The sequence below is a fragment of the Methanobacteriaceae archaeon genome, from assembly GCA_013403005.1.
Classification (GTDB): Archaea; Methanobacteriota; Methanobacteria; order Methanobacteriales; family Methanobacteriaceae; genus Methanobacterium.
The window spans coordinates 57,672-108,560 of sequence record JACBOA010000006.1; the positions used below are offsets into that span (position 1 = coordinate 57,672).

Consider the following 50,889-nt stretch of genomic DNA (forward strand, 5'->3'; position numbering starts at 1 on the left):
TGGGAATTGGGCTATAATTGATGTTGATAAAGGTAAAAGTGCTATGAACATGAGCCAGAAAATGTTTATCCAGAGAATGGTGAAATCGATTTTTTTAACCAGATAGAACATGTGATGATCCACCCAGAAAACAGCCAGAAGCAGGAAACTTAAAAAATAAACCGTTAATTTAGGGATGATCTCACTGGTGGTTTGCAGGAACAACTCTGCGGTGTGGATGGGTCCGATGGGTATCTCAATGGTCACCACCACTATTGTCATGGCAATGGCAAAAATTCCATCAGTAAGGGCTTCCAAACGGTTGGATGGTATCTTTATTCCCTCTAGATATTCAGACATTATAGTTCTCCTAAATCACTCCCTTGGTACTGGGCACCTGGTCACCTACCACGCGGGTGGCGTCATGCAGGGCACGGGCCAGTGCTTTGAATACAGCTTCCACCTGGTGGTGGTCGTTTTCCCCCTCACAACGGGCGTGGAGGTTCATCTTACCTGTCTGGGCCAGTGACTCTAAAAAGTGACCCACATTCTCGGTGGAAAGATCACCTACCTTGGCCTGATGAAATGGTAGGTCAAGAACTGCGTAGCTTCGTCCTGATAAGTCCACGGCTACCATGGCCAATGATTCGTCCATGGGGACAAGTGAATGAGCCATTCTTCTAATTCCCTTTTTATCTCCTAAAGCTCCTTTTAATGCTTCACCCAGGACTATTCCCACATCTTCCACGGTGTGATGGTCATCAATTTCTACATCACCACGAGCTTCAACTTTAAGGTTAAACAGGCTGTGTCTGGCCAATGATTCCAGCATGTGGTTTAGAAAATTGATCCCGGTTTCCACCTGATATTCTCCAGCACCATCCAGGTCCAGTTCAATATCTATCTCTGTTTCAGAGGTCTTCCTATTTATCTTACTCTTCCTCTTCATCTTCTGCATCCCTCACTATAAGTATGGCTTCTTCCGGACACTTGGAAGCACAGATAGTGCACACATGACAGTAACGTAGATTGGTGGCCATAGCCTTCTTATTAATATCCCAGATCTTGGCACCCTTGGGACATTCTTCCTTGCAAATTCCACAGCCAGTGCACTTATCCTCATCAACTTCTATTCTCATTACAATTCTCCTCTAACTTATAACTTATAATTTATAACTTCTAATTATAACTGAACTCGAAAACCCAAATTTACCCTGTGATGGGTGATAGACTAGATATTTAATCCTAATTAGTTATAACTTATACCTTATAACTCACTTTTTTTCTTAGTAATGCTTAATAAAATTCCACATTTTTATTATTCCTTCTGGTATTTTAACAAGAATTCATCGAATCTTTTAAGGGTTTTCTTAAGGCTCCTGAAACCCTCTTCATCCTCCTTCACACCATCCAGGGTGTCCTTAGACCAGAAGTTAGCCCCCAGATTGGCTCCGAAGGGCCCTCCACTTACAGGTATGGCACCGTTAAGGATGTAAAATGTCATTATCTGCTGAATGGCCAGTTCCTGACCTCCGGCACGATCACCACCTACAGAAATGGCCATGCCTATTTTATGCTTCAGGAAGTCAATGTCCACTGCAGCTGCAGCCCGGGTACGGTCCATCACGGCCTTTATCTGGGCGCTAACTCCGCCATTATAAATGGGGGTGGCTATAATAATCCCGTTTGCTTCCATTAAAAGAGGGTAGAGCTGGTGCATATCATCACGTAAAAGGCACACTTGCTTGCGAAGACAGTAATCGCAATTACGGCAAGGTCCAATTTCCTTGCCACGAACTGTAAAAAACTCAGTCTCGTATCCTTTATCTTCCAGCATCTTTAGAGTTTCAGTTAAGACATACTCTGTGGCCTGTTTCCTGGGGCTTCCGCATATTCCTAAAATTTTCTTTGTCACCATTAATTCCCCCTCACTTAAAATAGATTTGAATTTATTATCTTTTAACTTTTTTTAGTGGTTTTGGAAAGTTTGGTGTAATTGATGGAATTTCCCCTCTGGAATTTCCCCCTCCCATTTTTTTCATACAAATGTATCTTTCTTAAGAATGAATGGTGTAATATTGGTGTAATATTTTGATTATGGGGCTGTGATAAATGGTGGGAGTTGCTAAGAGCTTAAGCCAGGCAATTTGCAGAAGATCTGCCCTCCCATGTGAATGTGGTGGAATATATAGGATAGGTTGATGATTTAGACACTTCACTAAAAGAACATCTGAAATTCCTAGCATTCAATTGGAATAGTATCTGCTTTGAGTATGATTGAAAAATTTGACTACGATTGAAAAAATATAGAACCAGTAAATACGATGAATGTTTTAGATCCATCATTTTTAAAAAAAAATAGTTAACAAAAAGATTCTTTTAAAAAAAATCTTTAAAAGAAAAAAAGAGTTGGATAAGAGCATCTTAAATGCTCTCAGGGATTTTTCAACTTTTAGATGGATTCATCCTCATCCAGAGCCAGTCGCATGGTGTCCGGATCCTGGGGCATCTTTTCCAGGAAGTCCTCTGCTGCGTGACGCACGTCCCTGGAACCGATTATGTAACGGCCCACCACGATGATGTCTGCTCCACTGTCTAAGGCCTGATCCATTTTTTTGGGCACAATTCCACCGGCAACTGCTACCAGTCCACGTTCACCTAATATGTCTTTAATCTGGCTTATGTTACCCCATTCAGTCATTTCTTCCTGTAATTCACCACGTTCGGCTTTGAGGGTTTCAAGGTCCACATTACGGTGTAAGAGGACAATATCTGGTTTGTAGTTGAGAGTTTCCAGTTTTTCAGTGAAGTTCTCCACATTCATCATATCCAATATGGAGTAGATGCCCTGTTTCTGGGCTTCGTGGATGGCTTTTTCAATTGATTCCGGTGTTCCCAGTCCTGAAATTGCAACAGCATCTGCAGTCTCATCAGCCGCCATTTTAACTTCAATACGGCCCACATCTAAGGTTTTAAGATCAGCGATGATAAATGCATCTTTCCTGAGTTCCCGTATTTTACTGACAATTCCCACTCCGAATTTTTTAACCAGTGGTGTGCCAGCCTCTATGAGAATTCTTTCCCTGTCAGGGAGGCTGTCAATGATGCGTTCCATTTCCTGCAGATTATCCAGGTCAAGTGCCACCTGCAGGTAGGGTGGTTTCCATAACCTTGTAACTTTGAAACCCATTATAGGATGTGTTCCCCTATCTTTTTCTGCTAATACTTTATCCACTGAAGGATATCCTTCCATAGCTCGTCTTAGGGCTAGTTTGGTTGCTCCATAGTTGTACTGGTAGATTTTCCGGTAATCTGTTGCATCCGGGTGGATGAATACACTGATGATTAACACCATGTCTTCCGCATTATCCTTGGGTAGAATTCCTTCTTCCACTGCATCGGCCACTGCTCTACCAACCGCGGTTTGTGCAGGTCCGAATATCTTGTTAGCATCGTCCAGGCAGCGTACACTGACCTTGGGCACAATGAGGGTTGCGGGTTTAGTCATGAGGTTGGGTCTGACCACTGAAAGCAGGGGTGTGTGGCCCAGTGAAAGGTTTGACATGTTATTCACAAAGGCTGTTCCGGCAGGGCCGTTTTTATCTCCAATTACCAAATCAATATGAGCTATTTCATTACCATTTCCGATCAAGGCTTCCCCTATTAGGTACATAAACATGATCCTCCTTTTAAAGTCACATTTGATCTATATGGCTAACTGGTATAAATAGAGTGCTATCAAATGTGCATGAGAAGTGGAAGACTAAAAGAAATAGGCAAAAATAGAAGGTTTAATCTACCAAATCAGTGAATTTGCAGTCTAAATAAGAACAACACCAGAGAAAAAAAATAAAAGATAAGGATGGTTAATCTACAATTTTACCATCCAGGTAGTCGGCGTATCCGGCAAGATCCAGCAGTCCATGACCAGAGAAGTTAATTACAATGTTCTTTTCTTCCCCAGTCTTCTTACAGAGAAGTGCTTCATCTATTCCAGTTTTTATGGCGTGGCAGGTTTCTGGAGCAGGTACGATTCCTTCGGTTCGGGCGAAGAGCACTCCACTTTTGAAAACATCGGTTTGCTGGACAGATCTTGCTTCTACTATTCCTTCATGGACCAGTAGTGCCACTAAGGGGGCCATACCATGGTAACGGAGTCCGCCAGCGTGATCTGCGGGTGGAATGAAGTCATGGCCCATACTGTACATCTTGATGAGGGGGGTGAGTCCGGCGGTATCTCCAAAGTCGTAGCAGTATTCACCCTGAGTCAGGGTGGGGCAGTGGGCGGGTTCCACAGCAATAAACTTACAGTCAATCTTCTCATCCAGCTGGTCCTTAATGAAGGGGAAGAATGCTCCAGCAAAGTTACTACCTCCTCCAACACATCCCACCATCACATCAGGTGACTCGTCGAATATTTCCAATTGTTTTTTGGTTTCCTGGCCAATAACAGTCTGGTGGAGCATGACGTGGTTTAAAACGCTTCCCAGTGAGTAGTAAACTTTTTCATCATTTAAGGCATCTTCAATTGCTTCAGAAATGGCCACTCCCAGGGTTCCGGGGTGATCTGGATTTTCTGCCAGAACTTTCCTACCGAATTCTGTTCTATCAGTAGGTGATGCTAAGATTTCACCATTGTAGAGTTCCATAATGGTTTTTCGGTATGGTTTCTGGTTGAATGAAACTTTAACCATGTAAACTGTACAGTCAATATCCATCAGGTTACAGGCCAGTGAAAGGGCAGTTCCCCACTGTCCTGCACCGGTTTCAGTGGTTAAACGCTCAGCTCCGTCCTTTTTAGCATAGTATGCTTGGGCTATGGCAGTGTTCAGCTTGTGACTGCCAGTGGGGGAGGTGTCTTCCCTTTTATAGAATATCTTGGCAGGGGTGTCCAAGTGTTCTTCCAGGGCTTTAGCTCTGGTCAGTGGGCTGGGTCGTCCCATCTGTTTGTAAACATTCCTAACTTCTTTGGGTATCTTAATGTATCGCTCTGTGGATAACTCCTGTTCCAACACTCCCTTGGAGAATATTTTCGGCAAGTTTTCCAGTTGTTTCCCATCTTCAGTCTGGTCGTATGGTGGGAATTCCACTGGCAAGTCTGCTGCAATGTTGTACCATTTTTTAGGTATTTCTTTTTCAGTCAGTTTCACACTGTACATGGATTACACCTCAAACAATTTACATTTTTTTTTAAAAAATTCAGTTATCAATCATTCAATCTGTTGAATCAGGTTATAGATGGGTTTAAAACTAAAAAAACCCAAGTTGCTGGTTTTATGTAACTTCCTTAAACATGCATTTCAAGTGTAATGGTGCTTTATTAAATATGGTCTTGGTATATGTTCTGTTCTTGGTCTTACTTGTTTGAAACACAAATATAATTAGCGTACTATTTAAATCTTTGTTGTATAAATATGTACATTGTTGGTATTGCTTAAATGCAGCTGAACACATATATGTATAACATGAAAATTCTGGCAATAGATGTGGGTACGGGTACTCAGGATATCATGCTTTATGATTCCAACCATTCCATGGAAAATGCAGTGAAAATGGTTCTTCCATCTCCCACCAGGATAATGGCAAACCGGATACGGAAACATCATCATGATCTTTTTTTAAGTGGAGAGACCATGGGCGGCGGACCCATAAATCGAGCCATAAAAAGTCACCTTGATAAGGGTTATCGGGTGCTAATGACAGAAAAATCTGCCAGAACAGTGAGAGATGACCTGGAAAGAGTTAAAGCAATAGGTGTGGAAATCATTCCTGAAGGGGAAAAACATCCTGAAATAGCAGAATTAGAGCTTAAAGATGTTGACTTATCAGCTATCCGGGAATCATTATTACAATTTGATGTGGAACTTGAATTTGACTATATGGGGGTGGCAGTGCAGGACCACGGACATCAGGAAGGAACAGGAGATCGAAACTTCCGATTTCAGAAAATAAAAGAGAAACTGGATGTTCCACGCACTCCGGAGGAGTTTTCATACTTCAATCAGGTTCCAGAACACTTCACTCGCATGCAGGGAGTTTTCAGAATGTTTAAAGACTACCGTCCTCTAATTATGGATTCCAAATTTGCATCCATATGTGGAGCAGCTTTGGATCCTGTGGTTGCTGGAATGGATAATCATGTGGTCATGGATGTGGGAAATGGACATACCCTGGCTGCTTCATTCACCGATGGAAAGATACATGGAGTATTCGAACACCACACCAGTCTTTTAACTCCAAAGAGGATAGAAGAACTTGTTCTTAGGCTTTGTGAAGGTAATATAACTCACCAGGAGGTTCATGAGGAGGGGGGTCATGGTGCATGGGCAGTAGAGGGCATAGGTTCATATGGATGCGTGGTGGCCACCGGACCAAAACGTTCAATACTAGCTGAAACAGATCTTCAAGTTCACAATGCAGCCCCTGGGGGAGATGTGATGATGACCGGACCTGCGGGGCTGATAAAAGCAATAATGGCGCGGCAAGGAGAAATAAATGATCATTGACCCTCATATTCACAGCACACACTCTGGTGACTCAACTGCCTCGGTGAAAGATATAGTAAAACATTCCCGCAAGATCGGATTGGATGCCATTGCCATTGCAGATCACAACTCGCTTAAGGGATCAGAGGAGGCTTTAAAAGAGTTCGGAAAAATGGATGATCTCATCATCATACCTGCCATGGAGGTTTCCACCAGCAAGGGCCATATCGTGGCTCTAGGTATCAGTGAGGAAATACCAGCAGGAACAACCCCAGAAGACACTGTTGAATTAATCCGTATTCAGGGGGGGATTGCCATAGCTGCCCATCCTTTTGTAAGCTACCGGGAAGGTATCTTCACTCAGGTAAACTATGTGGATGTAGATGCCATGGAAACCCTAAACTCTCGCTACATATTTGGTTATTCCAACTGGAGGGCCAAAAAGATGGCTGAGGAGAAAAACATACCCCAGATAGGTGCCAGTGATGCCCACTTTTTAGGGGCTATTGGAAGTTGCGTCACCGAACTGGAAGCAGATTTCTCAGTGGATGGTATTATTCAAGGTATACTGTCCGGGAAGACCAATGTTTTCGGAGATCGCACCCCTTTGCCACTCATCCTGAAAGAGGTTATAAATAAGAAGATCCGCCGGATTTAAGTTATTATTCATTTTAACAATTAATTAGACATTTAAGATAAGTTTAAATATTCTAACACTCTATCTAGTGCCATGTTCTTTGATTCTATCATACAGTATATTCAGGAGAACTTCATCTACCTGCACCCGGGTTACACCACTTTAAATACAATAGTATTCGGCATAATACTGGGTCTGGTTATTCTTTTAATCATAAGGATGTTTCGCTGGATAGATAAAGACCCTAAGGATCTTCTTCTTCCCCTAATCCCCTTCATATATTTCGGGTCCAGTGCACGCGCCCTGGTTGACAATGGAATATATCCCCTAACCTATATTCTGGTAACTCCTGGGATATACCTTTTAACCGGGATTTCAGCCATCATCACACTTTTAGCAGCGGTTTTCATAGAACGCAAGATTGGATGGGATTACCGTTATATTATATTCCTGGTGGGGGTAGTACTCTGTATTCCCAACGTATACTTCACCCCGCATATCAACTTGGTGGCAGTGTTGCAGATTTTAGGATCATGGGCTTTGGTATCTGCCCCCTTCATATTACTAAGTCTGAAATGGGGACTCTTAAAGGATAAATTCAATTTAAGTGTACTTCTGGCCCACATATTCGATGCCAGCACCACCTTCATAGCAGTGGATTATTATGGCTACGGAGAACAGCACGTTCTCCCTAATTTCCTCACCCAACTGGCAGACACCGCCATGGTAATGTTTCCCTTAAAAATAGCAGTAATATTACCCGCCCTCTATGTTATCGACACTTATGTTGAGGATAGAACCATACGTAACATGCTGAAATTGGCCATATTTATTCTAGGATTGGCACCGGGAATGAGAAACTTCCTGAGTCTGGGTATGGGTACCTAGATGTAACTACAAAACCAGTCTCATCAAGTATTGTCTCATCAAGTATTTAATATGGACTCTATCCATGGAGTGTGGGAACTTTTTTTTAACACAATTTTTTTATTAAGTCCCATCTAAAGATCAAATCAATAGGTCAAACCACAAGGGGTCTGCCCATGTACATAGAAAATGTTTTAGAAGAAATCAAATTACCTGAAAAGGTGCGAATATTCGACACCACCCTCAGAGATGGCGAGCAAACACCCGGGGTAGCCATAACTCCGGATGAAAAGATCAGAATAGCCAAGAGGCTGGACAGATTAGGAGTGGATGTTATAGAAGTGGGATTCCCAGCAGCATCACTGGGTGAGAGTAAAGCTGCCCGGGAAATTAAAAGTCTGGGACTCAATGCACAGGTATGTGGTTTGGCAAGAGTACTGCAGGAAGACTTAGACGCAGCAATAAACTCTGATGTGGATTACATTCACACCTTCATAGGCACTTCTCCCCTTCACCGGGAATATAAGTTACATATGAGCCAGGATGAAATTCTAGCCAAAGCAGTGGATGCAGTGGAGTACATCAAAGATCATGGAATCATCGCTGAATTCTCGGCAGAAGATGCCACCAGAACAGAATTTGATTTTTTGGAAAAAATTTACTCTGCAGTGGAGGATGCAGGGGTGGATGTAATCAATGTCCCGGATACTGTGGGAGTAATGGTCCCTTTATCAATGAGAAAACTGGTAAGTGACCTTAAAAATGTGGTAAGCATCCCTATAAGTGTTCACTGCCATGATGATTTTGGCCTGGCAGTGGCCAACAGTCTGGCGGCAGTAGAAGCCGGTGCAGAGCAGATTCATGCCACTATAAACGGTTTAGGAGAACGGGCAGGAAATACTTCCTTAGAAGAGGTTGTAATGGCCCTTATAACCAGCTATGGGATCAAAACAAACATCACTACTGAGCTGTTGGTGGGAACATCAGAACTGGTTTCAAGAATCACCGGGGTGAAAATGCCCCCTAATAAGGCCATTGTAGGAGAGAATGCATTTGCCCATGAGGCAGGAATACATGTTCACGGGGTGCTCCAGAAAGCCGAGACCTACGAACCCCTCAAACCAGAAATGGTGGGTCACACCCGCCGTATAGTAATGGGGAAGCACACTGGTGCCCGGGCCATAAGGTCCAAACTGGATGAATATGGTATTGAAATGGATGAAAACCAGTTCTGCATGCTTTACGATCAGGTTAAGAAGCTGGGGGATAAGGGAAAGATGGTAACGGATGCCGATCTCCAGGCACTGGCTGAAACAGTATTAGGAAAGCCTAAAGAGGAAAAGGTTAAATTAGAAGGGTTCACGGTAATGACTGGGGACAATGTACTTCCCACAGCCACTGTAAAGTTAAACATTGATGGTAAGATTAAAACAGCTGCTAAAACTGGAGTAGGACCAGTTGATGCAGCTATTAATGCCATACAAAGTTTGGTGAGGGAAACTGCGGACATTGAACTGAGAGAATATCATATTGAGGCCATAACTGGTGGTACCAATGCACTGGCTGAGGTATTTGTAATACTGGAAGATGGTGAAGGTAACAGTGCCACAGGCAGATCCACAGTTGAAGACGTGGTTATGGCCAGTGTAGAGGCAGTTTTGGATGCCATAAACAAAATACTAATGGAAAGATGAAATTGATGTGCAATGCATCTAGAATCCTTATATGCTGGAAATGATAGATTATATAAATAACCAACTAATTAATACTAGGATTAAAATATTCTATATCCTTGGGAGCTAGAGACACATGACCAGTGCAACTATTCTGGTAGTGGAAGATGAAAGAATCACTGCTGAAGACATCCGAGCAGGACTGGAATTTGCAGGTTACAAAGTACCAGTTATATGTTCTACAGGCGAAGACGCCGTGCAACAGGCCAGGAGATTAGAACCAGACTTGGTGCTTATGGATATTAAGTTAGAAGGAGAAATGGATGGCATAGAAGCAGCTGCCACCATAAGGAAAACACAGGACATACCAGTCATATATCTAACAGCTTATTCCGATGAAAAAACTGTGGAGAGGGCTAAACTAACCGAACCATCAGGCTTCCTAGTTAAAGGGCAGGGAATGTTAAGCAAACCCTTCGAAGAGAGTGAACTGCATGCAGCCATAGAGATTACCCTATACAGGCATCAAATGGAAAAAGAGCACGATCAAATTTCCTCCACCATACTCCACAAAACCAGTGAAGCAGTGATAGCAACCAATTCAACTGGCCAGGTTCGCTTTATAAACGCTCTTGCTGAAACATTAACTGGATGGAATAAAGACAAGGCATTGGGAAAAGATTTGGCGGAAGTTTTCCTGCCATTACCTGAAGTAAAAGATGAATCTACCTTAGAGGAACTTCTGGAGGGGAGTCCTGAAATATCTCGGGGAGGATCATCTGTAAGGATAAAAGGCACAGTTACTCCTATAAAAGATTATAAACAGAGAATCAACGGCCTCGTGGTGGCTTTTAAGGTAGATAATACTAATGAAAACTAGAATCTGATGTTCATTGATTAGTTAGGTTGCAGTAGGGAGGCAAATGAATGGCCAATGTACAAATAATGATAGTAGAAGATGAACGGATAACTGCAGAAGACATTAAAAAAGCACTTAACAGTGTTGGATTTGAAGTTCCTGCAATAGTTTCTTCAGGGGAAGCAGCTATTAAGGCTGCTGAAGAATTAAAGCCGGATCTGGTGCTTATGGATATTAAGTTAGAGGGAGAAATGGATGGTATCCAGGCAGCAGAAAAGATCCGATCTAAACTGGGCATTCCCATCATCTATTTAACTGCTTATTCCGATGAAAAAACTGTTCAGAGAGCTAAAGTCACCGAACCATCTGGATTTATCCTAAAACAACCCTATGGATTTTTGCGCAAACCCTTTGAAGAAAGTGAACTTAACACGGCCATAGAAATAACCTTATACCGGGACAGATTAGAGAAACGACTCAGGAAGCATGATCAATGGTTAGGGGCCATGCTTCGAAGTATTAGTGATGCAGTTATAGCAACAGATGCCCAGGGACAGGTAAGATTTATGAATTCAATGGCAGAAGATATCACTGGCTGGTTAGAAGAAGATGCTTTAGGTAATGATGTGCGGGATATATTCAAAGCAATGGATTATAAAATACCACTGGATGAGAAAACTATCACTGAAAAAAAATCAGAATTTGAAAATATATCCATGAAATCCAAAGATGGAAGTAAGTTAATAGTCAGTGGGAGTGTAACTCCCATAATGGATTCTGAAAACAAAATGGATGGTTTCGTGGTAGTATTCCGTGAAATCAGATAACCTTAACATATATATTGATTTAAAATATTGATTTAAAACTTTTTTTCTAAACTTATACTCTTTTTAGGAAGCTTTTTTCCAGCATATTGGCCTGAAAAATTGCAGTGACATCTAAGGGATATTCTATAATTCAAGGAGATTATCCAAAATAAAAGATTAAATGAATTTTTTGGGGTCTTTCTGGGATTTTTTTGGTGTTTTTTCCTTAAAAGGGCTAGTGCACAAAATATATATAATACTATTAACACTAGATGACCATAGTGTATCAATGGAGGTTAAGCGAATGCCAGAGGAAAATGTAGTGTACATTGGAAACAAGCCGGTAATGAACTATGTATTAGCAGTTGTAACACAGATGAACGGTGGTACATCTGAAGTGATACTTAAAGCAAGGGGAAGAGCAATTTCTCGAGCAGTAGATGTGGCAGAAATTGTCAGAAACAGGTTCATAACCGATGTAAATGTGGGACGCATTGATATATGCACCGAAGAAATTATGAGCAATGAAGGAACATCCACGAATGTTTCAGCCATTGAGATACAACTTTCCAAGGATTTTCAGTAAATAATTAAAAACCTCCCGTTTTTATTTTTTTATCGAGTATTTAGTGGGAGCTATTACTAATTTTTTTTTATTATCAGAGCTTGTACAGTAATTCCAAACCATGGAAAAAATGAGGGCAAATAGAGCTTAAAATCAGGAAATAAGAAAAATTTAATAAATCAATAATATTAAATTTTTGGACAGCCTCATCATCCATAAAATTATTATCAAACGGTTATCATTCAGTTTAGAAGTTTTATAATCGTTTCATATCTTGAAAATTCTTCTTAAGTTTTCTGGAGGGGGTTTTCTCGGGTAGATTTTATTTGAGACCATATTTTTTTTAGAATTATTCATCGCCCACAGGGTATTTAAAAAAATCTTCGAAAAATATATCTCCAATGTCTGGTAAAAACTCTTAACATGAAAATCGGATTTTCCACACTAGCTCTATTTATGAAATCATTTGAGGAATGGCTGGATATGGCCACTGCCGATGGTTTTAAACTGATAGAAATCCTATGTGAAGGTCCTTACTGGCCTCGCCACGCGCTCCAACAGGAAAATGGATGGGAAATTTTCTCATCATATGAATTAGATGTTTATTTGCACACCCCTACCATTGACCTTAACCCTGCAAGTTTAAACCCGGGAATAAGGGAGGAAACCCTCCTGCAACTTAAAGAAACTCTTGATCTAGCATCTAAGATTGGTGCTAAGGCCATAACCACCCATCCTGGTATGATTCACCGGTTAGAAGATCGTATAAGGAAGATTGCTCAATATTATTCCATTGAAACTCTCAAGGAAGCCAACCGCTATGCTGAAGATTTGGGTGTTATATTTTCTGTGGAGAACATGCCTCATAGGTATGCTTATTTCTGCAACACTGCCCAGGAGCATGCTTATTTCCTGGATCAATGTGGATGCCATGGAACTGTGGATTGGGGTCATGCAAACACCAGCAAAGATCCAGAATCGTTTCTAAAACTCCAAAACATCTACTATTATCATTTAAGTGATAATAATGGTGAGAAAGATCAGCATCTGCCATTAGGCGAGGGAACACTTGATCTGGGATTAATCAACGGAATAAAAAGGGGTATTATTGAACTGAATAGTTATGCTGATGTTCTTAAAAGCAGGGATACTCTGATTAAACTGTCAAAATAATTAATTGTATCTATTTTTCATCTCTAAATGGATTTTTAAAGCTTGAGCTGGCATTTTTCCTGGTTAAAATGGAAAATGGTTTATAAATTTTTCCATTTTTCTCCACGAACAAGGTATTAAATAAATGATGATGAAATGCAAATATATTGTTATTTTGTGGTTATTATAAGGTAAGATTTGAGGGGGTTCTTGAATGGAAATGGCTTACACCTGGTTAATATTGGGAATAATCGGAGCATTAATCATATTAGGGGTTCAATTCTATTCTAAGAGATTTTTAACCCTCAAAAGAATAATTGAAATTTTTCTTCTATCCTTCCTGGTGATAACTGTTGGTTTTGGTTCTTTATGGGCCTTTGCAAGTCATTTGTTTTTCGCGGATCAGGTTGCTGCCTATATCGGCTGGTCCTCAGGAAGTCCCTTCCAAATGGAGGTAGGATTCACTAACCTAGCATTTGGTGTGTTGGGATTATTATGTTTCTGGATAAGAGGTAATTTCTGGACTGCCACAGTCATTGGAGTATCTGTTTTTTATTGGGGAGCGGCCATGGTCCATATAACTAACATGTTTGCCACTTCTAATTATGCTCCGGGAAACGTGGGGGCAGATCTGGTTTTGAATATTCTGATTCCCCTATTACTCCTCAGCCTTTTAGCCGCATACAAAGTCTTAAAAGGCAGAGCAGTTCGCAGTGCTATTAAAAGCCTGGAAAGGTCATTATAGAATTTAAAATAGGGAGAAAGTGGGTTGCAGGATCATAATAAGGTTGTAAATTCGGAAGAAATTAATGTCAGGCGCATAGAAACCCTGGTTGATGGAATTTTCGCCATTGCATTGACCCTTCTTGTTCTGGGGATAAGTGTGCCTTCGATTTCTAACCCCACAGAAACTGCTCTTTACCAGGCTTTGCTGGATCTTTTACCCAATTTTTACAGTTATTTCATAAGTTTCATTCTCTTAGCTGTTTTCTGGAGAATAAACCACGCTCAATTCAACCGGATTAAAAAAGCAGACAATACTTTATTATGGATCATCATTTTATGGTTGCTTTTGGTGGCATTAGTTCCTTTTTCAGCATTTTTCGTGGGAGAGTATGGAAATTTCCAGATTCCTAACATATTTTTTGATTTAAACCTCTTTGCCATAGGATTTCTCTTATTCCTTAACTGGCGCCACGCCCTTAAAAATGGCCTGGTTGATGAAATTGCCATTGAAACAGGTAAATCTTCTTTAAAACTCAATTTAATGTTACCGGTTATTTCTCTAATTGCCATGGGCCTCACCTTCCTCCCCTTTTTTAAAGAGTATGGTTATGGCTGGACAAGCAGTGTTTACCTGTTAATACCATTAATGAAGAAATTCTTCGATTAAGTGGATAAAGGGTTAATGTAATTTTCTAAAAAGGATTAGTGTTTAAAATCAGGAATATAATTAAATATTAAGGTTATGAATGGATTAGAAGTCAATTTCTAGAATCTCTTTAATATTTTTCACCACAACATCTGCAGCGTCAATGACTTTTTGGGGAGGGTTTTCATCCTGCTGGAGAGTTAAAACACCTAAATCTGCTTCTTCAAGGGCCAGGATGTCGTTGGCACTGTTTCCAACCATCATCACCTTGAATCTGTTTTTAAGTTCGTGCACAATTTCCTTCTTTCTTTTGGCATTAGCAGTGCCAAACACATTTTCTGAGGGTATATTGATGAAATTAGATAACTCCACCAGAGATTTAGTCCGGTCACCAGAGGCCACATAGATATGGAAACCTCTTTTTTTAAGTTCCTCCACCACCTCTGTAACTTCCGGGAATATTTTACCACCAGCAGTAATGGTAAACTCTATTTCACCAGTTTCAATGTTTACAATGAAACCAGACCCACTGCATATCTGAACATTGTATTTCTTGTCAATAACAGCCCTAATTGTATCCTGTATATCACTAACTTGGGCTTTCTCATTTTTTATAAGATCCAGGAATTCATTTTTATCAATATCTAAAGATGAGTAGCTTATGTCAAAAGGAACATTGTTCCGAGTTATGAATTCATGAATAGTTTGATGAGGGCGGGCATTGATTATGCATTTAGCAGGGTCAGTCTGCAAAACCACCAGTGCCCGGCTGGGATTCTGATCCACCAGGTCAATGGAACTGGTTTCATCAAGTATCACTCCAGAGGCAATGTCCTTTATAGCCCGGTACCTTGAAATGAGAGTTCCGGAGTTATCGAAAACAACCGCTTTCATGTTCTTAAATAGGAAGCAATGACTTAAATATTTACATTTCCAACTAACATTCTAGTAAACTCAATCAAAAAAATACAATACTTCTAAATTAATTGACTCTTACATGTTATAACTCCTTATTTTATTACCCGCATGATCTAAGCCATCAAAGTGGAGTAGATGAAATAAAATCCTAATAATACTAAGAAAACCCCACAGATAATCATCATTATTCTGTATCGTTTCCCGGGTAGAATGTGACGTCCTTTCCCGGTGAAAAATGAGACTAAACTGTACCAGGCCAGGTCTGCTCCCCAGTGACCTGTCAGAAAACTTAAAACTCCTATGATTCCTGCAAGTTCTATTCCTTTTAGCATGAAAGCCCAGCCAACAGTAGCCCACCATAGGTAAAAGTAAGGATTGCTTATACTAGTGATGATTCCGCTAAGAACGGATCCGCGTTTTTCCACAGGTTTCCCTTCGCCAGGGATTTCGGAGGGCAAGGGGGATTTAGCAATGGTATAACCTATATAGATCAGCATTATGCCCCCAATTCCTCCAATTAGCATGGTGGCCATATCAGATCGGATTACCCATCCAAGCCCCAGCACTAAAAGTATCATAAGGGTTATTTCAGCCATAAGATGGCCAAGAACCACCAGAGGACCTGCTCTAAATCCTTTTTTAAGGGAATCTGAGATGGTAACCGTGAGCATGGGTCCCGGGACCATGGCACCAGATAAACCAACCCAAAAAGAAGCGGCTGCGAATAAAATAACTTCCATCCACATATAAATCATCAACTTTCCAAATCAATTAAATCATATAATAATTCGTTAAAATAATGCTTAAACCTAAAGAACTTATTTTTAGGGATTTATAAAGTAGAAAAGGTTCACAACCTATTTTTTCGAGATTTCACCCTTAAAATAAAACATTAGCAATAATCATCATATTTAATTCTTTTATCTTAATTATGTTGTCTGCTGATATTCAATTATAATATTATTGTTATAATGACATTAAAGTGGTTTTAAGATGCTGCGTTTTAATTCCAATGATGCGGCCAGTAGTAGGGTTATAACTACGGGAATTAGGCATATTTTAACCACTTCCAGTTCGTTCATCACTACAAACTCTTTCACAGTACGGATTAATGACAGAATAAATGCGATACCCATGGCCAGGCTTAATAAAAGCCAGATTCCAGAGGCAAATTTGGTGGCTTGGTAATTTAATAAAGAGTACACTAAAGCCACTAGAAAACCCACTGTAGCCAAAATTTTTATTAAAATAATCTCAGTGGCCATTATGCTACCTCTTCAATTGATTTAATACTTTTATGGGATCTGTAAGCTGCATAGGCAAATATAACAGAAGTTAATAATATGAAAATCCATTCCAATGTTCTGAATGTATCAAAAGCGTAGAATTCTCTTAAAAGAGCACATATAGTGGATATAAAGAAGGTGAATACAGCATAGGTAATAAATTTCCATCTAGCGTCTTTTCTACACACGCTTATCATGTAAACAAGGGTGGGGGTGATTAAGACTAGTGCAATTATCTGGGCAATTGTGAATTCCGGACCATAAGCTACTCCCACAGGCATCCCCTCTTGATTATTATTCTGAGTTGAAAACTCCCTTGATTTAGAGGTGTTGTGAATTTAATAATAATTATATGGGTTAAAGATGCATAAATGATTCTTTTTTCACTAATGAATGAACATAACACCTCAAACCTTTATCCGGAGCACTGATTCAGCACTTCTATGATTTCTGATAGGTGGTAGTCAATATTATTTATTTGTTCATCACTGAGTGATCTACTTCTTGATATGAATTTAAAGCGTTCAAATATGTGGTCCATTTTATAGAGGACTTCAGTTCGATTAACTTTATGGTACATTCAATCACCATAATATAATTGAATTTTGAAACCTATATATCTTACTTAAAAAATAACCACTCATCTAAAAAAGGGAAAAATTTGATTTATTCAGCTCATAAAACTAAAATCTGTTCCCAGACCCTGTTCTCGTGCTCTCTGGTAAATCAAACCTGCAGTTACCACATCCTGAACTGCCAGTCCAGTGGAATCGAATATGGTTATTTCATCCCCTTCTCTGCCTGTGGCATTGCCAATGATAATATCTCCCAGTTTAGCATGGATATCTTTTTGTTTTAACACTTTCTGGGTCACCGGAACGTTTATTTCCCCACTGTGACTGGCCTGATCCCATGAATCTATTACGATCTTTGATTTAAGGAGCAAGCGGGTTTCTAGTTCCTGTTTACTGGGTGCATCAGCACCCATGGCATTGATGTGAGTTCCGGGACTGATCCAATCTGCATTAATAATTGGTTTTCTGGCTGGAGTGGTGGTCACTATCACATCACAGTTTTCAACAGCCTTCTCAGCAGTATCAACGGCTTCCACTTCAAAACCATATCTTTCAGTAGCTTTTTTCGCAAAATCAGTTCTGGTACTGCAGGTTCTGCAAAATACCATGGCTTTTTTAATATCCATTACCTCGTTAAGGGCCATCAGTTGAGTGTAAGCCTGTTTACCTGCTCCAATAATTCCTAAAACCTCTGAATCTTCTCTTGCCAAGTATTTAGTGGCCACTCCTGCAGCTGCTCCTGTTCTCATATCTGTGATCAGGGTTCCGTCCATGATTGCCAGGGGAAATCCTGTTTGCGGATCTATCATTTCTATAATGGCCATAACAGTTGGTAATTTGTGTTCTAGAGGATTTTGCGGGTGCACGTTCACGCATTTAACTCCAGCTTCTTCCTGGGTCCGGATGTAACAGGGCATGATCCTCAGATCTCCTTCATGGAAAAATAGATATTCCTTAGCAGGCATCTGCACATCACGCTGTGCATAGGCCTTAAAAGCAGTTTCAACAGAATCAATCACTTCTTTCATGGAAATAAGTTCCTTAATTTCGCTTTGTTTTAAGAGAAGAGTTTCAGGCATTTTTTACACCTCTGGATATTACATTAACTATGCTTAGGGTATAGTTTTTAGGATAGTCAAATAGGGGTTATTAATGGATGGTTTAGGATCCTGAACATTTAACTTTAACTATTTGTGCATATTAGAACACTTTTTAGGAAATAAAAGGTGGGTATGTGGATTTTATAAAGCACAACAAACAAGGATTTATTTAATCCTTTCTAAAATTCAAGTCTCAGTCAAAATACACGATATTCATAATGATGGAGTTACAAGCTATTGAATGAAGTTTCAATCTAATCAAATCTGAAGGAATATGAATGGATTTAAATAAACGGTTCTGGGAAATTGATGTTCTCCGTGGTCTGGCAATAGTCATGATGGTTTCATACCATCTAATCTTTGATCTGGCCTACTTTGGAATAATCACTCTGAATGTTACCACTGGATTCTGGTGGTACTTTGCCCGCATCACAGCTTTCATTTTCCTCTTCCTGGTAGGAGTATCTCTGACTCTCAGCCACTCCAGAGCACAACTAATAATGGGAGACCATGAAAAAAAGAGCCTATTTCCAAAATATTTTAAACGGGGAGTTAAAATATTCTCCATGGGACTTCTGGTTACCCTGGCCACTTGGCTTTTAATCCCCCAGGAATTCATAGTTTTTGGAGTTCTGCATTTCATAGGACTGGCTATAATCCTGGAATATCCCTTTTTAAACAAAAAACAACTGAACTTGATCCTGGGAACAGTTTTCATAATGGCTGGTTTCATTTTAACATTTTTCACAGCCACCACTCCCTGGTTCATATGGCTGGGATTGAAACCCGCCGGATTTATCACCGTGGACTATTTCCCCTTACTCCCCTGGCTGGGGGTGGTTTCCATAGGCCTATTCGCCGGAAACATCCTATACAAAGATTATAAAAGGCAGTACACACTTCCTGATCTGTCAAAAAACATAATAATTAGGATATTCTCATTTCTGGGAAGAAATTCCCTTCTAATTTACCTCATACACCAACCCATTCTAATATTGATACTGTACTTGTTTGGTGTGGTGGATATTGGAAACCTTTTTTTGATACTCCATCCATAGTAAAAAAATAGACAGATAGGGTGAAAATGCAGTCTGCTTGAATAATAGAACCATTGGAATTCATATTAATGAAAGCATTTAAAATATAGTCACTGTGGATGGTTTCATTTTTCTAAATAAAAGGTGAATTTATCTAAAAATTAGAATAGGAATAGGATCTGATGCCGTACTTAATCTGCGACCATTGTAATGGCTACTACGAGCTTAAAAATGGAGAATCCCCGGAAGACTTTGACTTAAAATGTGAATGCGGGGGACGATTAGAATACTATGCCAATAAATACGACTATTATAAAAAACTTAAAGAGAATGATATAGATAGAAATAATCATCAAGAACCTGCTGATAAACCAGAAAACTCGTATAATGGATTTTTAGATAATCTGGACCAGCAATCCAAGGGACTTATTGGAATTGCAGTGCTTTGTATAATTGTTTTTGCAGCAATTTTGGTAAGTGGATCTTTTTCTTCCATGGGCAGTTCTTCCTACTTGGATATCATGCCTGCGGATATTCAGGCAGCTAAAGCACCAGTACTGGTTGTGCTTTCCGCACCCAGATGTCCTGCATGTCGGAAATTCGATTCAGAAACCATGACCAACCCGGATGTAAAATCCAAATTATCTGCATATTCAGTTATGAGAATAAATGTAGATACAGATCCAGAACGAGCCAAACGCTTCAATACTCATGTAATTCCAACTCTGGTGCTTTTAGATGCTAATGGAAAAGAAATCCGTAGAAATGAGGGTTATATGAATTCTGCCGAGTTAATGAACTTTTTAAAGATATGATGGATTAAAAATCCCTTCTAGTGGAATATTTACCTTATTTTACATAATCATTTCCACTATTTAATCTAATGATTATCAATTGGAGGGTAGAATGGTAACTATAATAAGATTCTTTTTCCAGATCAAAGCATGTAATCACCAAAAAATCACAAAATTACTACTCACATAACAGGTGGGAACCATGAATATTTTAGAAAAATCACAATCAATTCGCCATCACGAAACAACAGCATCAGAAAACCTAGAAGGATTCATTAAACGAATAAAAAAGGATAATCCTCAGATCAATGCATTTGTAGAACTGAAAATTGATGCTGCAATGGAAAAGGCCAATGAGATAGATGAAAAAATCAAAAAGAACCAGGAAGTAGGAAAGCTGGCTGGGCTGGTTGTGGGAATTAAGAGTAACATCAATGTGGAGGATTTCCATATCACCGCAGCCTCACGAACACTGGAAAACTACCTGGGAAGTTATGATGCCACGGTAATCAGACGAATAAAGGCTGAAGATGGTATAATCATAGGAATGACCAACATGGATGAATTCGCAGCTGGAAGTTCCACTGAAACATCCTTCCACGGACCTACTGATAATCCCGCAGCCCCTGGCAGAATACCCGGGGGTTCCAGTGGAGGTAGTGCTGCAGCAGTGGCTGCCGGGATGTGCGACCTTGCCCTGGGCTCAGACACCGGAGGTTCCATTCGTAACCCTGCCTCTCACTGTGGGGTGATGGGATTCAAACCCACCTACGGTGGGGTAAGCAGGCAGGGACTACTGGATCTGGCTATGAGCTTCGACCAGATCGGCCCATTTTCCCGGGATGCCGGTGGCGTGGCCCTAATGCTGGAAACCATAGCCGGACCAGACCCTAGAGAGTGCACCACCATTGAATGGGAGGTGCCCGAGTTTACCACAAATATAGCTGATCCTGAAGATGCACTTAAAGGCATGCGTCTGGGTGTAGTGAAGGAATTCTTTGAGGTATCCGACGAGGCGATAGTAGATATTATTGAAGATCGCATCAACCAGATGCAGGGTGTGGGGGTTGAAGTGGTGGAATTAAACTTCGATTATCTTAAATTATGCTTGCCCACCTACTACCTCATAAACTATGTGGAGTTCTTCTCAGCCACCCGAAAATATGATGGTCGAAAGTATGGTGAACGAATCGAAGAAGTGTGTGGCGAAGAAGTACTGCGCCGGATACACATGGGATCCTACATCAGCCAGAAAGAATACAGTGGAAAATACTATAAAAAAGCATTACAAGCCAGATCACTCATAAGAAAGGAAATAACCAGGCTCTTGAAAGATGTTGATGTGCTGGTCGGTCCCACAGTCCCAAAACTACCTCATAAAGTGGGCACAGAACTGGAACCCATGGAAATGTATGCCTACGACATACTCACCGTTATAGCCAACCTGGCAGGCATACCCGCAGCCAGCACCCCTGCCGGGGATGTGAAGGGAATCCCAGTGGGAATGCAATTCCAGGCCAAACCACTGGATGATGAAAGGATCCTTCAGTTAATGGCAGCTCAGGAATCACTTAATTAACTTATTTATTCTCCATTCTTTTTCTAGAGTTAAAAGAATCTGGTTGAGCGAAAAATAAAAAATATCCGAGAATCCCCATGAAAAAAATAGGCATACTGTATGTTGCAGGATCACTACCCAACTTCGAGAACTTCGGAGAACTCCCCACCCACCTATTAAAGGATAACGGGCTGGTCAATGGTAAAAAAGGTCATAAAGTCCTGGATGGTCTTATACTCCCTGGGGGGAGTATCATGGAATCACTGAGCATCAGCCCAGAGGTGGAAACTGTCATCCGAAAAATGGACAGTCAGGGGAAATTCATACTGGGAATGTGCTCCGGATTCCAGGTACTATCACAAAAAACCGATATCGGACGCAAATCTCCCTGCCCAGTGGAAAGAGAGGGACTGGGAATACTGGATGTCACCTTCCATCCCCTGATAGGCACAGACCGGGTGGAAGCTGAGGTAGTGGATGAATCCTTTTTAACTAAGGGAATGGTGGGAGAAAAGGTCAAAGGTTTTCACTGCCACACCTATGGCGATATAAGGGGTGATGCACCACCAGTATTCTATTCAAAGGTTAAAAGAACAGACTACACGGAAAATCCCCGAAAAATACTCTCCGGTGTTCGTAATGATGAGGGGAATGTGGTGGGAACCATGGTCCACGCATCACTGGATGAAAACCCATCCCTAAGAGATAATATCCTCCACTACTTGGATGCTGGTGAAAAGGATTTTCAGGAGATTAAACTGGCTAACCAGGAACTGGTAAAAAAGATCAAAAAAGAAATAGGGATAGGATGGGATATTTATTCGGGTAAACCAGATTATCACTTGACATCCTCAGCAAATAACACCTCAAAAACACCACCTTTTCTCATGATAGTCAGCACAGGCTCAGACTCAGGGAAAACCTTCCTCACCACTGGACTGGTGGGAGTGCTACGCAAAAAAGGTTACCGGGTGGCAGTGCTGAAGGTTGGTCCGGATATAAGGGACCTGGTACCCGCCCTCTACCTGAATAAGGAGAAAATGGAGATCTTTTCATCCATCCAGATCGGTGGCCTGGGATGGAAAGACCTACAAGAAATCTTAGAGGATGTAGAAGGCCGAAATTATGATCTTATACTAATAGAGGGGGTAATGAGCATATTCACCGGACTTTTAAATGAAAAAACTCCATTTTCAGCTGCTGAAATAGCCAGAGCCGGTAACATCCCCACTCTCCTGGTAACAGGATGCAACAAGGGAGGTATTGAAACTGCAGCAGTTGATCTGGCATCCCACGTGGATATGTGTAAAAAATTAGGTATAAAAACAGCCGGAGTGATCCTGAACAAGGTTTACCATGAAGGAATAGCTGAAACCGCCTCAAAATATCTTAAAAACACTACAGGACTTGACTGGGTGGGATTAGTTCCCAAGGCCCAGCTAGCAACTCGGGGAGGAACCCCGGAGGTGGAGATAAAACTGGAGGACTTCTGCCAGAAAGCCATGGAAACAGTTGAACAACATCTTGATGTTGAGGGAATAGTGAAGATGGCTCAGAAACCATATTTCACAGGATATCCATCTTATGATGAAATATTAAAGGGTTTTTGTATAAAATAAGGATTAATCGAGTCACAGATTCTTTTTTATCATATAATTAACTGAATTATCTTTTTTAATCTGAAACTTGCATGGGAGGTCTTTACTTAAGCAGCAACCCAGTCCTCACAGATACGTGTGGCCTGTTCCAGCACAGTTTTAACTGCTAATTTCTCCTTATCCGGCGGATAACCATACTGGCGGAGGATTTTCTTCACAGCCACCCTCATCTTAGCCTGAACACTCGCCCTTAAGGTCCAGTCAATGGTTATATTATTCTTGATGGTTTTAACCAGTTCCATAGCTATTTCCCTTAATACCTCATCCCCTAAAACCTGAACTGCACTATCATTAACTCCCAGGGCATCATAAAAGGCCAGTTCATATTCAGTTAATCCCAGATCTTCCCCTCTGCTCTGGGCTTCCCTCATTTTCCTGGCAAGTTCTATTAACTCCTCAATAACCGTCACTGCTTCAATGCTACGATTATGGTATTGTCTGATGGTCTTCTCCAGCATATCTGCGAAGGAACGCGCTTCGATCACATTTTTACGTGAAATAGTTTTTATTTCATCATTCAGGAGTCTTTTCAGTAGTTCAGCTGCGGTGTTCTTGTGTTCCATGCCCTGAACTTCCATCAAAAACTCGTCAGATAGTATGGATATGTCGGGTTTTTTCAGACCAGCTAACTGGAAAAGATCCACAACTTCATCTGAAACCAGGGCCTTACTGAGTATCTGCTGGATGGCCAGGTCCAAATCCTCCTCCAGTGCCTGGGGGGCACCGGTGACCTTAACTATGTAATTTCGCACAGCTTTGAAGAAGGCCAGATCATCCCTTATCTTCATGGCCTGGGGATGGGGCACTGCCAGGGAGAAAGCCTTGGATAATTCATTCACATACTTCAAGCAACGTTTTTTACCATCCTCCTGTCCCAGAACGAATTCAGCACCATCCCGCATTAATTTCAACTTATCACTTGTAGTGGATTTCTGGAATCCCTGGTAGTGGAATCCATAAAAGAGTGCGCTGACTATTTCGTATTTTTCCATCATCAAAGCCACAGCTTCCTCCTGGTCGAAGGCTATTTCTCCCCTTCCCCCACCCTCGGTGTACTGGGATAAGGCCTTTTTAAGTTCAGTGGCTATTCCCAGATAATCCACGATAAGACCACCCTCCTTGTCTTTATAGACACGGTTAACCCGGGCTATGGTCTGCATCAGGCCATGTCCCTGCATGGGTTTATCAATGTACATGGTGTGCAGGCTGGGCACGTCAAAGCCAGTGAGCCACATATCCCGGACAATGGCCAGTTTAAAAGATGAATCCGGGTCCTTGAAAACATCTCCCAGGTGTTTTCTGCGGGGTTTGTTGCGTATGTGTGGCTGCCAATTAAGGGGGTCGCTGGCACTGCCAGTCATGATCACCTTCAGGAAGCCCTGATCATCGTCATCATGGTGCCAATCTGGGCGGAGCTTGATGATCTCCTGGTAGAGTTCGATGCAAATGCGGCGGCTCATACAGACCACCATACCCTTACCATCCATGGCTTCCAGTCTTTGCTGGAAGTGGTTCACCACATCCTGGGCCACACGTTTGATGCGGGTTTTACTCCCTACAATGGCCTCCATCCGGGCCCATTTGCTTTTTAATTTCTCCTGACTTTCCATTTCCTGGCCCTCGGTTACGAAGTCAAACTGGGGGTCGATGTGGGGTTTTTCATCCTCCTTAAGGTCCAACTTCACCAGGCGGTTCTCGTAGTATATGCGTACGGTGGCCCCATCCTCCACTGCCTGTTCAATATCATAGATATCAATGTAATTCCCGAAGACAGCCACGGTATTTTTATCACCCCTCTCCAGGGGAGTGCCTGTGAATCCAATGAAGGATGCATTTGGGAGGGCGTCGCGCATGTGACGGGCGAAGCCATCTATAAAGTCGTACTGGCTGCGGTGAGCCTCATCAGCTATGACCACAATATTTCTCCGCTCGGATAGGGTTGGGTATTCAGTTCCGGGTTCGGGTAGGAATTTCTGGATGGTGGTGAATACAATACCTCCACTGGCCACCTGCAAAAGTTCCCGGATGTGCCTCCGGTCCCTGGCCTGTACTGGCTCCTGTCTAAGGATGTTCTTGGATGAAGCAAAGGTACTGTAGAGCTGGTCGTCTAGGTCGTTTCTGTCTGTTAAAACTACCAGGGTGGGGTTGTCCATTTCCAGGACCAGTTTACCAGCGTAGAAGGCCATGATCAGACTTTTGCCTGATCCCTGGGTGTGCCAGACCACCCCACACCTTTGATCCCCTCCAGGTCCTGCTGCCTTTAAAGTGGCCTGCACTGCCTTGTTCACGGCGTGGTACTGGTGGTAAGCAGCCATCTTCTTTTTAACTTGAGCTTCGCTTTCATCGTAAACTATGAAGTGGCGGAGGAGATCCAGGAGGACTTCTTGGTTGAGCATTCCCCTGAGGAGGACCTCCATCTCCAGCATGGTGAGAAGGTCGTCTTTCTCACCAGTGATGGTTTTCCAGGGCATGAAACGCTGGAAATCACTGGTCAAAGTCCCGGCCCGGGCTTCCATACCATCGCTGATGATTAAAATCTCATTAAAATCAAACAAAGAACGAATCTGGGATTTATAAGTCTGAAGCTGCTGATAGGCCTTCTCCAAAGTTGCCTTATCATCAGTGGGGTTTTTAAGTTCAATCACCACTAAGGGAAGTCCATTAATAAAAAGAATTATATCTGGACGGCGGTTATGGTCATTTTCAATAACTGTGAACTGGTTCACTGCCAGGAAGTCATTATTCTCTGCCCGGGCAAAGTCAAAGAGCAAAGCCTTATCATATACCACCCGACCATCTGCTCGGTACTCCACATCCACCCCATCAGTGAGCATACGGTGGAAGGATTGGTTGTTGGTGAGAAGATCCTGACTCTCCACTCTCAACACCTTACGGACCACCTCTTCCCTAGCAGTGGGGGGAATGTCAGGATTCAGACGATAAACTGCTTCCCTTAATCTTTCCACCAACACCACATCACTGTAAAGCTCCCGCATAGGATTCGTGCCATCGGGAGAGATATCCGGACCATGCAGAATTTCATAGCCCAATTCCTGGAGGATTTTTAGGGCTTCCTGTTCCACCATGTCCTCGTTGAGTCCTCTCATTTTATGGTGGCCTCCTTAGGAGGTTTTATTCTTATCTTACCGGACATGAGTTTGGGGAGGAGTGAGTCGCGGATTTTGGATAATTTTATATTTTGAGTTTGGTTACTCTCAATTTGACTAAAAAGAGGATTAATGAGTTTGTTATATAATTTGATAATATTTTTATCGGGTATAAGTATTTTTAAGCTTCTAAATGTTGATTTATTTATTTCTCTAAAGGTTGAACCACTGGCTAAAGAAATGATGTTCTCTTTATTCATTTTTATCCAGAAATAGAGGTAAAATATGGATAAAATTTCGTTAGGAATACAAGTAATGAAACCTTGGTTGGTGCAGGCTTCAGTAGTATTGATTGATAATTCGCCAACGGTTGCTCGGCTAGTCATCATCAATGAGTGAGGTGGAAATATTCTGGCAGAACTGTTTTTTAGCCCTGAATCGTTAATTTTCTTTTCTGATTCTGTTATGAATATTTGATTATTTGCAGTGATATCACGGGGCGAGAACCATTGAATATCTCCTTTTTCCCAATATTCTTCTTTTTTTGTTGAAGGTGTTCCTCCACCAGTAGTTTCAATAACTTTTCCAATTTCTTGAACTTCCCACCCCACAGGAATCTGACCTAACTCAGAATCAACCATCTCCCCGTCGCTGGACTTGTAAGGCCTGCCTTCTTCGTCGGGGAATTCGAAGTGAACGAACCAGTGCCGGAAGATGGCCTGGCCTATGGCTTCCAGGGTTTGGTTCATCTTGTGGTTGAGTTCGATTTTGTAATCTAGAACTGAAAGAAAGCTTGCTATCTTCTTTTGTTCATTTCTAGGGGGTAAAGCAAACTCAAATCCTAAAATTCTTGAGGGAGAAGTGTGTTTAACTGTAGTACCGCTTGCTGAAGCCAAAACCCAATGTCTATAGTTTCTATCTCTCAATTTCCAATAAATAAAGTCAGGATATGCTTCCTCAGATATGGGAATGATTAAACCTAATCTTTGATTATGTAAAAATTTTTTACCTTCTAAAAATGGAATTTTAGCTGAATAACCTAATGTATCGCCTTCTTTACTTAAATCAGTCATTGAAACTATAATATCTCCTTCATTCAAAACATAATCTTCTGGTATTTCTCCATTATAGTACTTAAATTTTGAATCATTAAAACCTCCACCAATTTTAAAATTACCTGGAGTTAGAAGAATGTTTGGAGTTTCTTCATCAGAAAAATATTCTCCTTTAAAAGCAAATCCATGTTTAATGTTAATTAGCTTTTCCAATTTAACGAAATCCCAATCCTCAGGAATCAATCCTATCTCGGTTTCTTTAAAATTCTCTTCATTCATATTCATCCGTTCTATACCACTTCAATTCCTCAATTCCAATAGAATTACCTACTTTGAAGTTAATAAAAAGACCATATTGATATCCTAGTTCTTTTTCTTTAATAAAAGCTTCTAATTTCTTCTTATCGCATGATCCGTCATCTCTATTGGATGTCTTTTTAATCTCCATGACCAATAGATTTTCCCGAGTAAGTCTATGATGAATTATTATATCTGGATAAACTGTTGTTCCATTTTTCTTCTTTTCATTTTCTTCACAGTCAGTAACCCATGAATTAAGTCTTTTACTATCTAATTTAGATAGATCATGACTATCTCTGTTATATTCACAGTCAACATTCCATTCAACAAATTCTCTTTGCAAATGCTCGGCCAATTTATGAGCTATTGATCTTTCGCTAGATTTTATTCTTAAAAGGGCGCTATCCTCTTTCATAAACATTTTAATAGATTTATTCACTCTATTTTTAAGTTCATTAAAGTTATAACTCATCATAATCCCGTTTTCAAATTCATTCTCATTTGATCAAACATTTCATCAATGCTCATTATTTGCCATTTTTAAAGGCCTCAGACTCCCAATTTTTATATTTATCTGCCCAAAGATTGATTCTATGTACCAAGTTGTGCAACAACATTTAATGCGTGATTTCATGCGCCGATTGTTGTTATTCATCATGAATATGACCATAACCACTATTGCCCTTATGTTGATTCTATGTTGATTCTATGTTGATTCTATGTTGATTCTATGTTGATTCTATGCACATTCAATGCACATTCTATGATTAAACGAGAATGTAATAGGTATATCTGCCCTTACCTTCAGCAGTGATAACTCCCTTACTAACTAGGTCTTTCAAGTCTTTTAAAGCTGTGTATCGTCCAATATCAGGGTTTATTCGCCTGTATTCTTCGTTGGTTATTCTTCCATTCTTTAATAAGTAATCTATTGCTTTTTTTTGTCTTTCACCTATCTCACTTTTCCTTAATTGCGCATATTTATATTTTCGGATGATAACCACAAGACTCCCAGATTTAATCTCAAAAAGAGGTTCAGGTAATCCATTTTCCAGGCAGGACTTGATTATTCTCTGAGTTCCAGTACCCCACTCTTCTACAAAGCCTATTCTGTAAAAACATTTAGCTACTAAAGGATTCCTTCGTATGGAATCATGCGCTTTTTTAAGATCTTCCACGGTTAATGGTTCAGGTAGTGGTCCACAGCCCCAGATTTCTATTCTATCCTCAAATATTCTTATCTGGACATTTGAATTGATCCTGTAATCTCTATGACAGAGAGCATTGGTAACTGCTTCACGGATGGCTTCCAGTGGGTATTCAAACTCTTCAACCCTCTCCACACCTTCTATCTTCGCACTTTTCCCAATATGTTTACCTATGAATTTCAAAGCATCTTCTCTTTGATCAATAATGGTGCCTTCAAAATTTCGCACATCCTCAAATTCATCTGTATCAATACCTTTAAACCTGGCGCATTGTGTTATGGCTTGCAAAACAAACCTTTGAGGATTAGAACCAAAAAGAAGTACTGCTGCGTTGGTTAGTTGCCCATCTCTAGTTAATTCCAGCCGGTTCAAGGCTTCTTTTTTTGGTGTTTTAGGATCCAAATCCAGATTTCTTTTAATGGATGCAAGTTTTAGAAAGTTTTCCACTTGTTTATCATCGATATCTTCAAGGGTAGCTTCTTCTATGATCTGTTCATCCCAGGAGGTGACTCGATGTTCATTGGTTATCAAACTTCTAATTTCCGTGGATGAAAGCTTCTGATTAGTTCTCCCCACTCTGATGTAGGCCTTGTTCCGATAGAAAACGGGTTTTTCAGTGCTTTCTGATACTTCAATCAGGATGATCTTATTTCCATTCACAAGGGGATCATCGATATAAGGAGAAACGGAAGGATCTGTTTCTCTTCTAATTTCATTTGCCAACTGTTCCAAGGTGTTTCTTCCCATACCAACTCCAATGACTTCACCATTATCATTAACCCCCACTAAGATAATCCCACCTCTTTTGTTGGAAAAAGCGGAAATAGTTTTCATTATTGCATCTTTATCAGATAATGAAGACTTAAACTCCATATTTTCTTTCTCATCATCCTCGAGAAATTCAGATATATCTGGTCCGATTTTTAAAACCCCCCTAAATTATTATTTTAGGATTTAACACGGTTAAATTTAAATTCTTACTAAATTTCATATCCTAACATCTTTAAATTCTTGCGGATTTCTTTTTCCAACCGTTCAGACTCCTGGAATTGATCCCTCAACTCTGAGGTCAGCTTACGCATCTTCTCCTCAAACTCCTCCGGATCCTCCTCTTCCTCAGCAAAGCCCACGTAACGTCCCGGAGTGAGTATGTAGTCGTGCTTTTTAACCTCATCCAGGGTGACGGATTTGCAGAATCCACGGATATCCTCATATTCTCCGCCTTCACCCCTCCAGGCATGATAAGTATCTGCTATCTCTTTTATATCTTCATCGCTGAGTTCGCGGTGGGTGCGGTCAGCCATGTAGCCCATCTTCCTAGCATCAATGAAAAGTATTTCACCCCGACGGTCCCGGAATTTACCATTACTCTTATCCCGGCTGATGAACCACAGACAGGCTGGTATTCCAGTGTTGTAGAACAACTGGGAGGGTAAAGCCACCATACAATCAACCAGATCCCCTTTAACTATTTTTTCCCGGATTTTACCTTCCTGCCCACCGGCTGACATGGAGCCATTGGCTAGGACGAATCCAGCAATACCAGTAGGTGCGAGATGATGAATGAAGTGCTGAACCCAGGCGAAGTTGGCATTCCTCTTAGGAGGCATCCCATACTTCCAGCGCGGATCTTCCTCCAGAAGTTCTGCCTTCCAGTCCTTGTCATTAAAGGGGGGATTGGCCAGGATGTAATCAGCCTTGAGATCCCGGTGCTTGTCCTGGGTGAAAGTGTCACCCCACTGTATATTAGAATCAATACCACGGATGGCCAGGTTAATCTTACACAGCCTCCAGGTGGTCTGGTTGGACTCCTGGCCATAGATGGAAATGTCTCCCAAGCGTCCCTCATGGGATTCCACGAACTTCTCGGATTGAACGAACATCCCTCCACTGCCACAGCAGGGGTCATAGACCCGTCCCTGGTAGGGTTCAATCATCTCCACCAGAATCTTAACTATACTGCGGGGTGTGTAGAACTGGCCGCCCTTTTTCCCTTCTGCATTGGCGAACTGTCCTAAAAAGTATTCATAAACCCTGCCCAGGATGTCCTTGCTTTTACTTTCCTTATCTCCCAGGCCAATGGTTCCAATAAGATCGATGATACCACCCAGGCTCTGCTTATCCAAAGCCTCCCGAGCATAATTTTTGGGCAAAACACCTTTAAGATCAGGGTTTTCCCTTTCAATAACCTCCATGGCATTATCTATGAGTTTACCAATCTCCGGCTTTTTAGCATTCTTCTCTAACTGGTCCCACCGGGCCTCCGGTGGCACCCAGAAAACATTCAGAGCTAAATACTCATCCTTATCCTCTGGATCAGCATACTCATCAGCGGTTAAACCTTCATGAACTTCTAAAAAAGCATCTGAAATATATTTTAAAAAAATAAGGCCTAAAACCACGTGTTTATACTCAGCAGCGTCCATGTTATTTCTGAGTTTATCCGCAGCTGACCATAATTTCTGTTCAAACCCTAAATTCGCACCATTGGATGTTTTACTGATAACCATAACCCCCATAAAATTCAATATCAATGATAATTGGTGTCTATCTTATAATAACCTTATAATCATTTAGGATTTTATAACATTTCAGTGAATACTTCACTAAATGTAAGGCACATCTTATTAATGGGTGGAATTAAAGATGGAGGCTATAAATGACAGATTCGATCCATAACCCAATATAGAAGAATACAAATAAAGAGCAATAGTAAAACTAGTTATCTAAATCAAAAAAAGGATTTAAATGCATGGGAAGCTCTCCCCTGACTTTTAGAAGATATTCATGTTAAAGGGTTCATGTTTAAAAAGTGGGTTAATTAAATGTCTTTAAATTTATGGTAACCTTCAATTAACTCCGCACCACTTAAGAACACTAAATCATTCTTTTTAGCATATTCTGCAACATCATCGGTGACCATGGAATTACCGGTGTTATCATCCATCATTTCACAGCAGACCGCCACTTCCGTTAAACCGGCCATCTCTGCCAGGGCCACACTCATCTCAGTATGCCCATGTCTTTTTAGAACATGGCCTTCTGCAGCTCTGAGGAGGGTTACATGTCCCGGGGAGCGGAAATACTTACCGAATTCGTTGTATCTCCCCTCCTTACACAGGAGTCCCAGTTCTTTTATGGTGCAGGCCCGGTCATTATCCGTGATGCCAGTGAAGGTCTTCCTATGGTTCACAGTGATTGAGAAAGCTGATTTCTCATCATAAGGAATGTCTGTAGGTGATAATTCACCCAGAACAGGATATTTGTCTGTGGCAGCTTCCATCACATCAGTCATGAAGGGTATGCCCAGTTTGTCTGAAATCTCTGAGGATATGGGCACGCATACCAGTCCTCCAGCATCATTCCTAATGGTGGTCATGTACTGGGGGGTCATGAACTCCGCAGCAACAATCATGTCTGTTTCCCGTTCCCGGTTATCATCATCAAATACTAAAACTATTTCTCCCTTTCTAAATGCTTCTACTGCTTTTTTTATCATATAATCACGAGATTAGATTCTTTTTTTAAAAAACTGGGTAAAATTTTTTTAATCAGAATTCTTAATTCACCACTAAAATCATTGGTTCGGCAGGGGTATTAAATCTTTAACTCAAATCATCAAAACCAAAAAAAATATCAATAATCAAACTGACCAGGATTCTATTCTATTCAAAATTATTATTCATATTATTTTAAGGGTAACAACATCCCCATCTTCAAGTTGCAGGTTTTTCCTGAGGTTCTCACCAGCCACAAATTCCAGAGTTTTATCAGAATGCTGGGTTTTCACTGGAAACAGGACAGCACCATGGATTCTGCTATTCAGCTGGGCTGGTAGGAATTTAACATCTCCAAAACCACCACTTCCCTTAATGATCCTCATTTTATCATCAAGATCATGCACAGCCGCTGCGTCTTCTTTAGAGATTTCCAGGTTCAGGGTTCCGGGAAATGGTTCAAATCCAAGTTTTGCCTTAAATTGGTCCTTATAAACTTGTAAAGACATGAAATAACTGCCTTTATGGGTTCCGGATACTACTTTTCCTTTGATTTCCATGTTATTTCCTTTAGTTGGTATCTATTTGGTTTTTGAAAGTTTCAGTTGCCAGGATATGGGCTTGTCTTAAGGGTTCAGGGGTTTTGAAAATGCTGGTCCGCATAGTAACGTCTAGCGCAGTTTCAAGAGATATTTTATGACCAACACTCACATATTTTCCCATAAAAAAGGCCCCAACCATGCGCTCATCATATCCTATAAGTTGGAGTTCCTGATGTGCGTGGTGTCTTTGGGTGGCCTTCTTTATATACCTTCCAGCAGTTAAGCTTTTTGCCACTCCCAGGGTGGGAACATCCAACAGCACACCCACATGAGAAGCCAGTCCAAAACCTGCAGGATGCATAATCCCATGACCATTAACCATTAATACATCAAAATCATGATCTAAGGTTTTCACCACTGATATAACAGGATCCGCCTCCCGGACTCCAAGAAAACCAGGAATGTAGGGGAAAAATAACTGCAGATCCAGGGTTTTTCTTTCAACCACTTCCAGATCTTCCAGTTCCAGCACCACAGCCGCGGTCACTGCCTGATTATCCATGGAAAAAGAAACATCAGCTCCTGCAACCAGCTCTAACTTACTGAAACAGTCTTCTTCCACCACTTTCTCACTCAAAGAGTATTGTATGCTGGTTAAAAGCTGGGTTAGGTTTAATGAACACATTTATACAATTTTAATTTTCATTCTTTTCTATGATTTGCAGGATTAAAATTTCAATGCAGTTTCACTAGCAAGATGCCTGGTTTCAGTCTAGGAGTTTACCGGTGATGGTGCAGAATATGGGACCCCGGATGTCAATCACCTTGTTTTTACTGGTTATGTAACGCATGGCCACTTCATCCAGTACAAGGTTAACATCAGAAGGTGCTTTGGCAATGGTAGTCCTTAAAGTGACATTTTCCTCTCCACTCACCACCATCTCCTCTATGCGATAGGCGGCTTGGGATGCCACCCCCTCCAAGTAACTGATACCCGTGGGTATGCCCTTTTTCAGGGCCTGTATAGCCAGATCATCCACAATTTCCTTTCCCATATTTGCAATGATTTCATCAATCACATCCTCAGGGGGTTGGAGACCATGAAGGGTGCTGGGATGGGGCACTCCCACAACATTCCCATCATAAACATATATACGGTTCCAACTGGCCGGTCCAAGGAGTTTGGTTCCTGCCTCTGGCTCTATAATCTTAACTTCAATGTTTTTATCCATGAACTCCCCCTTAAAAGCAGTGAACTGGCAGGGAGATTCCGAGTCACCATGTTCCCGGGCAGTGCTGATAATGGATTCGGCCAGTCTTCTACCCTCATCTGTCACCGGGTAAAGGTTCATACGGAGCATGGAAGCTAACTCACGGTCACTGAGGCTTTTCTTGGTGTAGATCTGGGGGTAAACCATTTTACGGATATCCTCATAACCACCCATGATCATGGCCATTCTCTCAGCACCCACTCCCAGATTCATGACTTCCTGGTCAATACCATAACGAGCCAGGGCGATAGGTGAATATAATCCGAAGGTGGCTACCTCCACCCAGTCCTTTAACTGCGGATGGTAACCGTAAACCTCAGTCTGGGTTCCGGGAATGTAATATTTGGATTTCTTCTCATCAGGTAAGAATTTGAACTTTTCAAAACCAAAATATTCTAGTAAACTCTCAGAAACAGCCATTCCCATATCCAGAGAAACCTCATCATCCATCCAGACACATGAAGCAGAGTGATAGGTCATCAGGTGACTGGAATCTTCCCTCTGCTCCCGGCGCAAACAACGGTCAATGGAAAATAATTTAACAGGCAATGGATGGGTTTTAATCATGGATTCCAGGGTTATGAACCAGCCAGAAGTCATGTGTGAGCGTAAAGTGGTTTTACTGGAGATGGGAGTGAGTTCTCTCAGCTCTGGAAAAACCCTCTCCAGGACTCTGAGACCATCAGCATCCTTCACCTCCAGGGCATTTGAAACGTCTCGTACCAGGTCATCGCCACTGGTATCACCCTTTTTGTAACTGCGAAACACTTCTTTCAGGGACTGAATTTTAGCCTCATCCAGTGAAACTCCCAGATTTTCTATTTTCTCAATTTTGTCCATCCCAATTCCTATATCTGGACGGGGCAGGCCAGCCAGGTAGAAGCAGCGATCTAAAACTGCAGGGGCTTCCGGTCCGAACTGGCGGTAAATATGGTCTTCTTCAATAAACAGGGGGTTGATGGTTTCGGAAAAACCCAGCATGAGGTATGCCTGGCGTAGTCTGGCAATGGTATTATACAGGGGGTGAGTTTGCCCAGTTTTAAGGTGTATCCGGGGATATTCCTCATCATGATGGGGTTTTTTCAGGTTTAGACCTGTTTCCACCCAGGCCTTTTCAAAATCCCTCTTTGCCAGTTTCAAAATCTCCTTCTTCTTCACTAAACATCCTCCCATGGGTTAAAAGAAATACTGGGTTATAAGATAATAACAAATTCTTCTTACCAGTTTTTATATTTGTTTTTAATTATACTCTTAAGCTTTTGTTGGTTTACTTAAAAAACTTAAATAAAACTAAGGTGCAATCTCATATCATGGAAAGGGAGACTTACTCTACAGAGGTACTGGTGATTGGATCCGGAGGGGCCGGATGCCGAGCAGCCATAGAAGCCAAAAAACATGGAAAAGATGTAATAATAGTATCCAAAGGATTATCATACAAATCTGGGTGCACAACTCTGGCTGAGGGGGGCTACAATGCAGCATTTGCCTATGTGGATGCTGATGACAGTGTTCAGGCCCATCTGGAGGATACACTTAAAGGAGGGGGCTACCTTAATGACCCGGAACTGGCACGCATACTGGTTGAGGAAGCACCCGACAGGCTAACGGAACTGGAAGGCTACGGGGCCTTATTTGACCGTCAGGAATCAGGGGAACTTAACCAGAGACCCTTCGGAGGGCAGACCTACCGCAGGACCTGTTTCCAGGGGGACCGAACTGGCCATGAGATGATGACTGCCCTTAAAGAGGAGGTCACCCGTCTCAATATCCCCACTGTGGATGAAGTAATGATCACTAAACTTCTGCAGGATGATGAAGGGAATGTGGGAGGGGCATGTGGAATATCCCTGTCCCACACAAATTTCATAATTTTTAAGGCCAAATCAACCATCATAAGCACGGGAGGTGCTGGTTGGATATATCCTGTAACCTCCAATGCACTGCAAAAAACAGGGGATGGATATGCACTGGCATGGAATGCGGGTGCAGACCTGTTGGACATGGAACAAGTCCAGTTCCACCCCACTGGCATGTTATATCCGGATTCCCGTCGTGGAGTACTGGTGACAGAGGCAGTGCGTGGTGAGGGTGGAAAACTCATAAACTCTGAGGGTGAAAGGTTCATGACTAAATACGACCCTCGAGGAGAGCTGGCCACACGAGATGTAGTGTCAAGAGCCATTTACAATGAGATAATGGAAGGACGGGGCACAGCCAGTGGAGGAGTTTACCTGGATGTCACCCACCTGCCATCAGAAGTTATTGAAGAGAAACTGGAAACCATGCTCCTCCAATTCCAGGATGTGGGAGTGGACATCCGCAAAGAGCCCATGGAAGTAGCACCCACCGCCCATCACTTCATGGGAGGGGCCCGGATAAATGCCCAGTGTGAAACCACCATCCCCAACCTCTATGCGGCAGGGGAAGCTGCAGGCGGAATACACGGAGCCAACCGTCTGGGTGGAAATGCCTTGGCCGACACCCAGGTTTTCGGAAGAAGGGCCGGTGAATCAGCTGCTAAAAATGTTAAAAAATCCCACTTCCAACTGGATCCAGCTTCACTGGATAGGGAAGAAGGAAGAATTAAAAAAATATTCAAAGACGGAGATTACTATCCCTTCCAGCTTAAAGAAGAACTGCAAGAAGTCATGTGGAATAATGTGGCCATTATACGAAGGGAAGAAGGTTTGAAGTCTGCTCTGGAAAGGATTAAAGCCATTAAAAATAAATTGCCCCTGATGATAGTTCCAGAGGGCACTGGATATAATCAGCACCTGCTGGATGCCCTGGAACTGGAGAACATGATCTTAATAGCAAAACTTGTAACTAAATCTGCTCTTATCCGTGAAGAAAGCAGGGGAGCACACTACCGTGCAGACTATCCTGATAGAAGAGACCAGTGGAGGAAGAGTATTGTTTTGAATAGGGATAAGAAGGTGAAATACATAAAGAGGTAAGTATCTTCTCTAGATCTTTTTTGATGCAATGCGATGAATTCAATTTAATGAATTAAGGATCCTAACGTCTTTTCGCAGTCATAAAACGACTTTAATGGCTTCAAGGCATGTTTAATTAAAAGTTGACTAGGACCCATCTAGCTTTTTGTTATTCATTTCCTTATCTGTACAATATCCTTGGTTTGGAAATCATTGTTTGGTTAATAAATTATTATAGTTAGTGATTTTTTTTAATTTTATCATTAAAAATACCTAATCCACTGATTATAAGTTTTTTATCTTTTTTTCTTTTTTTGAGAATATAATACGGACAAAAAATAGGAAATTTTGCTTATTGAAATTGAAAGATATTTTTTTTAAATCTATCAAGCTATTTATATAGCCTAAATTTGATGATTCTGTATCCAAATAATGCTTCATACAATCTTCAAAAGGTTAATAAACAATTAAAGATTTATTTTAAAATCAATTAGTTAGGGAGGTTAAGTGGATGTATTGTCATAATTGCGGAGCCAAAAACGTAGAAAATGCTATTTTCTGTGAAAAGTGTGGTACTAAATTATCTGAACCTAATGTCAGAGCATCAAAATCAATGGGAAATAAAACTTCCTTCACAGGCAAAAATAAACCTTCAACCATACTGGTAGTTATAGGTTATATTTTTGCTATTTTAGGGGGGCTTATTGGTATTTTAATTGGTGTATATCTTTATACACGTGATAATCAGGATTCTAAGTTTCATGGCAGGAATATGTTGGTAATAGCTGCGGTCATTATATGTTTAAGTGTTATTGCAACATCCTTATTTTCTGGATCATTAAACACACCTATTGCACCTGCAATGGGTACCAAAAACTTCAACAATGGCCAATTCTCATTTGATTACCCTGATGTGTGGAATATCAACAATACTAGAACTGACGCATCAATGACTGCTGTAGATTTAGGAGATTCAAACATGTACCAAACGGATGTAGTAAAGTCATCTGGAGTAGTTATAGGTAAAATACTTAAATCTTCAGGAAGGACTGTGGAGGATAGTAAGAACATGTTCCTAGCGTTATCAGGCGATATGAAAGAGACAAGCACTAATTATATTACGGTGGATGGTGTTACAGCCAAAGAATCGATTTACACCGGACCTAACAATCATGGTCATGTCACGGAAGTTAGAGCTATAACTTGGGAGAAAGGCGATTCAACCTATATGATAATGTGCATAGCACGGGGATCTGATCTTGGAAACACTTTAAATAGTCAGAAAAAGTATTTTGACACCATTATAAACAGTTTCAGAACATTATAGATCAAACATTATAAATCAATTTTTTAATTTTTTTTATAGTGAACCACAATTTAGGGATTGTAAAGATAATGGCGGTCTTACTTCCCATTCAAATTTGAAATTCGTTTATTATGGTTTTTTCATCCAAAAAAGATAATTTAAGGCAAAAATTTATAGCAGGTATCAATCAATCTCCAATAACTTTACAGTCCCCAAATTTTAAAAAAATTTTGTTCTGATGTCAATTGATTATTTCACTTGAAACCTATCTCCAATTTTAGGTTCCAAAATTCGTTCAAACAGCTCTAAATAGTTTTTTTTGAATTTCTTCCCTGCTAAAACGTATTTTGAAGTACTTGTGGTTGTGGTTATTTCCAGGAAAGTATTCCAAAAATTATTAGAAAGTTCTGCTTTTTCTATTTCATCATAGGATATAATCTCGATTTCAGGGTATTTCTCTTGAATCTCATTGATGTTAATTGGATCATTCAATTCCACGTTACATTCATGTTTAACTAATTCTTTCATATTCATATTCTTCCCAGAAAAACTTGAACGCGAACATTTATCTTTCAAGATATGATTGGTGGTGAAATATAGGGTTTTAGGATCTGCCAATCTTTTCCCTGTTTGGGAAACAATAATGGAGGTGATTATTAACTCTTCACCTTTAACATCATTATCTTCTTTTTCCCCGAAAATCTCGATAGCTTCACCACATTTCATACAATAATTTTCTCTAGGAGTTTTATTTCCACAATTAGGGCAATATATAAATCCATTTTCCATATCCACACATCCTAATTTATTTCAGGATTTTCGGTAAAGACTTCCATAAAATCAAAATACCAGCAATGGCAAAAACCATTGATAAGAATATGTATAAGAGATTGGTTCCCACACTTTCCAGTGAAGTGGATATTTGGGAAAGTAAGTAAAGTATTATAGCTAAAACAACCAATATTACTCCTATAATTGCTTTAATCTTATCATCCATTTGTTCATCTCCTGCTTAGTGATGATCCTAATATTATAATTAATATTACAATGAGGATAATTATGTAATTATTTTTTAAAAGTATATAATTCGCTACTAAAATAAAAAAAGCTACCAAAACGACTATAAAAGTAATATTGTTTCTTTTATCGAACACGCGATTTTCATCGATTATGGTATTGGAAGATCCAGTACTTTCACCACTCGGTTCATTTTTCTTAGAGTCTTGGGCCTTTTCTAATAAACTACCTATATTTACACCACAAGCAGCACAAAATTCTGCATTTTCCGGATTTTCTTCTCCACATTTTGGACAGAACATTTTAGCACTTCCAAACTCTATAAATGAATAAATAGTAATTTTACTGTATAAAAATACCATTCCCAGTTGATTCTATAGTCTATGATATTTTTCTTAAATTATTTAAATTTTTATCAGAGAGGGGATGCTAAGTTTACGGGTTGTATTTTGCATAATAAATTAAAATTCGTATTGAAATCCTTTATTATTGTTATTATTGTTATTTCACAAATAATAGACCAGTCACGTCAAAAATTTCCTTAAATATCCCTCAAACCCACCAACAACTTTGAAGTCCCAAAATGTAAATCCAAAAGCTATTTGGAATGATTTTTCCCATAATGAGGGCATTTATTGTTCTAAACAGTTAATATTGATAATTTTTAATAATAGAAAGAAAAACATGCCCTGACCGGGACTTGAACCCGGGTAATAGGATCCGCAATCCTACGTGATATCCACTACACTATCAGGGCATAAGTAAAATAGTAATATAAGGTATTTAATCAAGTTTCAACAGTATGGGTTGGAACCTATTACTAGTTGGATTTTTTTCTATTTAAGTGTTTTTTAGTGTTTTCGCTGATGTTTATTTATCAGTTTATTTCATCGAATATGCTGGCATGTCCTCCTGAGGGGAAATCTTAACTCGAAGATGATTTTAAATTTCCATAAATTCATTTATTCTCTTCATAATTTCTTTTCGGAATTCTTCTCCAAGTTCAACAGATCTGCCCCGGTCATGCATGGTGCTCCTTCCGAAGCAGGGATCTTCAAATGTTTTACCCTGAAATTGCACTGGTTCCCGGTAACGGGGAATGAAGTGCCAGTGCAGATGGGGTGAAGGGGGATCTAGAAGGTAAGAGGAGTTCATCAAACATCCCCAGTTGAACATGGTGGCATGAAAGGCCTTTTTGATTGCAGATTCCAATTCTTTAACTACTCTGGATAAATCCATCCATTCTTCATCCTTTAAACCGGAAAGTTCTTTTTCATCTCTTTTAAGAGCCACCACACAGGTTCCCAGGTTCCTCTGATCCGGGGCTAGGATAATAAGCCAGTAATCAGTTTCAGCCAACAATTCACCAAATTCATGTTGGGTTAATTTTTCAAAATACTCACATTCCACCTAAAAACACATCCACAGATTTAAAACATGTTTACAGAAGTGCTGATGATTAAAGTCCTGATGCATTAAGTACTATTGTATTTAGTATATTATATTCAGATTAAATAATAAAAAATCTCATTCTTCCCATTCTTTGGTTAAGTATTCCTTTAAAATCCTATTAAAAGGTAAATCTGGGTGGCGGTTAAAAAATAACCTAGAAATGTGCCGGTTATAAGCTGGGCAGGGGTGTGTTTTTTCAGGTAAAGCCGGCTCCAGACAACCAGGGGTACCAGTAAACTGAAGAGAAGTCCGGTCCATCCGAAAAGGTATATTATGGCAGTTGCAGGGCCGGCAATCCCCATAGCATGTATGCTGATTTTCCAGAAAAGGCTGAATAGGAGTACAACAATGGTGTTGGTCAGATAGCAAAACATTAAAACCGTGGTAAGTTGCGGTGCTCCCAGAAGGTTAAGCACCACCACCCCCATGATATAAGACAGTATCACCAGTAACAGTGGATAAATCCGATCCTGCCTGCGGGGCATGTCCACTTCCAAATTCTTCTTCTTGATCCAGGAAAAACTGGTCAGAATAGGCAGTAAACTCACAAAAAATATGCTGACACTAGAAAACCATAACCAGTTTCCTTCAGATAAGAGACTGTAATTTATAATCAGGAAAACTGGAATTGCTACAAAGGGGGGGTTGGTAACAGCGGATATGAAATTTGCAATGTTCTCTTTCAGTTTAAATGATTGATTGTCCTTATAAATGGGCATGAATGCCTCCGTCTCATTTTTTTAGGTCTAACATCCACTTTAAAAATAGTAACTAATAAAATGTTTCATCAAACCTTTCCAGTTAGGGATGATTTTTCAAGGAAGGAGTTAAAATGAGATTCTATTCTACATAAATTCTAAAGGTGTAGCTTCCACAGTTACGGGAAGCAGTGGCCAGGTTACGGGCATTATCAAGATCAAGTTTCCCAGCAATAGGTTTGCCTTTCAACTGGTTTTCTTCAGTTAATAGGTAGCTGCAGGGTAAGTTTTTATCAAGAAAAGATGATGCAATCTGCCCCGATTTTTTTATACTAGCCTCACTATTGTTTCCGGAGCTGAGAGCATTAGACATGCTATCTAAAACTGTCATCCCATCAGCATCAGTATATCGGGCCATAAGCTCCATAATATCCTGGGCTTTTTGGTTTGATAAGACTTCTGAGTGTGATTCCGGTGACGCAGTTATGTTGCTAACTGTGAAAAGAACAATCATAATTGGTATCAGTGCTAAAACTGCATCCAGAGTGTATGCAAATCCTTTCTCATCCATATTGTCCATCAATAAGTTTTTTTTTTTAAATGTAGGTTAAAGAGTTAATTGGGGGTGATTCTCCTTTATTCTCTTAACTACTTCATTTTTTTTCTCAATTGCTTCATGAGCTGCTCTTTCCACTTTTTGCTTCATTTGGTCAAAGTCTTCAGGGTGAAGATCACCCACCATCTTTTTTATCTTGGTGTAGGCTGCTTCTCTGAATAGTGGTTTAAGTTCTTTTTCACCCTCATCACTCACTAGCCGGGGAATTCCCGTATCATCCACCTCACCAATCCGACCTATTCTAACTCCAGCTTTAGAAACGGTTTTCTCCACCTTACGGGCCACATCGGCAGTGGCAATAATCATTAAGGAGTCCACGGAAACACCCAGAGGATCGATATCCAGTTTTTCCAGCATTTCCAGGACCTGGGGGTTTACCAGTTGCCGTATCTCATCCTCCCAGAATGCTAACCCCAAGCCGGTGGTTTGAGATATCTCATGAGCATCACCTCTGAGCCCGCCATTGGTCACATCGGTCATGGCATGCACTTCAGGAAGCAGTCCTGCCTTTAGTATTGCTTCTGAGGCCTGTATGAAACTGACATCCATGGTCTCCCAAACCACATCAAATAGGCCGTGATAGAGGGCAGTGGTGGTTATGGTTCCTCCACCTGAACCTTCGGTGAGTAAAATCACGTCGCCTGCTTCTGCTCTTTTCCGGGCGGTGGGGGGGTGGGGTGATATTCCCACTGCTCCCACTGCACTCACCAGCCGGTCTCCCAGTACCATGTCTCCACCCACGCGCAGGGTGCTGCCTGCAACCAGGGGCACTCCAGTAAGTTCTGACACGGCACATACTCCGGCAGTGTAATCGAAGAGTTTTCCCACTTCTCCATCATCTGCCAGGTGCAGGTCACTGAGAAGGGCCACTGGCTGAGAACCCATAACACAGACATCGCGCATGGCAGCTCGGGCCACATGAAAACCGCCTAAAAAGGGATATTCACTAAGTCTGGAGTGAATTCCATCAACTGCCGTGGTGATGTATATTTCATCCACTCCAGCAGGTGCTTTGACCACTCCTCCATCATCCTGTGCTGTGGGATTGATGAAAGCGTCGGTGTGGCTGCTTTTGACGATTTCTGCTATCTGACGGTGAACAAAAAAGTCTCCGGCGCCTCTGGATCCTACACCCATTTCTCCCATACCCACTCCGGATATGGGATATTTTATGAGGGTTTTCAGGGATTCATCAGGATGGTCTTCGATTTTAAGGGTGTATTTGACTTCATCCAGCACAGCTTCTGCCATTTTATTGGCCTGTTCTGGTTTAATCTCTTTGAATTCAAGTATCTTTTCCTGAAGTCTTTTTTGAACAGTTTCTTCCTTACCCTCTGCCAGGCTGCGCCTAACGAAACCTTCCATATCCACAGTAACACCTTCTTTAGTAATACAAATATATAAACTTTTCTTACACCGTGTTTTTTTTAACTGTTTGCGTCTTAAAAAATAATTATATAACTTTTTCAAGGAAGTTTTTAAGAATTTCAAGCCCTGCATCGCCACTTTTTTCCGGATGAAATTGAGTGGCGAATGTATTATCATATCCCACTACAGCAGGAACTTCGAGACCGTAATCAACAGTTGCCAATACCACATCTTCATCATCTGGCTGCACATAATACGAGTGCACGAAATACATGTAATCATCAGTTATCCCTTTAAGTAAAGGTGATTCTTGCCTGATATTGAGGTTATTCCAGCCCATATGGGGTATTTTAAGGTTCTCATTTCTTAATTCCTCCGGAAATCTGAGCACCTTTCCCGGGAAGACATCCAGTCCTTTCACACCGGGACTTTCTTCACTTTCACTGAAAAGTACCTGAAGACCCAGACAGACTCCTAAAAATGGTTTATCATCTCGGATGTGTTGATGGATGATGTTCTCGTATTTTCTCAAGTGTTCCATGGCAGTTCCAAAGGCACCAACTCCTGGGAGGACCAGTGCATCTGCTTTTTCAAGCAGGGATTTTTCCCGGGTTACCACCACATCTGCATCTGCCTTCTGGAAGCCATTGCGGATGCTTTTCAGGTTTCCACTGCCATAATCAATAATTGCTATCATATGATATGGGCCTTATATACCTTTAAATCAACCAAACTCTTTTTCAAAAATTAAAAGGAGATAAAAAAAAGATTTACCTGACTTGGTAGTAGTCCTTAACTCGGACGGTGTCGTCAGGGTGAGGGGTTGAGATTTCATGGAGAACAGTGTTTTCCATGGCCACGATGGTGTGCTCTTCTTTAGGTTTTATGCGGATGGTGTCATTTTTCCCGAAATAATGTTTATGATCATGGAATTCTATGTATCCTGCTCCACTGAGGATGTACATGGTTTCATCCTTTTCTGGGTGGTAATGGTAGGATGTTTGGTAGCCTTCTCTGATGAATAACTCTTTGGTAAGATATTTCTCGGTGTTTATCAGGATTTTTTCGTATCCCCAGGGTTTGTCTTCCCGGTTCTGATATTCTTTCCGGATTTCTTCCAGTTCTTTAGAGGTGTCAATGGCCATCCAGAACAGTCCATCTTCCTGGTAGTAACCCAGCTGGTTGTTTTTGGCGTACATGGGGAAAACAGTTTTTTCAATATCTCCCACATCGAAATCTCCGAAATCTAATTCACCCTGGGTAAAGTAAACTCCTCCATTAATAAAATAGTCCAATACTGGCTTTTCTTTAAAGGATACCAGACGATCTCCACTGATTTCCACTATCCCATAGGGGGATACCATGCGGGTGATAAATAGTGATAAGGGATAATCAGACTTTTCACCCTGTGCAATCATCTTTTTAATGTTAAGATCCGCCACAACATCTCCATTACGTATAACACACTGTTTATTATCATCAACAGCTTCCATTCCCAGCTTAATGGCGTTAAGGGTTCCAAGGGGTTTGTCTTCTTCCACATATTCAATTTTAACCCCCATGTATTCATCTCCGAATCTTTCCTTAATTTTCTCACTTAAAAAACCGGTTAAAAGGAAAACCTGATTAACACCTGCATTTTTAAAATCAAAAAGTTGTTTATCTAGAATGGTGTAGTTATCTTTGATTTCAATAAGAGGTTTAGGCACTCTTTCAGTCAATGGCCTTAATCGCTTACCAAATCCACCGCAAAGTATCATACCCACTGTTTTTGTCATCTAATCACCTTATTACCATTATTATTACAAAAATTTATAATCGGGGTTTTAATTGATTGATTGAAATTTTACTTTAAAATCCTCATTATATTGCCTATACTATAGAATCAGTTATATATAAAAATTCATCAACTTCCAGTAGGAGAATCTTAAAAAACCATTTTTAATTTTAAACTATTTTTTTAAGAGATGAATTTTTATCCATTTTTTCCCTTAAAACAGTTCCAAAGTCAGAGGGAACTATCTCACGTGTTCCCAAGGTTTTTGCATGGGCATCCAGTTCAGTGACCACCCAAGTGTATCCCAGTTTTTTTAAGGGTTCCACCAGGCGGGGGCCATCAGTAATGGCAATGGTTTTTGCTTTTAATTTTTCAATAGGCAGGGCATGTGGAACTCCTGCCACCACCACCAGGTCAAAGCCTTGTTTTTCTAGAAATTCAACTGCCTTATCTCCAGTAACTGGATATTCATCCAATCCTCCGCTAATTATATTAATTTCAACACCCATCGCATCCAGTTCATCCTGGATGTTATGGGCATGTTGGCGTATGCGGGGGAGTCCAGTTTCCAAATCCAGATTGGCAATAATAGTGGCTTTATTTTCAGGGTATAAAGCATGGAATGGGATCTTTAAGATATCAGCGAATAGATATGAGGTTTCCTTCTTGGCATTGAGAACCAGTGCGATTTTTTCCCCTTTTTCAAAGGCATCTAAGAGTACCTGGGCTACTTCTTCTTTATCATCTCCATAGGATGGGGGAATATATTTACCCTGAGCCATACCTCTGGTTTTTTCAATAATAGTGGCTTTTTTAAGCATCCTGCTCTGCCTTTCAGTTTCTTCAGCTGGGATTATTCCTTCCAGTTGGGCTGCTTCTAAAACAGCTATAGCTCCTTCAGTATTATCCCCTTCGCTTAAACCTCCGTGAGATTCCACAGTCAAAACTTTGGCAGGGATGTGGGCATGGCTAACAGCTTCCCGAAGGTCTTCACCAATGATCATACTGGCACAGGTACCCACCACACCCACCAGCTTGGGGTGGAAGAGTTCCTCCACTTCCTTCAGTGTTTCCTCCAGTTTCTTCGCTGCTCCGAATATGAAATCGTTTTCAGACATGGCAGTGGTAACCACTCGCACTCCATCATTTTCCAAGAGACGGCCTGTACGGAAACAACAGCCATGAGGGCCGTGAAGAATGATAACATCAGCATTTAAATCACGAAGAGTGTATAGTGAAGCTGCAATGGGGCTTGGTCTAGGATGCAATACAAATTCACCTCTAAATTCTCCAATTGGACTTTTAAATTCATTAAATTCATTAAATATGGTATTTTAATAGGAAGGTTCTGTTTTGGATTTGGAAATCTTGATTGGGATCTGAACTCATGCTCAATAATACTCAATATAAAATTCTTATTTCGATCTATATTTTACTATAAGAAATTTCTTTCCTTGTACCATTTTAATTATACATATAAGCATATAACTCATGCCAATATATTAAAATCTATCTTAAACTAAACCCAAAAATTGCCAATGCATAAAATAATTTAAAAAATTCAGATTAATCAAGCCCAGATTCGAATGTACATGTTTTATAAAACTTTTAAATTAATTCAATTTAATTTAAGATGATATAATTAATATTTAATGATGTATTCATGGTGATATGAAATGAACCGGGAAACATGGTTTGGAATAATTTTAATAGTTATTATAATAATTACAGGGACGTTTTCCAGCACGAATGGTTTTGATTATAAATTCAATGGATCATGGGCTGGTAATTCATCTAAATCCATTGAAGCAGCTGATGCTGTACCCACAGTTAAATTCTTAGGTGAACGGGATTATGGTTTTGTGGTTCGCTACGGGCCCTACGGAAATCCCAACTCACCAGTAAAAGTTGCCTACGTGCTGGGGGTGCATCCTCTGGAAGTCCAGGCCCATCAGGCCATGATGTCAGTTATAACTGGTGATAAATCATTGAAATACTGTTATTACATTTACCAAATAACAGTCACCAAGAATAGGGATGATTACACCCAGGGGAGAATCAATGGCCAGCAACTGGCCCTGGACTATGCAGTGCCAGATATAAAGAAATCTAAATACAATATGGTGGTGGATGTGCACTCCACCAAAGGGGACTACCCTGAAACCAAGTTCATATCCGTACCTGTGGATGACAGTCGCTCCAGATTCCTGGCCCATTTAATAGTGAGCAAAATACCCTGGCTGGTTTTCTATGTCCCACCACTGGATGGTGGGCCCACCAGCGGTCCCTATGTAACTATACCCATAATCCAATCAGGAACACCGGCCATGGTCTATGAAACCTACACTTACGCATCTTTTAATGAAACCTTTGAACATGCCAAGGAATTTGCAAGTGTAGTTGATAGCCTAATATTATAGTCTTTTATAAAATAGCATATCCTGTTATTCTTTTATAAAAAATTAAAGGAAAATACGGCTTGCAACGAGAATATAATCTTTTAAGAGAATTATTTCCCATCTTTCCCATCAATTCATTGAATTATAATTAAGAGTGATTAGGTGAAGATTCCCAACATAATCCAAGGTGTATTCTGTGAAAGGCCCAATCGTTTCACAGTAATCTTTGAAAAAGATGCCAGGATTGAAAAGGCCCATCTACATGATCCTGGCCGATTAAAAGAATTATTGGTTCCTGGAGCTTCTTTACTCCTCCGCCCAGCACAAAATCCGGCCAATCGCAAGACCAGGTACGATGTCATTGCCGTTGAAAGCGAAGGAACATGGGTGCTTATAAATTCAGGTTTTCACAGTGACCTGGCAGCGGAACTAATTAGATCAAAAGCAGTACCAGAATTATCCGCTTATCATGTTGAGAGAAGGGAATACACTTTTGGTAAAAGTCGTGTTGATTTTCTTTTAACAGTTGATGAAGTGGATAATATAAGTAAAAAAAGAAGCAACTCAGCAGAGGATGAAAGGGAAATCCTCCGAAATAGGATGTTACTGGAGGTTAAAGGATGCACTCTGGTTGATAATGGGCGGGGCCGCTTCCCTGACGCACCCACTATCCGGGGAAAAAGACATTTAGAAGAGCTGATTAAAGCCAAAAAGCAGGGCATGAATTCGACAGTATTATTTTTAATTCCCAGGGAGGATGTTGAGGTTTTTTCACCCAACTGGGAAATGGATCCGGAATTTTCAAAGACATTATCCCTTGCAGAAAAAGAGGATGTGCACATAATTGCCTATTCTTTCACTGTCAACTACCAAAATAATGAATTGGAATTAAATCCTTTAAAAAGGGTAAAAGTAAAGGTTCAACCTTGATTTAATCGTGTTTTTCAAACTCTATTAGTAAATAAATATACTAAAGAAGGGAATTCTAAATAAATAGAGAATTTAACTTTTTTAGGGTTAAATTTAGGTTACTTTAGTGTTTTCAAGTTTTTCAAATTCTTCTGCCTTACCAATGCCTAAAACCACATCTCCAGTTTCTAGAGTGTAACTACGTGGGGGGTCTATGGTGAGTTCACCATCACGACCCACTCCTACCACCACCACACCGGTCCTCTCATGGATATCTGCTTCTAAGAGGCTTAAACCATTGAACTGACTTTCGGGACTTATTTTCACTTCCCTGAGTTCCCTGCTTTTGTGCTCTGCCAGCACATCCTGGACAAACATGGCCTCATAACCATCATCTATACTCTTGTACATCAAACGTCCGGAGATCACATTTGGTGAGATAACCTGACTGGCACCAGCCAGTTTAATCTGTTCGATGTTCTCATAACGCTGTGCCTCAGCAATCACCCGTACATCCTGGTCTAATTTTCTAATACTCAATATGCAGTGGATTGTTTTTGAATCAGAGTCCATATCTACAATAACTGCTTGTGCACCCTTGACATTAGCCTTCTCCAAGTCTTTAATGCGGGTGGGATCACCATGCACGAAGTTGGCCCCAGTTTTAAGGGCATTTTTCCGCACCTGTTCATCTTCATCCAGCACGAAAATTTCTCCACTTTTCCCAATTTCTTTAATACATTCAACTGTACTTTCGGTCCAGCCGCAAATTACGATGTGTTTTGATCTTTCCACATTGATCAGCCCCATAATTTTCATCTGCTGTTTTTTGAAGATTAAATTAACCAGGGATTCTACTGCCAGTGCAAAGGTTCCAATACCCAACACAATGAGACTAATGGTGAAAAACATTCCCAGAGTAGTTTCTGGACTGTAGTCTCCGTATCCAACGGTTCCTATAGTTACAAAGGTCCAGTAAAAAGATACAGTCCATGGTTGGCCTTCTATGAAGTGGAAACCAAGGGTTCCGTAGGCTATTATGCAGATAACCAGGATTAAAATCCAGGTAAGTCTCTGTTTAGCCACTAGGGGTATGCTTTTCCTGAGCACCCTGAAAAGGACAAACATCGGGATCTCCCTTAATTTGGATCTACCTGTATTATTTTCTGAGGAAGAAATACCAGACTAAAACTCCAATTATCACCAGTAACAGAACTCCACCTAAAATGAGAATCCACCAGGGGAATCCTCCATTTCCAGTGGTATCATCTCCAGCAGTCAGATCATCATCATCTCCGTCACCAGTTTTCACTTTGGTTTTACTGGAACTGGAACTGGAACTGCTGCTCTTACTACCTCCACTACTACCTTTCATTAATGGTGTGATGCTGGCTACATTGGAAGTGCTAATCTTGGATTCTGATACTCCAGGAGCATCTTCAACAGCCCAAACAGTCGAAAATGACATAAAAACTAAAATTAAAGACGATAAAAGGATAATTTGCCATTTCATTTTTTATAATCCTCCCATTTAATTCCTCAAATCTCATTATAATTATATTATCTCGTTTTTTGTTTATATTTAATATGATTTATTATGAAAATTTCTCATGAAAAAAAATTTTTATAGAATGGGGGCTGTCCCACAAATAATTTAAATTCGGAAATTGGCTAATTCTGCAATTTAAAGTCCGATTAATCCTTATTTTTTGCTTGATTTTGAATTAAGGGACATACCCAGAATATAATTATATTAAACCGTTTTAAGGTTTTATGAAACCTTCAATTAATGAAAAAAACTTAGTTGCATTATTATAACCGGGTAAGGTGCAGTGTAAATCTCTCAATCTTTTCAAATAATCTATTAATCTATAATGATCTTCGAATAAAGTACTTGCGCAATTCATCTGCCAGGAACATTATGGGTACAAAGGTGAGTAAATAAAGCCATTCATTTAATCCCAGGGCGGTGGTTCCGAAAATCCCCTGCAAAGGTGGAAGATATATAATGGCCAGGAGGATGATGATGGAAAATGCTATTCCTCTTAATATCCACTTATTTTTAAACAATCCCAGTTTAAATACTGAGGTGCGGCTGGTCTGGCATCCC

General features: G+C 40.6%; 52 protein-coding genes and 1 tRNA gene (1 of these 53 cut by a window edge). 18 read left to right on the forward strand and 35 right to left on the reverse strand.

Going from position 1 to position 50,889, the window contains the following annotated elements:
- From HVN35_05750 to HVN35_05775, 6 genes are all read right to left on the reverse strand, one after another.
- A protein-coding gene (locus tag HVN35_05750; protein ID NYB52041.1) for a DUF1211 domain-containing protein crosses the window boundary here: on the reverse strand, positions 1-339 show its 5' portion. 321 nt of this gene lie to the left of the window's left edge; 339 of the gene's 660 nt are visible here — the first part of the coding sequence; it begins with the start codon at positions 337-339; its stop codon lies beyond the left edge, outside the window.
- Between the two features lie 10 nt (positions 340-349).
- Entirely contained in the window at positions 350-928 is a 579-nt protein-coding gene (gene hisB / locus HVN35_05755; protein NYB52042.1) for an imidazoleglycerol-phosphate dehydratase HisB, read from the reverse strand.
- Positions 912-1,118: a 4Fe-4S binding protein gene (locus HVN35_05760; GenBank protein NYB52043.1), complete on the reverse strand. Its 207-nt coding sequence runs from the start codon at positions 1,116-1,118 to the stop codon at positions 912-914. Before HVN35_05760 ends, hisB begins: the two co-directional genes overlap by 17 nt.
- 179 nt (positions 1,119-1,297) lie before the next feature.
- Positions 1,298-1,897, reverse strand: coding sequence for a flavodoxin family protein (locus HVN35_05765; GenBank protein NYB52044.1), 600 nt, complete (start codon positions 1,895-1,897; stop codon positions 1,298-1,300).
- 534 nt (positions 1,898-2,431) lie between these two features.
- The gene (locus HVN35_05770; protein NYB52045.1) at positions 2,432-3,652 is read right to left on the reverse strand and encodes a bifunctional 5,6,7,8-tetrahydromethanopterin hydro-lyase/3-hexulose-6-phosphate synthase; all 1,221 of its coding nucleotides are present in this window, start codon (positions 3,650-3,652) and stop codon (positions 2,432-2,434) included.
- A gap of 193 nt (positions 3,653-3,845) precedes the next feature.
- Positions 3,846-5,138, reverse strand: coding sequence for a TrpB-like pyridoxal phosphate-dependent enzyme (locus HVN35_05775; protein ID NYB52046.1), 1,293 nt, complete (start codon positions 5,136-5,138; stop codon positions 3,846-3,848).
- A gap of 306 nt (positions 5,139-5,444) precedes the next feature.
- Here HVN35_05775 and HVN35_05780 point away from each other — a divergent pair, with 306 nt between their 5' ends.
- From HVN35_05780 to HVN35_05825, 10 genes are all read left to right on the forward strand, one after another.
- Entirely contained in the window at positions 5,445-6,485 is a 1,041-nt protein-coding gene (locus HVN35_05780; GenBank protein NYB52047.1) for a DUF1786 domain-containing protein, read from the forward strand.
- Positions 6,475-7,122: a PHP domain-containing protein gene (locus tag HVN35_05785; protein NYB52048.1), complete on the forward strand. Its 648-nt coding sequence runs from the start codon at positions 6,475-6,477 to the stop codon at positions 7,120-7,122. The genes HVN35_05780 and HVN35_05785 overlap by 11 nt, the downstream gene beginning before the upstream one ends.
- 72 nt (positions 7,123-7,194) lie before the next feature.
- Positions 7,195-7,989 (forward strand): DUF63 family protein, encoded by a 795-nt coding sequence (locus HVN35_05790; protein ID NYB52049.1) that lies wholly within the window; start codon positions 7,195-7,197, stop codon positions 7,987-7,989.
- Between the two features lie 155 nt (positions 7,990-8,144).
- A complete protein-coding gene (locus tag HVN35_05795) occupies positions 8,145-9,662 on the forward strand; it encodes a 2-isopropylmalate synthase (GenBank protein NYB52050.1) in 1,518 nt (505 codons plus the stop codon).
- A 115-nt stretch (positions 9,663-9,777) separates the two neighbouring features.
- Positions 9,778-10,521, forward strand: a complete 744-nt coding sequence (locus HVN35_05800) for a response regulator (GenBank protein ID NYB52051.1) — start codon at positions 9,778-9,780, stop codon at positions 10,519-10,521.
- 47 nt (positions 10,522-10,568) lie between these two features.
- On the forward strand, positions 10,569-11,327 hold the full coding sequence (locus HVN35_05805) for a response regulator (protein ID NYB52052.1): 759 nt from the start codon (positions 10,569-10,571) through the stop codon (positions 11,325-11,327).
- Between the two features lie 283 nt (positions 11,328-11,610).
- Positions 11,611-11,892: a DNA-binding protein Alba gene (gene albA, locus HVN35_05810; protein ID NYB52053.1), complete on the forward strand. Its 282-nt coding sequence runs from the start codon at positions 11,611-11,613 to the stop codon at positions 11,890-11,892.
- Positions 11,893-12,294: 402 nt separating this feature from the next.
- Positions 12,295-13,044 (forward strand): sugar phosphate isomerase/epimerase, encoded by a 750-nt coding sequence (locus tag HVN35_05815; protein NYB52054.1) that lies wholly within the window; start codon positions 12,295-12,297, stop codon positions 13,042-13,044.
- Between the two features lie 193 nt (positions 13,045-13,237).
- Positions 13,238-13,768: a hypothetical protein gene (locus tag HVN35_05820; GenBank protein ID NYB52055.1), complete on the forward strand. Its 531-nt coding sequence runs from the start codon at positions 13,238-13,240 to the stop codon at positions 13,766-13,768.
- 24 nt (positions 13,769-13,792) lie between these two features.
- Positions 13,793-14,416, forward strand: a complete 624-nt coding sequence (locus tag HVN35_05825; protein ID NYB52056.1) for a DUF1211 domain-containing protein — start codon at positions 13,793-13,795, stop codon at positions 14,414-14,416.
- Positions 14,417-14,500: 84 nt separating this feature from the next.
- Here the strand turns inward: HVN35_05825 and HVN35_05830 are convergent, their stop codons facing one another.
- From HVN35_05830 to HVN35_05855, 6 genes are all read right to left on the reverse strand, one after another.
- Entirely contained in the window at positions 14,501-15,289 is a 789-nt protein-coding gene (locus tag HVN35_05830) for an HAD family hydrolase (protein ID NYB52057.1), read from the reverse strand.
- 137 nt (positions 15,290-15,426) lie between these two features.
- Positions 15,427-16,059: a LysE family transporter gene (locus HVN35_05835; GenBank protein NYB52058.1), complete on the reverse strand. Its 633-nt coding sequence runs from the start codon at positions 16,057-16,059 to the stop codon at positions 15,427-15,429.
- A 231-nt stretch (positions 16,060-16,290) separates the two neighbouring features.
- On the reverse strand, positions 16,291-16,578 hold the full coding sequence (locus HVN35_05840) for a hypothetical protein (protein NYB52059.1): 288 nt from the start codon (positions 16,576-16,578) through the stop codon (positions 16,291-16,293).
- Positions 16,578-16,874 carry a hypothetical protein gene (locus HVN35_05845; GenBank protein ID NYB52060.1) on the reverse strand — a complete coding sequence of 99 codons (297 nt, stop codon included), beginning with the start codon at positions 16,872-16,874 and terminating at the stop codon, positions 16,578-16,580. The genes HVN35_05840 and HVN35_05845 overlap by 1 nt, the downstream gene beginning before the upstream one ends.
- Before the next feature lie 140 nt (positions 16,875-17,014).
- A complete protein-coding gene (locus tag HVN35_05850) occupies positions 17,015-17,179 on the reverse strand; it encodes a hypothetical protein (protein ID NYB52061.1) in 165 nt (54 codons plus the stop codon).
- 90 nt (positions 17,180-17,269) lie between these two features.
- On the reverse strand, positions 17,270-18,253 hold the full coding sequence (locus tag HVN35_05855; GenBank protein ID NYB52062.1) for an alanine dehydrogenase: 984 nt from the start codon (positions 18,251-18,253) through the stop codon (positions 17,270-17,272).
- 299 nt (positions 18,254-18,552) lie between these two features.
- Here HVN35_05855 and HVN35_05860 point away from each other — a divergent pair, with 299 nt between their 5' ends.
- The 4 genes from HVN35_05860 to HVN35_05875 all read left to right on the forward strand — a co-directional run bounded on the left by HVN35_05860 (position 18,553) and on the right by HVN35_05875 (position 23,282).
- Positions 18,553-19,332 carry a DUF1624 domain-containing protein gene (locus HVN35_05860; GenBank protein NYB52063.1) on the forward strand — a complete coding sequence of 260 codons (780 nt, stop codon included), beginning with the start codon at positions 18,553-18,555 and terminating at the stop codon, positions 19,330-19,332.
- A gap of 161 nt (positions 19,333-19,493) precedes the next feature.
- Complete coding sequence (locus HVN35_05865; protein ID NYB52064.1) at positions 19,494-20,126, forward strand: thioredoxin family protein; 633 nt, start codon at positions 19,494-19,496, stop codon at positions 20,124-20,126.
- A gap of 181 nt (positions 20,127-20,307) precedes the next feature.
- Positions 20,308-21,684 carry an Asp-tRNA(Asn)/Glu-tRNA(Gln) amidotransferase subunit GatA gene (gene gatA / locus HVN35_05870; protein ID NYB52065.1) on the forward strand — a complete coding sequence of 459 codons (1,377 nt, stop codon included), beginning with the start codon at positions 20,308-20,310 and terminating at the stop codon, positions 21,682-21,684.
- A 77-nt stretch (positions 21,685-21,761) separates the two neighbouring features.
- The gene (locus tag HVN35_05875) at positions 21,762-23,282 is read left to right on the forward strand and encodes an AAA family ATPase (protein NYB52066.1); all 1,521 of its coding nucleotides are present in this window, start codon (positions 21,762-21,764) and stop codon (positions 23,280-23,282) included.
- Between the two features lie 86 nt (positions 23,283-23,368).
- On the opposite strand, the gene HVN35_05880 is transcribed toward HVN35_05875, so the two are convergent.
- The 9 genes from HVN35_05880 to sepS all read right to left on the reverse strand — a co-directional run bounded on the left by HVN35_05880 (position 23,369) and on the right by sepS (position 35,459).
- On the reverse strand, positions 23,369-26,428 hold the full coding sequence (locus tag HVN35_05880) for a type I restriction endonuclease subunit R (GenBank protein ID NYB52067.1): 3,060 nt from the start codon (positions 26,426-26,428) through the stop codon (positions 23,369-23,371).
- Entirely contained in the window at positions 26,425-27,768 is a 1,344-nt protein-coding gene (locus tag HVN35_05885; protein ID NYB52068.1) for a restriction endonuclease subunit S, read from the reverse strand. The genes HVN35_05880 and HVN35_05885 overlap by 4 nt, the downstream gene beginning before the upstream one ends.
- Positions 27,755-28,198, reverse strand: a complete 444-nt coding sequence (locus tag HVN35_05890; GenBank protein NYB52069.1) for a hypothetical protein — start codon at positions 28,196-28,198, stop codon at positions 27,755-27,757. The genes HVN35_05885 and HVN35_05890 overlap by 14 nt, the downstream gene beginning before the upstream one ends.
- 352 nt (positions 28,199-28,550) lie before the next feature.
- A complete protein-coding gene (locus HVN35_05895) occupies positions 28,551-29,864 on the reverse strand; it encodes a putative DNA binding domain-containing protein (protein NYB52070.1) in 1,314 nt (437 codons plus the stop codon).
- 107 nt (positions 29,865-29,971) lie between these two features.
- Positions 29,972-31,510 (reverse strand): SAM-dependent DNA methyltransferase, encoded by a 1,539-nt coding sequence (locus HVN35_05900; GenBank protein NYB52071.1) that lies wholly within the window; start codon positions 31,508-31,510, stop codon positions 29,972-29,974.
- Positions 31,511-31,812: 302 nt separating this feature from the next.
- Complete coding sequence (ribB, locus tag HVN35_05905; protein ID NYB52072.1) at positions 31,813-32,490, reverse strand: 3,4-dihydroxy-2-butanone-4-phosphate synthase; 678 nt, start codon at positions 32,488-32,490, stop codon at positions 31,813-31,815.
- Positions 32,491-32,673: 183 nt separating this feature from the next.
- Positions 32,674-33,048, reverse strand: coding sequence for a CTP-dependent riboflavin kinase (locus tag HVN35_05910; GenBank protein NYB52073.1), 375 nt, complete (start codon positions 33,046-33,048; stop codon positions 32,674-32,676).
- Between the two features lie 10 nt (positions 33,049-33,058).
- Positions 33,059-33,715, reverse strand: coding sequence for an endonuclease V (locus HVN35_05915; GenBank protein NYB52074.1), 657 nt, complete (start codon positions 33,713-33,715; stop codon positions 33,059-33,061).
- An 82-nt stretch (positions 33,716-33,797) separates the two neighbouring features.
- Positions 33,798-35,459, reverse strand: a complete 1,662-nt coding sequence (gene sepS / locus HVN35_05920) for an O-phosphoserine--tRNA ligase (protein ID NYB52075.1) — start codon at positions 35,457-35,459, stop codon at positions 33,798-33,800.
- Positions 35,460-35,611: 152 nt separating this feature from the next.
- On the opposite strand from sepS, the gene HVN35_05925 reads away from it, so the two are divergent.
- Positions 35,612-37,258: a fumarate reductase subunit A gene (locus HVN35_05925; protein ID NYB52076.1), complete on the forward strand. Its 1,647-nt coding sequence runs from the start codon at positions 35,612-35,614 to the stop codon at positions 37,256-37,258.
- A gap of 490 nt (positions 37,259-37,748) precedes the next feature.
- Positions 37,749-38,564 carry a zinc-ribbon domain-containing protein gene (locus HVN35_05930; protein NYB52077.1) on the forward strand — a complete coding sequence of 272 codons (816 nt, stop codon included), beginning with the start codon at positions 37,749-37,751 and terminating at the stop codon, positions 38,562-38,564.
- A 228-nt stretch (positions 38,565-38,792) separates the two neighbouring features.
- Here HVN35_05930 and HVN35_05935 read toward each other — a convergent pair whose 3' ends face one another.
- From HVN35_05935 to cfbD, 11 genes are all read right to left on the reverse strand, one after another.
- Positions 38,793-39,269: a hypothetical protein gene (locus HVN35_05935; GenBank protein NYB52078.1), complete on the reverse strand. Its 477-nt coding sequence runs from the start codon at positions 39,267-39,269 to the stop codon at positions 38,793-38,795.
- Positions 39,270-39,348: 79 nt separating this feature from the next.
- Positions 39,349-39,540, reverse strand: a complete 192-nt coding sequence (locus HVN35_05940) for a hypothetical protein (GenBank protein NYB52079.1) — start codon at positions 39,538-39,540, stop codon at positions 39,349-39,351.
- A 4-nt stretch (positions 39,541-39,544) separates the two neighbouring features.
- Positions 39,545-39,862, reverse strand: a complete 318-nt coding sequence (locus HVN35_05945; protein NYB52080.1) for a zinc-ribbon domain-containing protein — start codon at positions 39,860-39,862, stop codon at positions 39,545-39,547.
- 383 nt (positions 39,863-40,245) lie between these two features.
- Positions 40,246-40,317 (reverse strand) — tRNA-Arg (locus HVN35_05950).
- A 185-nt stretch (positions 40,318-40,502) separates the two neighbouring features.
- Positions 40,503-40,970 (reverse strand): HIT family protein, encoded by a 468-nt coding sequence (locus tag HVN35_05955; GenBank protein ID NYB52081.1) that lies wholly within the window; start codon positions 40,968-40,970, stop codon positions 40,503-40,505.
- Positions 40,971-41,119: 149 nt separating this feature from the next.
- Entirely contained in the window at positions 41,120-41,731 is a 612-nt protein-coding gene (locus HVN35_05960; GenBank protein NYB52082.1) for a phosphatase PAP2 family protein, read from the reverse strand.
- 121 nt (positions 41,732-41,852) lie between these two features.
- Complete coding sequence (locus HVN35_05965) at positions 41,853-42,281, reverse strand: hypothetical protein (GenBank protein ID NYB52083.1); 429 nt, start codon at positions 42,279-42,281, stop codon at positions 41,853-41,855.
- 36 nt (positions 42,282-42,317) lie between these two features.
- A complete protein-coding gene (locus HVN35_05970; GenBank protein NYB52084.1) occupies positions 42,318-43,697 on the reverse strand; it encodes a hypothetical protein in 1,380 nt (459 codons plus the stop codon).
- Between the two features lie 82 nt (positions 43,698-43,779).
- Entirely contained in the window at positions 43,780-44,391 is a 612-nt protein-coding gene (gene hisH / locus HVN35_05975; GenBank protein ID NYB52085.1) for an imidazole glycerol phosphate synthase subunit HisH, read from the reverse strand.
- A 73-nt stretch (positions 44,392-44,464) separates the two neighbouring features.
- Positions 44,465-45,472, reverse strand: a complete 1,008-nt coding sequence (locus tag HVN35_05980; protein ID NYB52086.1) for an NTP transferase domain-containing protein — start codon at positions 45,470-45,472, stop codon at positions 44,465-44,467.
- 169 nt (positions 45,473-45,641) lie between these two features.
- Complete coding sequence (gene cfbD / locus HVN35_05985) at positions 45,642-46,739, reverse strand: Ni-sirohydrochlorin a,c-diamide reductive cyclase catalytic subunit (protein NYB52087.1); 1,098 nt, start codon at positions 46,737-46,739, stop codon at positions 45,642-45,644.
- Between the two features lie 408 nt (positions 46,740-47,147).
- Here cfbD and HVN35_05990 point away from each other — a divergent pair, with 408 nt between their 5' ends.
- Together HVN35_05990 and sfsA are read left to right on the forward strand one after the other, a co-directional pair.
- Complete coding sequence (locus HVN35_05990) at positions 47,148-47,891, forward strand: hypothetical protein (GenBank protein NYB52088.1); 744 nt, start codon at positions 47,148-47,150, stop codon at positions 47,889-47,891.
- Positions 47,892-48,032: 141 nt separating this feature from the next.
- Positions 48,033-48,800, forward strand: coding sequence for a DNA/RNA nuclease SfsA (sfsA, locus tag HVN35_05995; GenBank protein NYB52089.1), 768 nt, complete (start codon positions 48,033-48,035; stop codon positions 48,798-48,800).
- A gap of 93 nt (positions 48,801-48,893) precedes the next feature.
- Here the strand turns inward: sfsA and HVN35_06000 are convergent, their stop codons facing one another.
- From HVN35_06000 to HVN35_06010, 3 genes are all read right to left on the reverse strand, one after another.
- Positions 48,894-49,907, reverse strand: a complete 1,014-nt coding sequence (locus tag HVN35_06000) for an NAD-binding protein (protein NYB52090.1) — start codon at positions 49,905-49,907, stop codon at positions 48,894-48,896.
- A gap of 31 nt (positions 49,908-49,938) precedes the next feature.
- Complete coding sequence (locus HVN35_06005; protein NYB52091.1) at positions 49,939-50,292, reverse strand: hypothetical protein; 354 nt, start codon at positions 50,290-50,292, stop codon at positions 49,939-49,941.
- Positions 50,293-50,648: 356 nt separating this feature from the next.
- Positions 50,649-50,889 (reverse strand): cation transporting ATPase C-terminal domain-containing protein (locus HVN35_06010; protein NYB52092.1); only part of this gene is annotated, 241 nt, incomplete at its 5' end.

Excerpts from the sequence above, each read along its gene's own strand:
- hisB (NYB52042.1), bottom strand. The coding sequence starts at position 928 with ATGAAGAGGAAGAGTAAGATAAATAGGAAGACCTCTGAAACAGAGATA.
- HVN35_05760 (NYB52043.1), bottom strand. The coding sequence starts at position 1,118 with ATGAGAATAGAAGTTGATGAGGATAAGTGCACTGGCTGTGGAATTTGC.
- HVN35_05765 (NYB52044.1), bottom strand. The coding sequence starts at position 1,897 with ATGGTGACAAAGAAAATTTTAGGAATATGCGGAAGCCCCAGGAAACAG.
- HVN35_05770 (NYB52045.1), bottom strand. The coding sequence starts at position 3,652 with ATGTACCTAATAGGGGAAGCCTTGATCGGAAATGGTAATGAAATAGCT.
- HVN35_05775 (NYB52046.1), bottom strand. The coding sequence starts at position 5,138 with ATGTACAGTGTGAAACTGACTGAAAAAGAAATACCTAAAAAATGGTAC.
- HVN35_05780 (NYB52047.1), top strand. The coding sequence starts at position 5,445 with ATGAAAATTCTGGCAATAGATGTGGGTACGGGTACTCAGGATATCATG.
- HVN35_05785 (NYB52048.1), top strand. The coding sequence starts at position 6,475 with ATGATCATTGACCCTCATATTCACAGCACACACTCTGGTGACTCAACT.
- HVN35_05790 (NYB52049.1), top strand. The coding sequence starts at position 7,195 with ATGTTCTTTGATTCTATCATACAGTATATTCAGGAGAACTTCATCTAC.
- HVN35_05795 (NYB52050.1), top strand. The coding sequence starts at position 8,145 with ATGTACATAGAAAATGTTTTAGAAGAAATCAAATTACCTGAAAAGGTG.
- HVN35_05800 (NYB52051.1), top strand. The coding sequence starts at position 9,778 with ATGACCAGTGCAACTATTCTGGTAGTGGAAGATGAAAGAATCACTGCT.
- HVN35_05805 (NYB52052.1), top strand. The coding sequence starts at position 10,569 with ATGGCCAATGTACAAATAATGATAGTAGAAGATGAACGGATAACTGCA.
- albA (NYB52053.1), top strand. The coding sequence starts at position 11,611 with ATGCCAGAGGAAAATGTAGTGTACATTGGAAACAAGCCGGTAATGAAC.
- HVN35_05815 (NYB52054.1), top strand. The coding sequence starts at position 12,295 with ATGAAAATCGGATTTTCCACACTAGCTCTATTTATGAAATCATTTGAG.
- HVN35_05820 (NYB52055.1), top strand. The coding sequence starts at position 13,238 with ATGGAAATGGCTTACACCTGGTTAATATTGGGAATAATCGGAGCATTA.
- HVN35_05830 (NYB52057.1), bottom strand. The coding sequence starts at position 15,289 with ATGAAAGCGGTTGTTTTCGATAACTCCGGAACTCTCATTTCAAGGTAC.
- HVN35_05835 (NYB52058.1), bottom strand. The coding sequence starts at position 16,059 with ATGTGGATGGAAGTTATTTTATTCGCAGCCGCTTCTTTTTGGGTTGGT.
- HVN35_05840 (NYB52059.1), bottom strand. The coding sequence starts at position 16,578 with ATGGCCACTGAGATTATTTTAATAAAAATTTTGGCTACAGTGGGTTTT.
- HVN35_05850 (NYB52061.1), bottom strand. The coding sequence starts at position 17,179 with ATGTACCATAAAGTTAATCGAACTGAAGTCCTCTATAAAATGGACCAC.
- HVN35_05855 (NYB52062.1), bottom strand. The coding sequence starts at position 18,253 with ATGCCTGAAACTCTTCTCTTAAAACAAAGCGAAATTAAGGAACTTATT.
- HVN35_05860 (NYB52063.1), top strand. The coding sequence starts at position 18,553 with ATGGATTTAAATAAACGGTTCTGGGAAATTGATGTTCTCCGTGGTCTG.
- HVN35_05865 (NYB52064.1), top strand. The coding sequence starts at position 19,494 with ATGCCGTACTTAATCTGCGACCATTGTAATGGCTACTACGAGCTTAAA.
- gatA (NYB52065.1), top strand. The coding sequence starts at position 20,308 with ATGAATATTTTAGAAAAATCACAATCAATTCGCCATCACGAAACAACA.
- HVN35_05875 (NYB52066.1), top strand. The coding sequence starts at position 21,762 with ATGAAAAAAATAGGCATACTGTATGTTGCAGGATCACTACCCAACTTC.
- HVN35_05880 (NYB52067.1), bottom strand. The coding sequence starts at position 26,428 with ATGAGAGGACTCAACGAGGACATGGTGGAACAGGAAGCCCTAAAAATC.
- HVN35_05885 (NYB52068.1), bottom strand. The coding sequence starts at position 27,768 with ATGAATATGAATGAAGAGAATTTTAAAGAAACCGAGATAGGATTGATT.
- HVN35_05890 (NYB52069.1), bottom strand. The coding sequence starts at position 28,198 with ATGAAAGAGGATAGCGCCCTTTTAAGAATAAAATCTAGCGAAAGATCA.
- HVN35_05895 (NYB52070.1), bottom strand. The coding sequence starts at position 29,864 with ATGGAGTTTAAGTCTTCATTATCTGATAAAGATGCAATAATGAAAACT.
- HVN35_05900 (NYB52071.1), bottom strand. The coding sequence starts at position 31,510 with ATGGGGGTTATGGTTATCAGTAAAACATCCAATGGTGCGAATTTAGGG.
- ribB (NYB52072.1), bottom strand. The coding sequence starts at position 32,490 with ATGATAAAAAAAGCAGTAGAAGCATTTAGAAAGGGAGAAATAGTTTTA.
- HVN35_05910 (NYB52073.1), bottom strand. The coding sequence starts at position 33,048 with ATGGAAATCAAAGGAAAAGTAGTATCCGGAACCCATAAAGGCAGTTAT.
- HVN35_05915 (NYB52074.1), bottom strand. The coding sequence starts at position 33,715 with ATGTGTTCATTAAACCTAACCCAGCTTTTAACCAGCATACAATACTCT.
- HVN35_05925 (NYB52076.1), top strand. The coding sequence starts at position 35,612 with ATGGAAAGGGAGACTTACTCTACAGAGGTACTGGTGATTGGATCCGGA.
- HVN35_05930 (NYB52077.1), top strand. The coding sequence starts at position 37,749 with ATGTATTGTCATAATTGCGGAGCCAAAAACGTAGAAAATGCTATTTTC.
- HVN35_05935 (NYB52078.1), bottom strand. The coding sequence starts at position 39,269 with ATGAAATGTGGTGAAGCTATCGAGATTTTCGGGGAAAAAGAAGATAAT.
- HVN35_05940 (NYB52079.1), bottom strand. The coding sequence starts at position 39,540 with ATGGATGATAAGATTAAAGCAATTATAGGAGTAATATTGGTTGTTTTA.
- HVN35_05945 (NYB52080.1), bottom strand. The coding sequence starts at position 39,862 with ATGTTCTGTCCAAAATGTGGAGAAGAAAATCCGGAAAATGCAGAATTT.
- HVN35_05960 (NYB52082.1), bottom strand. The coding sequence starts at position 41,731 with ATGCCCATTTATAAGGACAATCAATCATTTAAACTGAAAGAGAACATT.
- HVN35_05965 (NYB52083.1), bottom strand. The coding sequence starts at position 42,281 with ATGGATGAGAAAGGATTTGCATACACTCTGGATGCAGTTTTAGCACTG.
- hisH (NYB52085.1), bottom strand. The coding sequence starts at position 44,391 with ATGATAGCAATTATTGATTATGGCAGTGGAAACCTGAAAAGCATCCGC.
- HVN35_05980 (NYB52086.1), bottom strand. The coding sequence starts at position 45,472 with ATGACAAAAACAGTGGGTATGATACTTTGCGGTGGATTTGGTAAGCGA.
- HVN35_05990 (NYB52088.1), top strand. The coding sequence starts at position 47,148 with ATGAACCGGGAAACATGGTTTGGAATAATTTTAATAGTTATTATAATA.
- HVN35_06000 (NYB52090.1), bottom strand. The coding sequence starts at position 49,907 with ATGTTTGTCCTTTTCAGGGTGCTCAGGAAAAGCATACCCCTAGTGGCT.
- HVN35_06005 (NYB52091.1), bottom strand. The coding sequence starts at position 50,292 with ATGAAATGGCAAATTATCCTTTTATCGTCTTTAATTTTAGTTTTTATG.